Consider the following 57,671-nt stretch of genomic DNA (forward strand, 5'->3'; position numbering starts at 1 on the left):
AGATGCTGTCGGATGCCGTCAGGTGCGGAAGCCGATGTGCACGTGGTCGTGATGGGTGGCGTCGCTGAAGAACTGCCCGGGACCGCCGCCCGACAGCAGTACGGGACCGCCCACGTTGTACGACCCGGCGTCCGCCGCGTCCCGCATGAACCGCTCGATCAGGCCACGTGACGTCGCCGGGTCGACGACCGCGTGGCCGTCGATCCGCCACACGTCGAAGGCCCGGCCACGCGGATGGTCGCTGGGCCGGCTGGTGCCGAACACGTCCAGCGGATGTCCGGAGCGGACGACGCTCACCTCCAGCCGGTACGTCCGTGCCAGAGCGAGCATCGCCCCGGCCACGCTGGTGTGCACCTGGCCGCTGCGCAGGTCCGCCACGGCGGCCGGCGGCAGCACGATACGGTCGTCGGACAGCACGGTCCGGACACCCGACGCCAACGACCGGGCGGCCGGGCCGGGTTCCGCCGGATGCAACGCGTCGACCGTCCAGTCCGCCCCCGCCCGTGACAGGCGCACGTCGACCGTCGTCCCGCCCGCGCTCACCTTGCCGCCGCGCCGGGTCCACTGCCGGCACACCACCAGAACGCTGGCCGACCGGGACAGAATCCCGCCGTACTGCGCGTCCACGACCTGCAGAGCCGCCGCGTCGGTCATCGGCAGCAGCGGTCCGGCCTGGCCCACGAGGCCCGTCGGCAGCCCGAGCGCCGCGACCCTCGCCCGCGCCGCCTCCGCACCACTGTGCCCGGCCGCCCATGTGCCGATCGCCTCGACCAGCTGCACGGCGCGCAGCTTCGCCGCCGGCTGGACTTCGGCGGACGTCGGCCGCCAGGGAGTGGTGTGCGGCAGGCCGGGGGAGGGCGACGGCGAACCGCTGTGGCTCGGGGACCCCTGGGTCGGTGCCCCTTGGCGTGGGTGCCCGGCCGGTGCCGTACGACCGGAGCACCCGGCCGCGCCGAGGGCGACTCCGGCGAGGGCGGCCAGCACGACCCGGCGGCCGGGCGGGGGAGCGGCGGGCGCGCGAGTGCGGGTGACAGGGCCCAGTGGGGTCATGGGGCCCAGTGTCCGCCCGGTGGCGGGGTTCGGGCGAGCGCGAACGGCGGGGCGCGGGGCGCGGGGCGCGGGGGCGGCTCGGTGCTCCGATCGGTACTGCACCGGTCGCGGTGCGCTGGGCTCCAGGCGCGACGACTCGCCGCCAACTCCTTCAGAACGGCGGTTCGTTGAGGAGTCCCAGAAGGGACTCGGAGCTGTGCTCGTCGCCCGAGGCCGGCCCCGACGGGTCGGGGAACGTGCGGCCCCAGGACGCCGCGCGGCCGAGGGCGCTCAGGCGCCAGGCGAGGTGTGCGGCGCACCGTAGGTCTGCCGCAGTGCGGCCGGGAGCCGTCCAGGGCTCCAGATAGGCGTCGAGCAGGCGGGGCACGACCTGCGGTCCGTACCGTGCCCGGGCCTTTTCGACCGGGATCCGCAGGCTGCAGAACGGGTGCGAGACGGCCGCGTCGCCCCAGTCGAAGAAGGTGAACCGGCCCGGTGCCGGATGGAACAGCTGGCCGTCGTGCAGGTCCGCGTGGTCCAGGGAGTCCTCGATGCCGGCGGACGCGAGTTCGGCGGACCAGTCCTCAAGGCGGGGCCGCAGCCGTTCCAGCCGGGCCCGGGCCTCCGCGCGCAGCGCGGTGTTCCCGGTGAGCAGCCTGCCGAATGCCGCGGGCAGGTCCAGGGTCCGCGCGGAGGGCACCCCGAGCTGCTCGATCTCGCGCGCGTGCGGACTCACGGCCCGCTGCATGCTCGCGTACTGGCGCAGCAGGTCCTCCCAGGCCCGCGGCTCGACCGGCGCGCGGGAGAGCACGGAGCGGAACAGCTCTCCTCCGTCGGGCAGCAGGACCCATGCCCGCTCGGCGTCGACGGCCAGCGGCTCCAGCACATGCCCCGGCACCCAGCGGGCCAGCGCGGCGGTCAGGGAGCCCTCGAAGGCGCTGGCCGGCGGATTCGCCTTGAACCAGACGGCGTCCCGCCCCTCGACGGGCACCCTCACCAGCACGGACCACGGACGCAACCGCACAGCCAGGTCACCGCCCATCCGCAGGCCGCGTGCGGCGAGCCGGTCCGCCACCCAGTCCAGGGCCGCGTCCCGCCACGACTCCCGCTCCCATGGAGTCTGCGCGTACTGGTAGGTGCTCCGGTCCACGACGATCGGACACGCACGGTACATCGCGCCATCACATCATCGCCGCCGGCAAACGACCACCCGATTTCCCGGGCGGTGCCGCCGAGCGGTCATGCGTGGGGGTGCGCGGACCGGACGATCAGGGTGCGCAGTTCGTCCACGGCACGCGTGCGTGCCCCTGTCAGTTCGGGCGCGGGTACGCATCCGGGCGCGATGCGGACCGGCGCTGGTTCGACCCCGACCGGGACGCGCTCTACCCCGACCGCATCCGCCGCCGCCCGCCGGGCACCGACTCCGGCGGCCTGGGACGCCGCGCACCGCACGGCCGGCCCGCAGTACCCGGGCTCCACCATGTGCTCGGCGTTCCGCACCGTCCAGGGCTGGACCGCGCTGTCCGACATGGACCACGACCAGCGTGTGCTGCACACCGTGCCGATCCCCGAGGCGATGGCCTGTCCGATGCTGCGCCCGCTGCTGCCGGACGTCGCCGACGACGACATGTGCGGGGTCACCGTCAACCAGGTCTTCCCCGTGAGCGAGAAGTGGCACCCGCTGCTGCTGGAGGCGCTCAGCGGCATCCCGGACGTGCGGGCCGGCGACTCCGTCTGGTGGCACTGCGACATGATCCACAGCGTGGCACCGGTGGCCGGCCAGCAAGGCTGGGGCAACGTCATGTACATCCCCGCCGCGCCCTGGTGCCCGCGCAACGAGCGGTACGCGGCCTCCGTACGCGAGGCCTTCCTCACCGGGTCCAGCCCGAGCGACTTCCCCGAGGAGCACTACGAGCGTTCCAGGTCCGGGCGTTTCACCGCCGGCCGGCTGGGCACCACCGGCCGCCGGGGCCTCGGACTCGGCTGAGCGCGGCCCGCACACGAACGCGCCCCCGGTCACCGACCGGGGGCGCGCTTCATGCGGGGAAGGTCAGGCGCGCTGCCTGCGACGCATCGTCAGGTACGTGCCGGTCGCACCCGCGGCCACCAGGGCGCCCACGCCGAGCCCGACCGGCAGGGCCGGGAAGCCGGAGGCGTCTGTCGCCGCGGCCGTGTCCTGCATCGCCGGACCCGGGGTGATGCTGGTGGACACCGGGGAAACGTGCTGGATCGGGCCGACGTGCTTGACGGAGCCGTCGGAGTTCAGCAGCACCTGCTTGTTGTTCGGGTGCCGGAAGTCGAACATGCCCGACAGCGAGCCGGCCGTCGCGTCGAAGGAGTGGTCACCGACCTGACCGGTACGCCAGTTGTCCTCGATGAACCGGGTGATCGACGCCTGGTTGGTCAGGGTGTGGTCGACCTTGTTCACCTTGCTGTACGGCGAGACGACCAGCAGCGGCTGGCGGGTGCCCGGGCCACAGCGGTCCGTGTAACCACCGGACGCCTTCGGGCCCTTCTGGCAGGCCGGGCTGTCGGTGGCCTTGCCGTTGGAGGCGACCGTGGAGTCCGTGGAGCCGTTCTTCGGGACGACGTAGGCGTGGTCGTACCAGCCGTCGGAGTCGTCGTAGGCGACCACGACCGCGGTGGACTTCCACTGCGGCGAGCTCTGGATCGCGTTGATCTGGTTGATCAGGAAGTGCTGCTCGTCGGTCGGGTCGGAGTAGCCCGCGTGGCCGTCCTGGTACGCACCGGCCTTGAGGAAGCTGACGGCCGGCAGCTTGCCCGCCTTGAGCGCGGCGGAGAAGTCGGTCAGGTCGTAGTTGTGGTTGGCCTGGCCGCCGTGGCCGATCTCCGAGACGGACTTCGGCGCCAGGTGGTGCGGGTTCGCCGTCGACTTGTAGTACGAGAACGGGTTGTGGTGCGGGCTGTAGTCCACCACGGACGCGCCGCCCACGTTGGTGTGCGCGGTGTCGCACTTGGCGTACGAGCCGGACGTGCCGTTCCACGCGGTCGACGGACGGAAGCCGCCCTGGAACCAGCCCCAGGAGACCTTCTTGGCGTTGAGCAGGTCACCGATGTTCTTGCCCTGCAGCGCCGCCAGCGCGTTGGTGCTGGTGTGGTCCTTGCCGGAGCAGTCGTCGAAGGCCGGATCCGGGTCGTTTATGACCGTGCCGACGCCCTTGGCGTCGGGCGACGCGATCGCGTAAGAGTCCGGCTTCGGGGTCTGCTTGCCGGTGGCCGGGTCCATCGAGATGGCGCCGTGCGTGTTGCCGGAGATCAGGTTCAGGGCGCCGGGCGTGGACGGGCCGTAGTTCGAGCTGTAGGCGCGGTCGCTCAGGGAGTAGTTCTGGGCGTAGTTCCACAGCCCGGTGACCGTGTTGCCGTCGTAGTAGTCCATCGCCAGGCCCGGCTCGCCGAACAGGCCGCCGCTGCACTTGTCGACCTCGGTGTTCTGCACGAACTGGTCGGCCTTGCCGCCGTTGTAGGCGTACTGCTCCGCACCGTAGGAGTGGTTCTGGTCGCAGGTCATCGCCTGCGAGGAGGACAGCCGCTTCGGCGCGTACTGGTTCGGGTTCTTCGTCAGCAGCCCGGCGTGCGCGAGGGTGTCGATGTCCTTCGGGGTGTTCTTCGACGCGGTGAACTTCGTGCCGTCCGTGTTGGCGGCCTTCGGGTACGTGGCGAAGTAGTGGTCGAAGGAGATGTTCTCGTCGAACAGCACGACGACGTGCTTGATCGGCGTCGCGGTCGAGGAGTGCCCGCCGTGCGCGGCGGCGGGCGCGGCCGCCCAGCCGGGCGCGTTGCTGCCGAGCACGGTGAGCGCGGCAGCCCCCGCCAGTGCGCCCAGGCTCCGCATCGCGGCTCGTCTTCCTCTGCTTGCCATGGTGGTCTACCCCTCCGGACAGAACGTCTGTGCGTCGTACGAGCACGCATGCTGCACCTGCTGCGCAGCGCGTCGGCTGAGCCATGATGGCGTGTAGGTGAACACCAAGTCAGGGATCTCAGGGTAAAACTTGACTGTGTGTTGACCCGGCAGGCTGAAGAGTTGTCCGGACAGGTTCAGCCGAACAGGGCGCGCCCGTACCAGTCCGAGGCGTCCCGGACACCGGGCAGCGCGAAGAAGTAGCCGCCGCCGAACGGGCTGATGTAGTCCGTCAGCGGCTCGCCCGCCAGCCGGTGCTGCACCGTCTCGAACTGCCGCTTCAGGTCCTGCTGGTAGCAGCAGAACAACAGGCCCATGTCCAGGTTGCCGTTGGCGTCCATGCCCCGGTCGTAGTTGTACGCGCGGCGCAGCAGGCGCTGGTCGGCGGTCGCGGACGTACGCGGGTTGGCGAGCCGCATGTGCGCGTCCAGCGGGATGATGTCGCCCTTGGGGTCGTCGGCGTACTTCGGGGTGTCGTGCTCGTGTTCGCCGTCCAGCGGCGCACCGGAGGAGCGGGCGCGGCCGAACATCCGCTCCTGCTCGCTGAGCGAGACCCGGTCCCAGAACTCCACCAGCATCCGTATCAGTCGCACGACTTGATAGCTGCCGCCGACCGCCCAGTCCGGCTCGCCCATGCCCTTGCCCACCCACACCAGACCGTCCATCTCGCGCGCGCTGGCGGTGTCCGGGTTGGCGGTGCCGTCCTTGAAGCCCAGGAGATTGCGCGGGGTGCCGGAGGGCCGGGGCGGGCTGGAGAAGCCGTCCAGCCGCCAGCGGACCTGAAGGGCGCCCCGGGTGTGCCGGGCGATGTCACGCAGCGCGTGCAGGGTGGTGTCCGGCTCGTCGGCGTGCAGCTGGAGGCTGAGGTCGCCGTGGCACCAGTCCGCCCGGAGATCGTCGTCCGGGAACTCGGGCATGGTGGTCAGCCGCCGGGGCCGCTGAGCGGCCAGCCCGAACCGGTCGTCGAACAGCGAGGCTCCGACGCCCACGGTGACGGCGAGCTGACCGGAGGGCAGCTGGTCGCCGAGGACGCCCGAGTCGCTGGGCGGGGCGGTGATGCCGACCGGGGACGGCGTCCCTCCGGAGGTGAGGAAGCGGGCCCGGTCGGTGAGCGTGCGCAGCAGCTCGGTCAGGTCCGCACGGCTCTCGGCGGTCACGTCGAGCGAGGCGAACACACTCGTGCGGCGCGGGGCCGCGATCGCCGAGGCCTGGTGGACGCCGTGGAAGGGGGCGACGGAATCCGTGCTGGTGGTGTCGGCGGCGGGGGCGGCGGCGCCCGTGGCGAGGCCGGCGCCCGCCAGGGCGGCACCGCGCAGAAAGCCGCGCCGGCCCAGGCCGTCGGAACGCTCGGAACTGCTCACACGGTCCTCCGCGGGTCGCACAGGGTGGCCACCGAGGCCAGCCGCTCCACCAGGTCGCCGAGCACGGAGTCGGCCTGCTCCCGCTGGGCGCGGCTCAGTGCGTCGAGCGAGGTCCAGCCGTCGCCGTGCCGGAATCCGTCGAGGGTGCGCTGCGCGCGGTCCAACTCCTTGTCCAGGCCCGGCAGATCGGCGTACCGGGTGGCGAGCAGCGGGCGCAGCCGGGACAGCACCTCGCGGGTGCCGTCCAGATTGGCGCGGGCCGTGGCGAGGTTGCTGCCGCTGCCGTGGTCGGTACGGCCGGTCAGCTCGAACTGCACGGTGTTCTCCAGGATCTCGTGCGCGCGCAGACCCAGCTGGGCGGGGTCCATACGCGTCTGCGACCAGCTGTCCCGCAGCCCGGTCACCGCCTTCACCAGCGCCGCGGCCGGGGCGCGCAGACCGGCCGCCGACTCGCCGTGCCACAGCCCGTACTCGATGCGGTGGAACCCGGCGAAGTCCTTGTCGTGCGCCCCGCCGGCCAGACCGGCGTCGGTGCCGTTGATCGCTTTGTCCGCGTCCCCGAAGGCGTCGTACGCCGCGCCCAGCCGCTCGTACACCAGATGGGCCGGCAGCCAGGCCGAGCGGGCGGCCGCGAGGTCGCCCCGGTCGATCGCGTCCTTGAGCGCCGCCGTCAGCCGGACGACGTCGTCGAGACCGCCGCCGACCCACTTCTGGTAGGCGAGCGCGGGCGGGATCAGGTCGTGCTCCGAGACGGGCGCCGCGCCCGGGCCGCGGCTGCCGCTGGTGAGGTGCACGGTGGGCCCGGTGACGGCGTCGGCGTCGTCGGGCACGCACTTGAAGGCATACGTTCCCTTGCCCAGCCGCACCGTCAACTGCCGTGTCGTACCGGGACCGATGCCCTCCACCTCGCCGTACACCGCCTGGCTGCCCGGGTCCTCCAGGTAGACCTCGGCGGCGCCGTCGGAGGAGTTGTGCAGGTCGAAGGTGTGCACCCCCGGCTCGGGACTGGTCCAGCCGCGGCCGCAGTGGCTCTGCGAGACGTCGATGACGATGTGCCCCGACGGGGCGCCGGCGGCCCGGCCGTGCCGCGGCCCGCCCAGCGAGTACGCCAGCAGCGTGCCCCCGAGGACCACGGCGAGGACGACGAACACCGCGGGCGCCGTCCGGAGACGAACGGACCGCGTGCCGAGGCGAGGCAACGGCATGGCGAGCCTTTCCGGAACGACGTACGCAACGGCCTCATGGTAGGCGCCGTTCCGGATCCGAACACCCGTCCCAAGGAGACGATGGCCAAGAATTCCCCCGGGGTTAACCGGCAGGTGGTCTGAGGCGGGCCGCCTGACCAGGCCCGCCCACCCCTCAGGGGCCGGTTCAGCGGACCGGGAATCCGAAGGAGTAGCCCTGCTGCTTCAGCCACGGCAGCAGGGTGCGCAGCGCGGCCACGGTCTGCGAGCGGTCGCCGCCCGCGTCGTGGAAGAGGATCGTCGGCCCGTTGGCCAGCTCGCGCTTGACGGTGGCGACGATGGCGGCGGTGCCCGGCCGCGAGAAGTCCTTGGAGTCCACGTTCCAGCCGAGCGGTCGCATCCCGTGCGAGGCCGCCAGCTGCCGGCTGTACGGGGTGAAGGCGCCGCCCGGAGCCCGGTAGTACATCGGCTTCACGCCACCGGACGCCTGGGTGATCTGCTGCTCGGCCTCCAGGATCTGCTGCGACTGGTAGGCCTCGGGCTTCTTGTCCATCGTGGTGTCGTGCGACACCGTGTGGTCGCACAGCCGGTGCCCGGCCGCCACCACCTGCCGGACCAGGTCGGGGTGCGCCTGGGCCTGCGGGCCGATCATGCAGAACGTCGCCTTCACGCCGTTGGCGCGCAGGACTTGGAGCACCTGCGGGGTCCAGACCGGATTCGGACCGTCGTCGATGGTGATATTGACCGCGTGCGCGCCCCCGTCCGAGGCGTGGGCGATGTCGGCGGAGACGGGCGGCTCCTTCGGCGTGGCGGGCTGCTGTGCCGAGGTGCCCGGTGCCGCCGAACCGCCGCCGGACTGGCCGGCCTGCGCGGTCCATATCGAGGTGGCGGCCGCCACCGCAGTGACCCCGACCCCCGCCGCGACCATCCGGCCGTACCATCCCCGCCCGTTGTGCCGCGTCATGTCCCGCCCCGATCTGCTTCGTGTCTGTTTGGCCCCGTGCACCCGTGTTCTGTGCACCTGTCAGGACGGTGGGGGTTGAGTGGGGGTTCAAAGGAGGATGTGGTTGTTACCGATCACGGACAATTCCAGGGCGCTTCCGCGACAGAGGACACGAAAACGCGCGGGCGGTCGGCCGGCGGAGTCGGTACGGTGCCCGGATGGCCCCCTATCCGGAGCTCGAACCGTATGCGCACGGCATGCTCGACGTGGGCGACGGCAACCACGTCTACTGGGAGACCTGCGGCAATCCGGACGGCAAGCCCGCCGTCGTCCTGCACGGCGGGCCGGGATCCGGGTGCACCCCTTACCCCCGGCGTCTGTTCGACCCGGCCGCCTATCGGATCGTCCTGCTCGACCAGCGCGGCTGCGGCCGGTCCACACCGCACGCCGGCCGCCACGACACCGACATGAGCGTCAACACCACGGCGCACCTCATGGCCGACCTGGAACTGCTGCGCCGGCACCTGGGCGTCGAACGGTGGCTGGTGTGGGGCGTGTCCTGGGGATCGGTGCTCGCGCTGCGCTACGCGCAGACCCACCCTGGCGTCGTCTCCGAGCTGGTGCTCACGGGCGTCGCCACCGGGTCGAACGCCGAAGTCGAGTTGCTGACCAGGGGACTGGGCCGGATCTTCCCGGACGCCTTCGAGCGGTTCAGGTCCGCGTTGCCGGCCGGCGAACACGACGGGAACCTCGCCGCCGCCTGCAACCGGCTGCTCGAATCACCCGACGCCGAGGTACGGGAACGGGCCGCACGGGCCTGGACCGACTGGGAGACGGCCACGATCCCGGCGCCGCCGCGCTCCGTCGCCCGCTACGAAGACCCCGTCTTCCGCATGGGCTTCGCCCGCACCGTCACGCACTACTGGGGCAACGGCCACTTCCTGGGCGCGGGCGACGACGACGGCGTGGTCCTGCGCGACGCACACCTGCTCAAGGGCATCCCGGGCACCCTCGTCCAGGGAAGCCTCGACTTCGGCAACCTCCTCGGGATCGTCTGGCGGCTCCAACAGGCCTGGCCGGACAGTGAGTTGGTGATCGTGGGCGACAGCGGACACAGCAGCGGGGCGCCGGGCATGGCGGAGGCGCTGGTGGCGGCCACCGACCGGTACGCGGCCGGCGCCGGTGGAAGGGCCCGATGACGCTCAGGAGCCCCGATGACAAACAGGAGAGCCGGATGACGACATCACCGCCCCGACTCCGCCCGCTGCTGGACCAGTTCGACTTCGCGTGCGAGCGGCTCCTCGGCCGGCTGGCCGGGCCCGTCATGGACAGTGGCGACGGTGCGGACACCGAGGTCGAGCCGCTGACCGATGACGAGTACCTCTGGGAGCCGGTCCCGGGCTGCTGGTCGGTGCGACGGCGCGCGGACGGGCCGGGGCCGCGGGCGGCCTTCCTGTCCGGCGGCGGCTCCTGGGGGCGGGACGCCGCACCGTACCCGCACCCGTGGCCACCGCCCGTCACGACTCTCGCCTGGCGCCTGAGTCACCTCACCGAGATGCTCTCCCTCCGCGCCGACCACACCGCGGGCAGCCGCGGGGCGACCCGGGAGGAGCACCCCGTCAGCGGGGACGCCGCAGGTGCGATCGCGGCCTTCGTGACCGGGGCCGCCGCCTGGCGGCAGGCACTGCTGAGCGCCGGCGACACGGCGCTGGACACCGTGGGGTACTGCACCTACCCGTACGGCAGCGACGCGGAGGAACCCTTCCTCGACATCGTGTGGTGGGTCAACCAGGAAGTGCTGCACCACGGAGCCGAGATCGCCCTGCTCCGCGACCTCTACCGGGCGAACCGAGCGAACCCGCAGACCTGACGACCTGGCCCGGTCCCTCACTTCCCGGTCAGCGCCGCCCGTACGATCGCCGCGGCCGCCGTGCCCGCCGTCCGCACCGGCCCGGAGCTGCGCGCGGCCCGGCCGAGCATGAAGGCGCCCTCCAGCAGAGCGATGACCGAGCCCGCCGTCTCCCGGGCGGAGGGCTCGGGGATGCCGCCCTGGGCGTAGTAGGCGGCCAGACGGTCGATCCAGCTGTCGAACACCTCCGAAGTGGCCTGCCGCAGCGTCTCGTTGGTGCTCGCCACCTCCATCGCGACCGTGGCGATGGGGCAGGGGTCGGCGAAGTCCAGCTCGGCGAGGGTGCCGGCCGCGGCGGCGAAGGCGTCCGCGGTGGCCGCCACCCGGTCCTCGTACGGCGTCATCAGCGTGGTGATGAGCTCCAGATAGACGGCGCCCGAGGTACGGATCACCTCCTCGCCCAACTGGGCCTTGCCGCCCGGAAAGAAGTGGTAGATCGAGCCGAAGGGAGCACCGGCCGCCTCGGCGATCTGCTTCATCCCGGTGCCGGTGTAGCCCGAACGCCGGAACAACTCGGTGCCGGCGTCCACGATGCGCCGGCGGGTCTCATGGGTGCTGATGGCCTTGCCGTCGCTCACGGGTGGCACCTCCGGTAAGCCGCTGTTGCCAAAGGGCGGTCGGCGCCTATTCTGTCACTAGAACGCTCTATCAAGTGACGACCTGACGGGCGACCGGGGGCGGAGGCACGGGCATGCCGGAGATCGAGCTGAGCGCGGGAACCATCGACTACCAGGACACCGGGGGTGACGAGCCCGTCGTGGTCCTCGCCCACGGCCTCGGCTTCGACGAGTCGGTCTGGGCCGATGTCGTCTCCGCCCTGCGCCCCGACTTCCGCGTCGTGGTCCCTGTGCTGCCCCTCGGCAGCCACCGGCGCCCGATGCGACCGGACGCGGACCTCTCCGCGCACGGCATCGCCCGCCTGCTGGCCGAGTTCATGGACCGCCTGGACCTGCGCGATGTCACCCTCGTCCAGAACGACGCCGGTACGGCCCAACTCCTCGTCGGCGTCCGGGACGACCGCATCGCCCGGCTCGTTCTGACCTCCTGCGAGGCCCTGGACAACTACCCGCCCGGCATCCAGGGCCGGATCCTGTCCGTGGCCTGCAAAGTCCCCGGCGGAATCTTCCTCCTTCTGCAGTCCTTCCGCCTCCCCGTCCTCGCCCGGATGCAGACCTCGCTCGGCGGAATGGCCAAGAAGCGGCTGCCGAAGGAACTCATCGCGCGCTGGTACGCCCCTCTGCTGAGGAACCGTCACATCCGCCGTGACTTCGCCCAGTTCCTCCGTACGACCCGTAAGGACTGCTATCTGCAAGCGGCCCGGAACCTCCCGGGGTTCACCCGCCCGGCACTGGTCGCCTGGGGCGCCGAGGACCGCATGATGCCGCCCGAGACGGGCCGCCGCCTGGCCGAACTGCTGCCGAACTCCCGCTATGTGGAGATCCCCGACGCCCGCACCCTGGTCCAGCTGGACAATCCGGCCGCCCTCACCGAGCAGATCCGCCGCTTCGCCAAGGACCACCCCGTGCCCGGGGAACGGTGACTCCCGGCGCGGAGGTCACCCTTCGAGTGAGACGTACAGGCGCGTGCCGCCAGGCCGGAAACCGACCCTCTCGTACACGCGGCGGGAGCCCTCGCCCGAGTACTCCAGCCACACGGACTCCGCTCCGCGGCCGAACATGGTCCCGGCCAGCGTCGAGGTGACCGCGGCAGCGATGCCGCGCCCCCGGTACGCGGGCAGGGTGCCCACACCCGCCAGCTCGGCCGTGCCCTCGGCGGGCGCCGAGCAGAGGGCGCCGCCGGCACAGCCGCCGCCCCGAGCACGGACGAACCGTACGGCCCCGCCGCTCTCCTCGGTCCGCCGCAACCGTGCCGCGCCCTCCGGGGACGGCTCCCATTCGCCGCCGAAGGCCTCGGCCAGGGCGATGTCGAGCGCGGTGTAATCCGCCTCGCCGACCGGGGCCGTCACCTCGACCGGGGCCGTCGAGTCAGGGACGGCGCCGGGCAGGGTCAGGGTGGCGGGGGTGCAGACCAGGTACTCGTGCATCGCCTCCGTGCCGAAACCCGCCCGGCGCAGCGCGGGTTCCACGGCGGGCGCGGCGTCCGGGGCGAACTCCAGCCGGGGCTTGAGTCCGCGTTCGCGGAACACGGCGATCAGGCCGGCGACGTCCCGGTCGGTGGGCTCGGCGCCCGGGACGGGGGTGGCGTAGTTGATGTAGGGGCTGGTCGTCGTGGGGTCGAACCCCACGACGAAACCGCCGGCTTCATGCGTCTCCGGCCGGCGCAGTAGGTGGGCGACGGCAAAGCTCTGGACATCGGTGCGCACTACGAGTCCTCACGGTGAAGGCGGCCACGGGCCATGGGGGCCGGGGCGTGGCCAGGCATACGGGAACGGCCTCTGCGAGGAGGCGGACGGTGTACGGGACACCGCGTCGTCGGACCGCCGTGAGAAGGCGCGAGAGGTACCGGAGAACGCTGCTTCGGAGCAGACGGCTCAGTACCGACGGCGGCCGCTGGGGGACGCCGGAACCATGGACTTCAGTCCTTCATCGGGAGTGATCGGACGTGCTTTCGGCCACGGTGAGCCTGCCACAGCCAGGGAGGGGCTGACAAGCGATCACCGATGGCGATCGGTGCGATTCTCGGCGGTGTGTCGAAGCGCGCGTGGCTCGTTCGACGCTTGGGTGGAGGCGGGATCCGCCTCGGGAGAACAGAGCGAAGAAGAACAGACCCAAGGAGACGCCATGAAGATCCGTGCCCGCGTGAGCATGAGCGCCGACGGCTGTGTGACCACACCGTCCGGATGGCCGGTGCTGACGGCCGACCCCGCTTTCGTGTCCGGCGAGAGCCATGGCATCCGGGAGTTCCTCGAAGGGTGCGAGGCGGCGCTGATGGGCCGTACCACCTTCGAGCCCGCGCTGACCAACAACCGCTGGCCCTGGCCGAACCTCGATGTGTTCGTGCTCGGCTCCCATCGCCCGGCCGGCACCCCGGACCACGTCGTCACCGACAGCGATCCGGCGCGGCTGCTGGAGAAGGTCCGCGCGGCCAACCGCGGCGGCGACGTGCATCTCGTCGGCGGTGCGCGCACCATCCAGGCCTTTCACGCCCTCGGCGCCCTCGACACGCTGGAGCTGGTCATCGTGCCGCTGCTGTTCGGCGGCGGGACGCGGCTGACGCCCGCGCTCGACCCGTCCGCCGGGCTCACCTTCCAGCGCGAGCGCGCCCTGCCGGGCGGGTCGGTGGAGATCGTCTACTCCTGCAAGGGCAGCCGGCCGCCACTGCCGGGCGCCCCCGCGAGCCAGCGCTGAGTCACGGAGGGCGAAGAGGGTGCCAGAGGAGTCTCAGCGGCTGGAGCGCTGCGCATCCACGATCGCGTGCACGGTCGGCTCCGCCCCCGCCAGCCGCTGCACCCGCTCCGCGAAGCCCGGGAACTGCGACGCGACCTTGGTGAGGAAGCGCAGCTCGGGCGGTGCCACGTTGATCTCGGCGGCATCGCGTTCGATGGCTCGCATCACGCCCTTGCAGACCTGCTCGGGCGAGACGGTGCGGACACCGCCGGGCGTCGACGAGCCCGTCTTCGCGAACATGCCCAGCTCGCGTACGAAACCCGGCTGGACGATCGAGACGCCGACACCCGTGCCGTGCAGATCCTGGCGGAAGGCCAGCGAGAAGCCGCGCAGCCCGAACTTCGTCGCGGTGTACAGGGACGACGACTTGGTGGCCGCCATGCCGGACAGCGACCCGACGAAGCAGAGGTGGCCGCGTCCGGCGGCCACCATCGCGGGAGCCAGCAGCCGGGCGAGCATGGCAGGAGCGCGCAGATTCACCGCTAGGGCCCGGTCGATCTGCTCCGGCGTGTAGTCGAGGACGTCACCGCTGGAGGGCAGGGCCGCGTTGGCGATCAGGATGTCCGTACCGGCGGCCTCTGCGGCCAGCCGCTGCACGTCGTCGGCGTCGGCCAGATCGGCCGCGATCGTCCGGGCGCCGTAACGCTCGGCGAGGGGTTCGAGTGCCTCGGTCCGCCGGCCGGTGAGCACGAGGCGGGCGCCACGAGCGGACAGCTCGGCGGCCAGCGCGCCGCCGATGCCGCCGGTGACACCGGTGAGCAGAACGGTCGACCCGGCAATGTGCACGGCTACCCTCCAGTCCGGTCCTGTTCGTTCGAACGAACACTAGGGAGCGCGGACGGCCCTGTCCACCGGTGCTGCAAGGCGGGATGGGAAGGCGGCGCTGGAAGGCGGTGCCGGAAACCGGTGATGGAAGAATGCACGCCATGCCGCACGCCCCTCACCCCGCCCCGATGCGCCAGCGCATCATCACCGCCGTACTGCGGATCATCGGTGAGGACGGAGTCGCGGCGGTCACGAACCGGCGGATCGCCAAGGAGGCGGGCGTGTCCCTCGGTTCGGTCACCTACCACTTCGAGACCCAGCACGATCTGCTGCGGGAGAGCCTGCTGTATTTCGTGCGCGAGGAGGCGCGGCACTTCACCGAACTGGCCGAGCAGTGCCAGACGGAGGGCCTCGCCGTCGAGGACGCGGCGTCCCTGGCCGGCCAGGTCGCCTGTGGCACGGCGCTGGACAGCGCCCATCTCGCACCCTTCGAGCTGTATCTCCACGCCGGGCGGGACGCACGGCTGCGGGAGGCGGCGGCCGAGGCCTTCCGGGCCTACGACCTGCTCGCCGCTCGCATCCTCACCGCGCTGGGCGTTCCGGACGCGGAGCGCCTGGCCGCCACGACCGTCGCCCTCGTGATGGGCCTGCAACTGCGCCGGCTGGCCACGGGCAGCCCCGTGGACGACCTGGTCGACGCCCTCCTGCTGCTGGTGCGCGGCGCCGACGACCGGTCGTCCGGGGCCGCTTCAGGGGAGCCGGCGGCACAGTAGGGCGTCGGGCCCGGGGCGGCTGCCCACCCGGGTGGTGTAGGCGATTCCGGCGGCGTATTCGTCGTCACCGCACTGGCCCTTGTAGTCGCCGTACACGAAGTCGCCGCCGGCGGCTCCGGTGGGACGGTTGTCGGACCGGTCGAACCACACCGTGCGGCCCGCTCCCGCCAGCGGGTTCCGGGCGGGCACGCACAGGGCCGCCGAGACCCGCTCGCCGCGGGCGCTGTACCCGACGAGGAAACTTCCCTCGGGGCACTGCAGTTTGGCGTAGCCCGACGCCCAGTCGCCGCTGGCCGGGACATAGCGCTCGTCCGTGACCACCGTCTGCCCGCCGGCGGCCGCACGCGGATCGCCCGGGCCGCCGCCGGTGCTGTCGGTGCACAGCCCTCGCCCACTGGTGTGGCCGAGGCCGATGAGCCGCAGCCCGTCGGGGCAGGTGGCCTTGTAGGCCCCCGGATCCCAGTCCCCGGTGGCCCGCACCCGCACCGACTCCACCGCGTCGCCATGGTCGATGGCGAGCATCCGCCAGACCGGAACCGCCGCCACCGGCCCGGTCTCGCTCGGCGCCGTCATGAGGTGCTGCCAGGCTGCGGCATGCCAGTCGCCCGCGTCGAGGATGCCGGAGCGATGCCCGGTCTCGTCGTACTGGAGCAGCGCCCAGTCGTCGTGGCCCGCGAAGCCGACCAGCGGCCAGAAGGCGAAGTCGGTGTCGTGGCCGGCGAAGTAGTCGGTGATGCTGCCGAACCAGGTGCGCGCGGCCGGACTGGTCTCGCCCGCGCCGATGCCGAACTCGCTGACCCAGACCGGTGCGGTGTAGTGCCGGTCCGGCTCCTCCACGAAGAACGCCTCGTCGTGGAGCGCTGTGTACAGGTCGTCGCGGCTCAGGTCCTGGTAGCGGGGGTCATGGGTCTCGCCGACGCCGGTCGCGCCGCTGTGGTGGGGGCCGGTGTAGCCGTAGAAGTGCGCAGAGTAGACCAGCTTGTGGGCGTCGACGAGGGTGTGGGACAGCGTGCCGGCTGGGGTCAGCACAGGGCGCCCGTGGGGGAGTCCGTCCGCGGGTATCCCGGTCCAGTTGATGCCCTCGACGACGATCAGGAGCCGTGGGTTGGCCTCCGTGAGGATGCGGTCGGCGGCGAGCCGGGCCGCGGCGTACCAGTCGTGGTCGTCGCCCAGGCCCCAGTTGGGGTCGTCCAGGACGTCGCGCCGTACCTCGTTGTACAGGTCCGCGCCCACCACCCGGGGGACGGAGGCGTAGCGGCGGGCCATGAAGACCCAGTCGTCGGCCCAGGCCTGGGCCGACTGCGAGCTGTTCCAGCGCTCGTTGCCGTCGATGCCGCAGCACCAGCGCGAGGTGTTGGTGTGGTTGTTCAGGATCACGGCGAACCCGCCGGCGCTGAGCGCGTCGACCACGGCGTCGTAGATCTGCAGCGGTGTCCTGCCGCGCAGTCGGGGATTGGCGGTCACGGCGCTGTCGGGCACCGGGGTCGTGTTGTGGATCATCGCGTTCGAGAACGGCAGCCGGATGGTATTGAGGCCCAACTGGTGGAAATCGTTGAGGAGTTGGTCCAGCGGTACGCGGTCCAGACCGAGGGGGATGCCGTGCGAGTCCTGGCCGGCATGGTGGTTGGCGGGATCGCCGATGCTGCCGCTGCCCGTCCACGAGCCTTGTGCGCCGTCCCAGTTGGCGCCCTTCAGGCGGAAGCGGTTGCCCTGACTGTCGACGATGTAGCGCCCTTGCGTGGACAGCGGCGGGGACCAGGCGGCCGGGGCTGCGGCCACAACTTCACTCGAAGGGTGGTGAGTTGACCCCTTGGGCGCGGGGGAGGCCGCGGTGGACGTGGTGGTGACGAGCAGGAAGCCCGCGACTGCGACGGCCAGGCGCAGGGCGGCAGGTGCGATCGGCATCTGGGGAGCCCTCGACGGTAGGGGGTGGGGGAGACTGCGGCGACCAGGGTGACGACGTCGGCCCGGTGGGCGGAGTGTCCACCACGTGACACGGTTCAGGGAAGGGCCTCGTGCCACCGGGCGGTCTACAGGGCGCGGGCGATGAGCAGGGCCACGTCGTCGTGGTCGTCCGGGTTGCGCAGTCCGTACAGCAGGACGTCGCAGGTCTCCTCCAGCGGCCGGTGCGGTTCGCCGAGGAGGTCCAGCAAGGCGTTCAGCCGGTCGTCGATGGCGTGCTGACGGGTCTCCACGAGGCCGTCGGTGTAGAGGACCAGCAGATCACCGGGGCACAGCGTGACCGTGGTGGTCTCGAAGCCGACGCCGCCCACGCCGAGCGGCGCCCCGGCCGGCAGGTCCAGGAGTCTCGGCGGCAGGCCGGGGCGCGCGAGCGCGGGCGGCATGTGGCCGGCGTTGGCGATGCTGCACTGACCGGTGCGGGGGTCGTACACCGCGTACAGGCAGGTGACGATGTAGTGCTCCAGATCGCAGGTGATCTTGTCCAGGTGCTGGAGCACCGCGCCGGGCGCGAGGTCGACATCGGCGTAGGCGCAGGTGGCCGTGCGCAGTCGGCCCATGGTGGCCGCCGCGTCGATGCCGTTGCCCATGACGTCGCCGACCACCAGGGCGGTCTTGTCGTCGGCCAGCGGGATGACGTCGTACCAGTCGCCGCCGACCTCGCTGGTGGCCTGCGCGGGCTGGTAGCGGGAGGCGAGTTCCAGGCCCGTGTGGTGCGCCGAGTGGTCGGGCAGCAGACTGCGCTGCAGGGTGAGCGCGGTGTTGCGGACGCTCTGGAACCAGCGGGCGTTGTCGATGGCCACGGCGGCCCGGCCGGCGAGTTCGGCGGCGAGGATCACGTCGTCCTCGTCGAAGGGCGCTGGATTGAGGGTCCGCTTGAGGTCCAGGGCGCCGAGCACCTCGCCGTGCGCGATCAGCGGCACCGCGAGATACGAGTGGACACCGGCCTCCGCCAGCAGGGTGCCGGCCGCCGTGTCCCGGGCGATGCGCGGCAGATCGCGCGGCCCCACGTGGGACACCAGGACCGGTCGCCCGGTGTGTACGCACAGGGTGACCAGGCGGTCACCCGCGTAGGCCGCGATGTCGCCGGGAGCGTCGGCGGCGCGCAGCGCGACCGTGGGGTGGGCCGCCTTCAGAGCGAGGGCCCGGAACAGCTCAGGCCCGTTGTCCGGTCTGCGTACCCGACGGCAGGACAGCGCGGAGTCGAGGACGTCCACGGCGACCACGTCGGCCAGCGCCGGTGCGGCGATCTCGGCCAGCTCATGGGCCGTCTGCTCCACGTCCAGCGTGGTGCCGACCCGCGCGGAGGCATCCGCGATCAGCGCCAGGCGCCGTCGCGCCCGGTCGGCCTCGGCCGCCGCGCGGTGCCGCTCGGTGACGTCGACGACCGAGGCGGCCGCGCCCAGGACCCGCCCACCGGGATCCTCCAGGCGGTAGAAGGACAGCGACCAGGCGTGCTCCTGGCCGGGATCGGACGGGGGACGGCCGACGTGGTACTGGTCCAGCAGCGGTGTACCGGTGGTGAGTACCTGGCGCAGGGCCGACTCGACGGTGTCGAAGTCCGGCAGGGGCAGCGTCTCCCGCAGGTGGCGGCCGATGTGCTCCTCGGCGGGAATGCCGTCGATCCGCTCCAGCGCCGGGTTGACCAGGAGATACCGCAGCTCGGGGTCGAGGAGGGCCAGACCGATCGGGGACTGGTTGATCAACTGCTCGCACAGCGCCAGATCGGTCTCGACGCGCTGGAGCAGCGTGTGGTCCGCCGCGATACCCAGGGCGTAGACGTCCCCGAGATCGTCGAGCAGCCGCATGGTCCGGAACTCGGTCAGCCGGCTGCCGCCGTCCTTGTGCCGGACCGGAAACGCTCCGGCCCAGCCCCGGCCGGTCTCCAGGACCTCGGTGAACAGACTCACCACGGCCTGCAGATGTTCCGGCTGGATGAGCAGCCGTGCCGCGTGCTTGCCGAGCGCCTCCTCCGCGGAGTATCCGAAGAGGTCTTCGGCCTGCGGGGTCCAGAAGACGATGCGACCACGGGTGTCCAGCGCCACCGCGGCCACGCTCAGCACATCCAGCAGCCCGGTCGGCCGGGGCAGCTCGGCTTGCTGCTCGTCGTGACCGGCTTCGAAGGAGTCCACTGCCATGCCGGGTTCACCTCCGCCGGCCGGGCGGGCCCGCGCGGGCGCTGACGGCCGGTCCTTCCATGGTCGCTCCGGCCACGGCCCGGCCCAACCGCACGGCGCCGCGTCGGGCAGACCCGTCAACATTCCGCAGTATCCCTGCACATCACCTTACAAACAGGCTCATAGTGGTATATGGGTGTAACTCATGGAATCAGCGCGAGAGGGCTTCGCCGCGGGCCCGCCCAGGGGACCGGGTGGTCTCTTCGACGCGTCCACCGACGCGGCCGCGGTGATATCGGAACACGGCGTCGTGGCCGGCTGGACCCGCAGCGCCGAAGTGCTCCTCGGCTACGCGGCACCGGACGTCGTCGGTGCCTCCGCCGCGCGCCTGCTCGCCATGCCCGAGGATCCGGCACGGCTCGCCGGTGTCGTGGCGCGGTGCCGCGCCGGAAACGGCTGGAGCGGCCAGATCGCCGTACGGCACCGGGACGGCCGCCGCCTCGACGTCCAGCTACGGATATCGGCGTCGTTCCGGATGGGCACCGCCGAGTGCTTCCTGGCGTCGGCTCGCGCACGGCCGTCGCGGTGGACCATGGGCCAGTCGGTCCTGGACGGGTTCCTGACCCGCTCGCCGGTCGGCCTGGCCGTCCTGGACACCGAGCTGCGGTACGTCTGGGTGAACGACACCCTGGAACACATCAGCGGGGTCCCCCGTGACGAGCGGCTCGGGAAGCGGCTGGGCGAGCTGCTGCCCGGGCTGCAGGCGGCGGGCCTGGAAGGCCTGATGCGCGAGGTGCTCGCCACCGGCGCGCCGGTGACCGACTACGAGTACGTGGGCTGGAGCTGGGCCGACCCGCACCGCCAGCACGCCTACGCGACCTCGTTCTTCCCGCTGGTGGACGCCGAGGACGCCGTCACCGGCGTCTGCTACATGGTCCAGGACGTCACCGAGCGCTGGAACGCCCGCCAGATGCTGACCATGGTCAACGAAGCCGGCACCAGCATCGGCCGGACCCTCGACGTGATGCGGACCGCCCAGGAACTCGCCGACTTCGCCGTCCCCCGCTTCGCGGACTTCGTGTTCGTCGATCTGCTGGAACCCGTGCTCAGCACCGAGGGTCACGGAGCGTGGCTGAGCGACGCCGGACCCGCGCCCGTCGGGCTGGCGATGCGCCGTGCCGCACTGCGCTCGGTGCGCGAGGGCACCCCCGAGGCCGTCGCACAGGTCGGCGACCAGGTCGACTTCCTCCCGCCGCCCCACGACACCCGCCTGCTCATCGACGGTGAGCCGCTGCTCATCCCGGTCCTCGACCCGGCCGACGAACTGTGGACCGCCAAGGAACCCCTGCGCGTGGCACGCATCCGCGAGTTCGGCCTGCACTCGGTCATCTTCGCGCCGATGCGGGCGCGGAACACCGTACTCGGCCTCACCATGTTCGCCCGGTCGCTCAACCCCGTCTCCTTCGGGACCGACGACGTCATGCTGGCCCGGGAACTCGTGGCACGCGCGGCGGTGTGCGTGGACAACGCCCGCCGCTACACCAGGGAACACACGGCGGCGGTCACCCTCCAGCGCAGCCTGCTGCCACCCGCCCTGACGGGCGGCACCGCGCTGGAGGTGGCCTCCTCCTATCGGCCGGCGGATCCCTGCGGCGGCGTCGGCGGCGACTGGTTCGACGTGATCCCGCTGTCCGGTGCCCGCGTGGGCCTCGTCGTCGGTGACGTCGTGGGCCACGGCATCACCGCGGCGGCCGGCATGGGCCGGCTGCGCACGGCCGTCCAGACTCTCGCCGCCATGGAGATGCCCCCCGACGAGCTGCTCGCCCACCTCGACGACCTCGTGTTCCGGCTCAGCGACGAGGAGGCCGCAGCGGGCACAGCCGCCCGGAGCACCTTCATCGGCGCGACCTGCCTCTACGCCGTCTACGACCCGGTCACCCAGCGGTGCGCGATGGCTCGGGCCGGACACCCGCCGCCCGTCGTCGTGGCACCGGACGGACCGGCGTACTTCCCGGAGATCCCCGCCGGACCTCCGCTCGGGCTCGGCGGAATGGCCTTCGAGGCCACCGAGATCGAACTTCCCGAGAACAGCCTCTTCGGCCTCTACACCAACGGCCTCATCGAGGGCTGCGACCACGACGTGGAGCGCGGCATGTCCCTGCTCGCACAGGCCCTCACCCGCACCGACGAGGCCCTGGACGCGCTGTGCACCTCCGCCGTGCGCACGCTCGTGCCCGTGCCACAGTCCGACGACATCGCTCTGCTCTTGACCCGCACCCATGTGCTCGGCGCCGACCGGATCGCCTCCTGGGACGTACCCCCCGACCCGGCCGCCGTCGCCACCCTGCGCGCCCGGGCCACCCACCAGGTCGAGGAGTGGGGCTTCGGTGCGGAGGCAGCCATGACGACGGAACTCATCGTGAGCGAACTCGTCACCAACGCCCTCCGCTACGCGACCCCGCCCATCCGGCTTCGCCTGCTCCGCGACTCCCGCCTCACCTGCGAGGTCTCCGACGCCAGCAGTACGGCCCCCCGGCTCAGGCACGCCAGGAGCACGGACGAGGGCGGCCGCGGGCTCTTCCTGGTCGCCCAGCTCGCCCAGCGCTGGGGGGCCCGGTACACCGCCGAAGGGAAGATCATCTGGGCCGAACAGGAGATCCCCTGAGCCGCGATTTGCCTTCGAGTGGACTCCAGCGGCCAGACTGTCGACGACGGAATCCGTGCCGAGAACCAGAACAGGATGGCGGCGGCCGATGGCAGCGACACACGAGGCGGGGCATCCCCTGCCGTACGACACCTACCGCGAGGCCATCGCCCGCGAGACCCTGCGCTTCGCCGAGGCGGTCCGGGGCGCCGACCCGGCGAGCGCCGTGCCGTCCTGCCCCGGCTGGACCCTGGCCGACCTCACCCGGCACGTGGGAGCGCTGCAGCGCTGGTTCTCCACCCTGCTGACGGGGCTGGTGCAGGAGCCGCCCCGCAGCCGGGACGTCGAGCTGGAGCTGCCGGAGAACGCACGCGACTATCCCGACTGGGTGGCGGCGGGCGTGCCCGGTGTGGCGGCCGTCCTGCGGGACACCGATCCCGACGCGCCGATGTGGGTCTGGGGCGAGGACCGGCACGCACGGTTCTGGGCGCGCCGGATGCTGTTCGAGACGCTGGTGCACCGGGTGGACGCGGAGCACGCCGTCGGCCTGACCTCCGACATCGACCCCGCGCTCGCGGCGGACGGCGTGGACGAGTTCCTCGTCAACCTGCCCTACGCGGGTCTCTTCGCCCCCGGCGTGACCAAACTGCGCGGCGACGGCGAGACCCTCGCGTTCCGGTGCGCGGGACCCGACGGCGGATCTGCCGAGGAGTGGCGGATGCGGCTGGGCCCGGACGGCTTCCGCCCCCTGACGGGAGCGGACCGCGAGGCCGAGGCGTCCGCGCCGGTCACAGCGGCGGTCGACGGCCGGGCGGCGGACCTCCTGCTCCTTCTCTACGGCCGGCGGTCGTACGAGGACCCGGCCTTCGAGATCTCGGGACAGCGCGCGGTCCTCGACAACTGGTTCGCCCACACGGCCTTCTGACCCCCTACCGGCAGGGGCCGGGCTCACTCGGCCGGCGACGTCGCCGACGGCCCCTCGGGAACCAGACAGACCGCGAGCGCCGCGGTGTCGTCCTGCATTCTGTTGCGGCTGTAGGCCAGCAGATCGTCGTGGAGCCGTTCGAGCAGCTCCTTCGGCGGCAGGGGACCCCAGGCGCGCAGCCGCTGCAGCAGCGGATAGAAGGCGCCCGTCGCGTCCCGCGTCTCCGTGACGCCATCCGTGTACAGCAGCAGCTGATCGCCGGGCCGGAACGGGTACTCGTCGACGCGATACGGGTCCTTGACCAGCATCCCGAGGTTCAGGGGCGGCGCCGGCCGCCCGCTGTCCAGTTCGCGCACCTCGCCGGCGCGCAGGGAGATCGGCGGCGGATGGCCGCAGTTGACGATGCGGACGTGACGGCCGTCGGCGGGGATCTCGGCGAACACCGCGGTGACGAACCGTTCGCCCGTCTCGGTTCCGCCGAGTTGCGTCGCCCTGCGGTTCATGCTCGTGTCCGCCCGGCCGGCCAGCGCGGGCAGATCGGGTTCGTCGTAAGCCGCCTCGCGGAACGCACCGAGCAGCGTGGCGGCGGTCTCCACCGCCAGCAGCCCCTTGCCGCGGACGTCGCCGATGAGCAGACGGACCCCGAACCGGGTGGGGACCGCCTCGTACAGATCACCCCCGATGCGTGCCTCCGCGCTCGCGGACAGATAGAGGCTCTCCAGACGGAGGTTGCCGATGTGGTGCGGTACGGGACGCAGCAGGACGCGCTGCGCGGTCTCGGCCACGAACCGGACGTCGGCGAGCGTGCGTTCCCGCCGGATCCGGTGGGCGGCCAGGATCGTGCCGAGGCCGCCCACCAGAGCCGTACAGATGTAGGACGCCACGTAGTGACGGTCCCAGAGATAGCCGACGGAGCGGCCCGCGCAGCACGGCGTACCCGCCAGCACCCCTTCGAGGGCGACGGAGAACACCGTGGCGGCGGCGACGCCCACCGGCCCGTGCGCGAACGCGGCGAGCACGGGCACGGAGATCAGCGCGAAGCTCACCGGCCAGTCCACGGGCGTGGCGGGCTCCAGGGCCAGGACGGCCGCGACGTAGAGGACCGGAAGCCAGCGCAGCCACAGCGGCGGCGCCGGCAGCCGAGGCGCGGCGGCGTCCTCCGGCTCCCGGCCGGTCCGTTCGTCCTTCACCCGACCAGCCTGGTGCGCCGCGCCGCCGTACCCCGGTCATTGCTCCACTCAGCGGCATGTTCCGCCGGTCAGCGCCGCCCCGGCGCCGAGGCCGCGCCGGCGAAGCCGATCGCGAAGACATGCAGGCCTCCGGACGCGACGTCGGACGGCAGACGCACGCTGCTGACCGTCTTGCCCGGACTCAGCGCCACGGGCGTCGTGGCGAACACATACGTGGTGGTGCTGTCGGTCGCGGTGCCCGCGTGATTGCGGTACGGCATGGTCAGCGCGACGGTGTTGTCGGCGCGCGGTGAGGCGGCACCCGCGCTCAGCGTCCAGTCGGACAGACCCAGCGGGACCGACTGGGTCGTACCGTCCGTGTAGGTGACGGTCGCGGTGCCGGAGACCGGGCCGTTGTTGGCGGCACCCAGGAAGGAGATGCTGCCGGAGCCGGAGGCCGGTACCGTCTGCCCGTTCGCCTCGTAGTTGTCCCGTGCTCCGGGCGCCACGTCCGGCCAGGTGAACGCCACCCCGCCCACGGTGACCTCGGCCCCGGGGGTGACACCCGCGGCAGCCAGGGCGTGTGTGGAGTAGCTGAAGCCCGCGCCGTCGAAGTCGGCCGAGGCCGCGGCGGTGTCGCCGGACGTGCCGACGTCGCTGTAGGCGGGCGCGCCCGGGTAGGAGGGCGGGGCGGCGGAGGGTGCCGACGCCCAGGACGTGTTCGGCGTGGTGCCGAGGACGTAGGTCAGGGTGCCACCGCCGGTCAGGGCGCCCTCGGGAGCGCGGGCCGCGTTCCATGCGGCGCCGTTCCAGGTGGCCGACTGGACGTACGGAGTGTTGTCCGCGGCACCTGTGCCGTTGATCGTGAGGGTGTGGCCGGACGGCAGCGTGATCACCGTCTGAGGGAAGAGCGGGCTGCCCAGCGCCAGGTCGGCGGTGCCGGGGGTCTCGGGATACATGCCGAGGGCGGACCACACGTACCACGAGCTCATCTCGCCCAGGTCGTCGTTGCCGGCCAGCCCGGAGGGACTGTCGGTCCAGATCTGGTCCTGGACCTGCCGGACGACCTTCTGTGTCTCGTACGGGCGGCCGATGTAGTCGTACTCCCAGGGGATGTTGAGACTGGGCTCATTGCCCAGATTGGTGTAGCCGCCGGCGCCGGTCAGCGAGGACAGGTCCGTGTCCAGGTACTTGGCCATGGCCGCGTCGCCGCCCATGGCGGTGGCCAGGCCGTGCAGGTTGAACGGCACCATCGGCGTGTACTGCCAGGAGTCGCCCTCGACGAAGTTCCTGCCCGAGGTGGGGGAGAACCCGCCTGTCCACGTGCCGGAGGTGTCGCGCGGCTGGATGAATCCGCTGCCGTGGTTGAAGAGGTTCTGCCAGTCCTGCGCCCGGTCCGCGAACCGGTGCTGATCGGCGGTGTGGCCGAGGGCGCCGGCGAAGGCGGAGATCGCGAAGTCCGCCGAGTTGTACTCGAGCGTGGTGGAGGCCGGGCCGTAGAAGTTGCAGCAGCCGTACTTGCCGTTGCTGGGCAGCCGGCCCAGCTGCTCCAGGTAGGCGAGCCCCGGCCGGTTGTTGTTGGGGACGGTGGCCTCCGCGATCATGCCCTTGAGGGCGGTCGCGGTGTCGAAGTTCCGGGCCCCGAAGGCGTGGTAGTCGGCGATGATCTCGTCCGCCGGATCGCCCACCATGACATAGGTCTCGCCGTTGTTCTCCGACCACTTCGGGAACAGTCCCGTCTGGCGGTAGTCGTCGACCATCGACTGCGCGGTGTCGGAGGCGACCTTCGGTGCGACGAGGCCTTCGAGCTGGGCCTGCGAGCGGTAGATGTCCCAGCCCGAGTAGTTGGCGTAGGCGGCGCCATGGCCCTTGTCGACGGTGTGGGTCTTGCCGTCGAAGCCCGGATAGCGGCCGTTGGTGTCACTGATCACGTTCGGATGCAGCAGCGCGTGATACAGCGCCGTGTAGAAGACGGTCTGCCGGTCGGGCGTCCCGCCGGCGATCCGCACCCGGCCGAGGAGGGACTTCCAGGCGTCGTGCGCCGCGCCACGCACCTTGGCCAGGTTCCAACCGGGGTTCTCCGCCTGCCGGTTGCCCACGGCGTCGGCGGCCGAGACGTAGGAGATGCCGACCTTGGCCTGGACGGCCCGATGGGTGGCGGTGTCGAAGGTGACGTAGCCGTCGGTGCCGCTCGCCCGGGGAGCGAAGGAGCGCGGGGTACCGGGCACATCACCGTGCAGCACCGGCTTGTTCGGTGCCTCGGGGGCGTCGGGGGAGGCGTGGGTCCTGGGTGTGGAGGGCGTGGTGGCGGCCACCGCGGTACCGCTGTGGCGGAACGGCTGATCGAACACCATGTCGTAGTAGACGGTGTAGGAGTTGCCCTCGCCACAGAAGTTGCCGCTGGTGACCTTGCCTCTGAGCTCTCTGTCGTTCACCACGTGGAACTCGGCGGCGGTGTCCCCGTTCGCGCTGGCCGTCAGCTTGAACAGGAGGTTCGCCTGGCTGGTGGACGGGAAGGTGAAGCGCGCCATGCCGCTGCGGGTCGTGGCGGTCAGCTCCGTCCTGACGCCGTTGTCCAGCGAGACGGTGTACGAGCCGGGTGTGGCCGACTCGTGGGCGTGCGAGAAGCTGTCCGTCGCGGCCGGGTCGACGGCGCCGACCGTCGGCAGCACCGGAATGTCGCCGGCGGCTCTGCAGCCCGGTCCCGCGATGTGCGTCAGGCCGAAACCGGTGATGGCCGAGTCCTTGTACTCGTAGCCACCGCCGTCCGGCCGGTGGGGGCTGGTGTCGGGACTCCACTGGACCATCCCGAACGGGGTGTCGGCCCCGGGGAAGTCGTCGGCGGCGTTCGAGGTCCCGATGAACGGATCGACGAGAGAGGCCGGATCGGAGACCGGCGCCAGCGAGACGGGATCGGCGTGGACGGGAACGGAGGCGGCGCCCACAGCCAGGGTGCCCGCGGCCAGCACGGACAGAAGTCGGAACGGCACCATCGTGACCAGGTCCCTTCGATGTCCTTCAGACAACGTTGTCCCGAAAGCTGGACCCATTGGCCCCCGCTGTCAAGAAGGCGCGGTACAGAAACAGCCGATCGCCTGACACAACGTCATATCCGGTACACGGTCAAGACCTTGGTTCGGACACAAAGTCGGGGTGCACGGGGGCGCTTATCCCGGCCGGGGTTCGCCCACCGGTACACCGGAGCCGTCTCGGGCGCCGCTGTGGAAGGACAGATCTCAGGAACCCGAGCCTGTGTCGACGGGCAGGCTCAGCCGGAACAGGGCGCCGCCGCCCGGTGCCTGGTGGGCGGTGAGCTCGGCGTGGTGGGTGTGGGCGATCTGCCGGGCCATGGCCAGACCGAGGCCCGAGCCGGGAAGGGCACGAGCGGCTCGGGCCCGGTAGAAACGGTCGAAGACGTGGGGCAGGTCTGCCACGTCGATGCCGGGGCCGTGGTCGCGGACGGTGATCTCCACATTCGCACCGTCCGGTGACCGGCGCGCCGCCACCTCGACGCGGCCGCCTGGCGGGGAGAACTTCGCGGCGTTGTCCAGCAGATTGGAGAACAGCCGCGTCAACCGGCTCGGGACCGCCGCCGCCAGGGCGGTCGCGGCCGAGGGATCGGTGTCGAGGACGAACGGGACGTGCGGCCAGTGATCGCGGGCGGCCGCCACCGAATGCTCCAGCAGGGCGGCCGGCTGCACCGACTCCAGGGCCTGCTGCGGCTCTTCGTCGCGCGCCAGGTCGATCAGGTCGTTGACCAGCGTGGTCACCTCCCGCAGTTGCCGGCCGAGCGCGCCGGTCGCCCGCTCCCGCTGGCGTGGCGTCAGCTGGTCCGCGCGCAGCAGGATCTCGGCGTTGGCGCGCAAAGCTGTCAGCGGGGTGCGCAGCTCGTGCGAGGCGTCGGCGACCAGCCGCCGTTGCGCGGCGAGTGACTCCTCCAGGGCGTCGAGCATGGTGTTGAAGGTGACGGCGAGTCGGGTGATCTCGTCCTCGCTGCCCCGGGGCTCCGCGGGCAGCTCGATACGGAGCCCGGCGTCCCGCGTCGCGGTGATGCGTTCCGCGGTCGACGTCAGCCGGGTCACGGGAGCCAGGCCCGAGCGAGACACCCAGTAGCCCAGCAGCGCCGCGACCGGTACGCCCGCCCCGCCGATCACGGCCAGCAGCCCGGCTGCCTGCCGCTCGGCCCGCTGTACCCCGTCCGAGCGGAGCGCCACCTGCATGGCCAGCCCCTGATGGGCCGGCGTGGTCAGCACCCGCACCGGATGGCCGGCCACCGAGGCCGTGCTGTAGTACGGCGCCCGCCGGCGGCCGGCGACCTCGCGGACCGCGTCTGTGATGGGCAGCAGATAGGGCTGGCGCGGGTCGTCCGCGCCGGATTCGGGCACCAGTTGGGCGCAGGCGGGTGCGGCCAGATACCGGCACTCGCCGGCCTGCACACCCGGACCGTGCTGCTGGTGCTGCTGGACGGCGAGGGTGGCCGCCTGCGTCAGCTGCAGGTCGAACTGCCGCTGCAGGGTGTACACGGTGACGGCGTACGCGCCCGCGCACACCGCAAGCGCCACGCCCGCCACCGCGGCCGACGCGGTCAGCGCGAGCCGGCGGCGCAACGGAGGACGCCGGTGCCGGCGCGGCCGGGGCACCGCTCGTCCCACCGACAGCCGACGCCGGGCCGCTGCTCGTCCAACTCCTGGCCGATGCCAAGGCACTGCTCGTCCGGTCGACGACCGACGCCGGGTCACCGCTCGTCCAGCCGGTAGCCGACGCCGTGCACCGTGTGGACGAGCCGCGAGCCGCCGCCGGCCTCCAGCTTCCGGCGCAGATACCCGATGTACACGGCCAGGGAGTTGGAGTCAGGGCCGAGGTCGCGGCCCCACACCCAGCGCATGATGGTCTCCCGTTCCAGTACCTGCCCGGGGTGGCGCAGCAGCAGATCCAGCAGGCTCCACTCGGTGCGGGTGAACTCCAGCCGCCGCCCGCCCCGCTGCGCCGTGCGGGTCTGCGGATCCACGACCAGATCGGCGAAGCGCAGCTGCGCGGACGCGGCCGGTTCGCCGGAGCCGGCGCGGCGCAGCAGGGCGCGCAGCCGGGCCGCCAGCTCGTCCAGCGCGAACGGCTTGACCAGGTAGTCGTCCGCTCCCGCGTCCAGTCCGTCCACCCGGTCGCTGACCGCGTCGAGCGCGGTCAGCACCAGGACCGGCGTGCGGTCGCCCAGGGCCCGCAACTGCCGGCACACCGCGAGCCCGTCCACCACCGGCATCATCACGTCCAGCACCAGCGCGTCCGGCTCCCAGTCCGCCACGGCCGCCAGGGCCGCGTGTCCGTCCGCCGCGCCCCGGACGGTGAAGCCCTCCAGGGCCAGCCCGTCCTCAAGGGCGGCGCGTACCTCGGGATCGTCGTCCACGACCAGCACGCGTGCGGCACCGGCGGGGGCTAGGTCCTGACCTGCGTCATTCATGGGCCCCAGCCTGCCAAACGACGCTCTTAAAGACCTCTTAGAACGGACCGGGACCGTGCCGGGCATGGACATTTCCCTCTCCGTCGTGATCGGTGCCGGGGGCACCGGCGGCCATATCTATCCCGGGCTGGCGCTCGCCGACGCGCTCCGCCGCCGGGTGCCCGACGCGGTGATCTCGTTCGTCGGCACCGAGCGCGGCCTGGAGACCCGGCTCATCCCAGGCGCCGGCTACCGCCTGCACACGGTCGACATGATCCCCTACGACCGCTCCCTCGGCGCCCGGCGTTTCACCCTGCCCGCCGCCCTGCTGAAGTCCGCCGGCCAGTGCCGGACGATCCTGCGCGACCAGCGCGCGCATATCGCCGTCGGCATGGGCGGCTACCCGAGCGCCCCCGTCATCCTCGGCGCCCGCCTCGCCGGGCTGCCCAGCCTCATCCACGAGTCCAACGCCGTGCCCGGCCGGGCGAACGCCTTCGCGGCCCGGCTCACCCCGCATGTCGCGCTCGCCTTCGAGGCGGGCGGCGCCCAGCTGCCCGCGTCCTGCCGGCCCGAGCTCGTCGGCATGCCGCTGTCCGGGCCGCTCGCCGCCCTCGACCGCGACGCCGAGCGCGCGCATGCCCGCCGGGCGCTGGGCATCCCGCCGCACACCCGGCTGCTGCTCGTCAACGGCGGCAGCCTGGGTGCGGCCCGGCTCACCGAGGCGGCCCTGGGCATCGCCGAACGCTGGCGGGACCGCACCGACGTACGCGTCCTGATCAAGACCGGTCCGACGGGTCTGGACGCGGCCCGTGCCCGGCTCACCGCCACCGGCGCCGACCGTGTCGCCGACGCGGTGGCCTACCTGGACCGCATCGACCTCACCTATGCGGCCGCCGACCTGGTGGTGTGCCGCGCGGGCTCGGCGACCGTCGCCGAGCTGGCCACCATCGGGCTGCCCGCCGTACTGGTGCCGTATCCGCATGCCCCGGGCGACCACCAGACGCACAACGCCCGCGCCCTCACCGGGATCGGGGCGGGGGTCCTGCTGCGCGACGAGGACACCACCGCCGGGTCTCTCGAAGCCGTGGCCGGCTCCCTGCTCGACGACCCGGTCCGGCTGCACGCGATGTCCAGGGCCGCCGCGACGGCGGGCGTCGGCACGCACCACCGCACGGCCGCGGACCGGCTGGCCGCCAAGGTGCTCCAACTGGCCGGACACCCCCTGCCCACGCCCCTGTCCGCGGCGCTGTGACCGTCACCGCGACCAGCTCACCCACCTCTGACCAACACCGGGAACTGCTCACCTCCTTCGAGAAAGGCACCACCATGCGCGCATCCGGCTTCTTCCAGGGCCGTACCGTCCTTGTCACCGGAGCCGAGGGGTTCATCGGCTCCACGCTCGTGGACCTCCTCGTCCAGCAGGGCGCCACGGTTCGCGCCCTGGTCCACTACAAGCCCTATGCGGAGAAGGGAAACCTCGCCCACCTCCTGGACCACCCCCGGGTGGATGTGATCGCGGGTGACGTGCGCGATCCGGGCCGGGTGATGGACGCGGTGGCCGGCTGCGACACCGTCTTCCACCTCGCCGCCCTCATCGGCATCCCCTACAGCTACGACTCACCGGGCGCCTACGTCGCCGTCAACGTCACCGGCACCGAGAACATCGCCGAGGCCTGCCGCCGTCATCACGTCCGCCGACTCGTGCACACCTCCACCAGCGAGGTCTACGGCACCGCCCTGACCGTGCCGATCGACGAGGACCATCCGCTCCAGCCGCAGTCGCCGTACTCCGCGTCGAAGATCGGCGCCGACATGATGGCGCTCTCCCACCACCACGCCTTCGAACTGCCCGTGACGGTCGTCCGCCCCTTCAACACCTACGGCCCCCGCCAGTCCGCCCGCGCCGTGATACCCACCATCCTCGCCCAACTGCACTCCGGCGCCCGCGAGATACGCCTCGGCTCGCTGACCCCGACCCGTGACTTCACCTACGTCACCGACACCGCCCGGGGTTTCCTCGCCGTGGCCCAGTGCGACCGCGCGCTCGGCGAGGTCGTCAATCTCGGCACCGGCGAGGAGATCGCCATCGGCGACCTGGCCCACAAGCTGATCGCCGTCTCGGGACGGGACGCGGACATCGTCGTCGACGAGGCCCGGCTGCGCCCGGCCGGCAGCGAGGTGCACCGACTGCTGTCGGACAACTCCCGCGCCCGTACCTGGGCGTCCTGGAAGCCCGAGGTCTCCCTGGACGAAGGCCTGCGCCATACCTCGGACTGGATCCGCGCCAACCTCCACCTGTTCGCGCCCGGTCGCTACGCCGTCTGAGCCGCTGCGCCGTCCGACCGGGCGTCAGTGGATGTCCCCCTCCTCCGGAACGACGACCTGGTCGATCAGATACTGGATCCGTTCGGTGGGCAGGGCGACCGCCATGGCCCAGTAGTAGATGACGAGGCTGAAGGCGGCCACGACCCCGATGTCCCACCACAGCGGGAACCAGGGGTGCTTGAGCGGCCCGAAGTCGCTGAGGTAGACGATGAGTCCCATGCCCACCAGGTAGACCGGCAGCCACTGGGCGGCCCGCAGGTCTAGCTGGGGGGTGATGGGGTTCATCTTGAACAACCGGTTGGCGACCAGGATGACGTAGCCGATCAGGATCGCGACGCCCAGCTTCCAGTCGGTGGTCCAACCCGACCACAGGATCAGCAGGTTGGCGACGATGAAGGCGAGCGGCGACAGCCAGCCGCCGCCGGGCAGCCGGTAGGGGCGGTGGGCGTCGGGCAGCCGATTGCGGAACACCCCGAAGGACAGCGGCGCGCCCGCGTACATCAGCACGCTGGCGCTGGTGATCAGGCCGACGAGGGAACGCCAGCTGGGGAACGGCAGGAAGCAGACGCAGCCGATGACGAAGGCGGTGATCAGACCGACCCAGGGCACCCCGCGCCGGTTGGTGGCCTCGAACGCGGACGGCACATAGCCGTTGCGGCTCAGGCCGTAGGAGACCCGCGAGGAGCCGGTGATGTAGATGAGGCCGGTGCCGGCGGGGGAGATCACGGCATCGAGATAGAGGACCGTGGCCAGCCAGCCAAGGCTGATGAGCGTGGCGACCTGGGCGAAGGGCCCGCTCAGCGTGGTGAACGCGGAGTTCGCCCAATGGCTGCCGATCTGGGAGGCGGGCAGCGCGGCGAGGAAGGCGACCTGCAGCAGGATGTAGATCAGGATGCCGAGGATGATCGACCCGATGACCGCGCGCGGGATGTCCCGCTTGGGGTTGGCGCTCTCGCCGGCGAGCTGGTCCGCCTGCTCGAAGCCCAGCAGCGCGAAGATGATGCCGCTGGTGGAGACGGCGGACAAAATGCCCTTGGCTCCGTACGGGTCGAATCCGTCGGCCGCCGTGAAGTTGCTGCTGTGGAACTGGGCGATGGCGAACACGAAGATCGTCAGCAGTGGAACGCCGACCTTCCACCAGGTCGCGGCGCTGTTGGTGCGGGCCAGCAGCCGGATGCTGAGGAAGTTGATGGCCGTGATGACGGCCATCAGCCCTACGGCGACGGCGATACCGGGCGGAGTCAGGATGTGCTCGCCGCCCTTGACCTTCTCCCAGCCGCTCGCCCAGGAGTAGTGCTGGCCGTACGTGATCATCGCCAGCACCTCGATGGGCGCCACCGTGGCCGCCTGCAGCCAGGAGAACCAGCCGAACGACGCTCCGGCAGCGCCACCGAAGGCGTAGTGCGGGAAGCGCGCGGTGCCGCCCGAGACCGGATACATGCCACCGAGTTCGGCGTGCACCAGCGCCAGGATGAGGATGGCGATGCCGCCGACGGCCCAGGAGATGATCGCCGCCGGCCCCGCGGCGGCCAGGGCGCCCTGTGCGCCGAACAGCCAGCCGGATCCGATGATCGATCCTTCCGAGGCCCAGATGAGTCCGATGAAGCCGATCTCACGCCGAAGCCCGGGCCTGTGGGTCTTCGGACCTGGTGCAGCCTCTGACACGGCCATAGCCGACACCCCTTCAGTAGGGTGATGTGCATCACTATCGTGCCACGGTGACGCGGTCATGGCACCGGACGTGCAGGCATCGGTTCCGGGGTGGCTGCGCTCGCCTACGAGACGGCGGTCAGAGACGGCCCGGCCGGCGGGGCGCCCGTGACCGCCGCGCGATAGAGGGCCTGGGTGGCGCTGCCGAAGTAGGCGCTGTAGGAGACCTGCGGGGTGTTGCCGCCGGTGTGGTAGCCGCCGATGACCCCGACGACCGCCCATCCGCCCGGCCAGGGTACAAGCATGGGGCCGCCGCTGGTTCCGCCCACGAAGGCGTCGCAGGCGATGCGCGGGAACGTACCCGGGTCGGCCAGGTCGTCACTGTCCCACCGGGTGGTCCAGCTCCAGCACTCCAGAGGCTTCTCCGCCCCCGCCGGATAGCCGATCATCCGTACCGGAATGTGGTAGTAACCCGTCCCGGTGAGCAGCCGCACTCCACCGACGGCGTCCTCCAAGAGCGTTCCGTCCTCATTGGGCTCGGTGACCGCGAACGCGAAGTCGTACGCGGCGCCCGCGTGCTCACCCAGGTCGTAGTACTGCTGCGAGACATAGACGCCGTCGGTCGCCACCGGAAAGATGCCGAACGGTTTGAGGGTGTCGTGGTACTGCGGGACGAAGGCCAGATGGCGCTTGGGCGAGGTGCCTGCGTAGCCCTTCAAGCAGTGCCCGGCGCTCAGCACCAGGTCGCGGCCGGGGCTGTGCACGACGGAGCCGCTGCAGGTGCGGCCGGTGCCGGTGGCGTCCGTCCAGAAGAAGGTGCCGGCCTGGGGGATGCCGTCGAAGCTCCGGCTCGGCGGGATGTACTCGCCCGGCTGCGGTCCGTCCACCGCGGGGGACGCGGGCGTGCCGGTCTCGGTGCCTTTGCGGGTGTCGGCGGGCAGCGCGGCCGCCATACGGGCCGGGGTCCAGTAGGCGTTGAGCCGGCCGGCGAGCGGGTTCGGGTTGGCCTTGCCGCTGTCGGCGGATGCCGCGGTGGTCAGGCCGGCACAGAGCAGAAGGGCTGCCGCGCAGACGGCGGCGTATCTCACGATCCTGGTCCTGGGCTCCATCGGTCCCCCTCAGAACGGACGCAAGTGACGGCCCACCATAAGCCGACGACCGCGACCAGCACAGCGCACGCGCCCGTGTCGGGTCCACGGCCAACCGGCAAACTCCCGCCTACATCTGAAGGTATGACGTCACGTCAGAACATCGGGCGCAGTGGGGGTACGGCCCACACCTCGTCGGCGTGCGAGAGGTCGGCCGCCTCGGCCGGCCGGAAGCCCTCGGGACAGTACTCGCGCCGGACAGCCGGGCGTGTTCGCTCGTACGCCACATGTACAGGCACCGCGGGCACCGCAGCACGTCTTGGACCCCGGGGACGGGCGAGATGTGGACGCGTCCGATCTCTCCGTGCGCCCGGCACGGGCAGAGAGAGACAGGGCGATGTCATGCATCGGCACGGGCCGGAGCACGAGCCTGCGGCGCCCGTGGACCTCGATGCCGTACACGCCCAGGTTTTGCCTGCCGTTGTGCCCGGGGTCGACGGGGTCCTCGGAGACGACCGCGGCCTTGTCGACGTAGAAGGGTGTTCTGCGCCCACAGCGGATCCTCACGCGACTCGGGCTCGACCGGGAACGCCTCCCAGCGCCGGACGAACTCCGCGACCTGCTCCTTTTCCCCGGTCTCCTTCGGCAGGCCGAGAGCGCGCGTGATTGGCCCACGAGCCATGGACGTTCATCGCGATACGGCGTTCGTGAAGCTCTGACATTGTCGAAGAACAGGGCTGGGCCGCGTCGCCGAGGCGGGGAGCGGCGTTCGCCGCGGCGGCGATGTCGGGCTCCGGCAGCACCTCTTGCGAGGCACGGAGCAGATGCCCTCCTTGTCGAGCACGTCGAGGAGGCCACCGCAGATCGTCGTAGCGTATGGGAGCTCCTTTCACAGCGGAACTGGGTGTGAGGGAGGTGGGGGCCTCAGCCGGTCGCTCGCAGGGCGCGGGCCGCCGGCATGCCTTCCCACCGCCGGGCCGCGGGGGCTGGCAGCCGAACCGGTCGAGCATGCATGTGACAACGTGGTGGCGATGTCGTCCACCGAGCACGGATGGCTGTAGAGCACCGGCGTAGGCTGCACCGACTGCACCCCTTGGAGGCACGGCGGCTGCTGTGCCACACCGACCTCCCGCCCAGGGCCGACGGCGCTCGCCTCGGATTCCCCGACGCCACCGTGTTCACCCGGTTCTTCCGTCGGCGCACCGGCGAGACCCGGGCCGCGTTCCGGGCACGCGCCCGGGGAACGGGCGAGGATCGATCTGAGGGGTAGCCGCCCGTACCGCCCCTACCTTCTCCTCCTCTCTTCTCGACGGCGCCGCCCTCATTTCACGAACACCATGTCCGGGTACTTGGGCGACGGCCGCTCCAACAGGTGCCCGCTGCGGCCGCGCAGCCAGTGGTCGAAGTAAGCGGCGACGTAGGCCTCGTTGGTGCGTATCGCGGTGGGCGGATCGATGGTGCCGATGTCGTCGGTCTGCTCGGAGGGCTTCAGGTGCAGCTGCGGCACAAGAGCCTCCGCGTCGGTGAACGAGGCGTGCTCCGAACCGAGCAGAGTGAGCTGACGGGTCCATCCGGGCGTGTGGGCGCGGAACGCCTGCCAGCCCGGGCCGGTGTCGGTCTTGCCGTCCTTGCCCATGAGCAGGAAGGGCCGGTCGAGGCCGTGCCGGGCGACCGGCATCAGCGAGCCGTCGATGTAGGTCAGGTTGCCGTCCATGTCGATGCCCGCGGTGATCCGGCGGTCGGCGTCCATCGCCAGCGCGGCGGTGGTGCCGCCCATGGAATGGCCGAACATGCCCACCTCGGCCAGATTCAGCGCCCTGGTCAGGCCCTCCGGCAGCGGCTGTCCGTCCGCGTCGGGATTCCGGCCGCTGTTCAGCGCCCGGAGCTGGTCCAGGACGAAGCTGGTGTCGGTGACCCGCACGGCCAGCGCCTTGCGCACGAAGGCGTCGCCGTTGCCCGAGGGCAGGGACACGGTGGCGAGGGAGCCGTTCGGGAACTGGACCTCGGGCGACTCGTAGGTGTTGTCGATGGTGACGACCGCATAGCCGCGGCTGGCCAGATCGGTCGCCAACGCCGTGCCCCAGGTGCGCGGTTCGCCCAGCCCCGGGGAATAGAGCACCACGGGAAGCCGGCCGGCGCGACTGCCGGCCACCGGGGCGCTCCGGGCTACGTGGGTCATGGTGCGGGCCCAGTCCGCGCGGCCCGCAGGGACGTGCAACGAGAGGTAGTCGTTCGCTGTGACCTTGTCGAAGTGGGTGGCCGCCGCGGGCAGCATGTACGGGGCCCTCGGACGGCCGGCTCTGTGCGTCGCGGGGTAGTACACGCTGACCATCAGCTCGCGTCGCCCCTGCCCGGGATGCCATGGGTCCGGCCGTGCGTGGTCCCTTAGATGCAACTCCACCTCTCCGACCCGGTATCGGCCGGTCGGCGCCGGAAGGGAGAGGGGGCGAGCGGACGACGGGGGCGAACCGGTGGGGGCGTCGCGGGTGGCAACGGTGGCCGCGCCAGCAGGGAGAGCGGCGGTCAGTGTGCAGAGTGCGGCGACGGCGCAGGCGGCGAGGGCTCGTCGCCGCCTGGTGCCCCTGCCGCGGTCGCGGTGGAGAGAATTCGTCATGGATCAAGGCTGACGGCTCGTCGGCTCTCCGCACATCCGGGCAAGGCCCCGATATTGTCCCTGAGGTTATCCGTAGGGGCCTGCTCGGCGCCGGGTGCTGCTGACCGGCGGTGAGGCCGGCCGGCAGCTGACGCGGCCGGCCGGCGCCGGCGCCGGCGCCGAGAGCCGGACGCGCTTTACAGCCCGGTGGGGCACAGCCGCTGCCTGGCACCGTCCTTGATCACCGCGTCGACACACCCGGCGGGCAGTCCGTCGTGGGAGGTGGTGGAGAAGTTGGCCGTCACGGTCAGCACACCCTCGCCGAACGTGGTCCGCTGGACGAGATGGTCGTCCGTCAACCAGCGGAAGTCGGTCATCGGCTGCGTGGCCGCCGCCTTGTGCAGTGGCTCGAAGTAGCGCTGTACCTGAGCGATCTGCTTGCCGTGCCGGTCCAGCTCGTCCTGGTCGAGGACCAGGTTGAGGGGCACGTTGTACAGCATCGCGAGAAGGGCGCGGGTACGGCTCTGGTCCGGCAGCTTCGACCAGGACAGCTCCCAGCGTTCGGTGCTGATCACCGAGTCGTGCAGGACCGTCTGATAGAGCGGCACCCGGTACCGCGGGTCGTACATCGCTTTCGCGAGGTCGGCCGGGAGCCGGACGGGCTTGAAGTAGACCGCCGGTGCGTTGGCGGGCCTGTAACCGCCCCATGTCTGACGGTCCTTCTCCAGCTTCCACAGCCGGTCGTCGACCGGTGTGCCCGAGCCATGACTGAAGGACAGAACGCCGTTCGCCCAGGAGCCCGCGCTCTCCGAACCGAGCACGAGGTGACGGTCGCCGGACAGCCAGGTCATCCGCACGAGCCGGTTGCGCCGGTCCTGGGCCTTGGACATCGGATGCGCCGGAGAATGATCGGTGAACAGTTCGCCCGCGGCGTCGACGTCCAGGAAGTAGCTCGTGGCGCCGTTGGCGGTCATCTTCCTGGTGCGGTCGGCCAGATAGTGCAGGGACGGCTCGGCGCGCCGGAGCGCCTCGGAGCTCACGTAGCAGCCGCGGCCGCCGAAACCGGTGACGAACGTGCCGTCCGCCCGGCGCACACAGGCGTCCTGCCACACCGGAGCCGGCCAGGCGGAGACAGGAGTGTCGGCCGACGCCGGATCCTGCGCGTTGGCCCAGGAGTCGTAGGGCCCGACGAGATAACCGGCCTGCTGGGCGAGGCGCGTCGCCTTGCGGTCCATGGGGTTGCCGTCGGCGTCGTAGCCCAGCCACATCCGGTCGATCCCCAGCTCCCGCAGGCGGCGGACGCCCTCGGCGGTACGAGCCTGGCCCCAAGTGTAGGCGTGGAATGCGCCCACCAGCTTGGCGACTTCGGGATTCCGGGCGATCCTCTGTCGCAGCGTGGTGATGCCACCGTGACCCTGCAGCCAAGCGCGGTAGTCGCGCGCCGCGGCGACGGGCGATCCGTCGGTGAGCGCGAACGTCACGGTGTAGTTCCCCGTGGCCTGCCGCGGTGCGAACTCGTGCTCGGCCTCGGTGTGCAGACGGCCGCCGGCGGAGACGAACTTGAGGGTCGTGCCGATGTCGGACTCGACGATGTAGCTCGCCCCGTGCCGTCCGGACTGACTGGTGCCCCAGAACGGCATGGTCAGGCCCTCGGCCATGTCGGCCCCGGTGCCGGCCAGGCCGGCCGAAGCGGAGTTCCACCACCGGTCGGCGACCGGAATGGACAAGCCCTCACCGCGCGGGACTTGCAGTTCCTCGGTCGTTCGGTCCGTGCCGGAGACCGGCCAGGTCAGGCTGGACTGTCGGGCCGAGCGCACGGTCACGGCCAGACGCCCTTCCTGCGCGGACGCGGTGACGTTCAGTCCCCTCTCGCCGTACCGCCAAGTGGCCTTCCCGTCGCGGATGGTGACCTTCCCCGGCGCACCCAGATCACCGGCGGCCGGTGCCGAGAGCTGCCATGTACGGCCGTCGTCCGATCGGGCCCGCACCGCCAGGGAGGTGAGGTCCACCATGGCACGGCCCCCGTCGACCGGTACGGAGAGCTGCGTCCCGTGCGCTTCGATGCGCCGGGACTCCTCCGTATCGGTACCGAACGCGGCGGCCGTACCGACCACGCCGATCATCAGGAGCGCACCGCTCACTGCGATGACCTTCGTCTGTGTCTTCGTCTTCTTGAGCTTCCTCGCCTTCACGGCCGTGGACTCTGACGAGCGAATCTAAGAGAGATGTGAGAGCCCATATGCGAGTGCTGAGAGATGAGAGCCGATCAGACCGGGCGTTGTCAGCGCCCGTTGGCATGATGTGCGCCCCCGGCCTGGTCGACGATCCGCGATTCACGACCGGCACCGCGCGCGTCGCCCACATGACGAACTGAACGCGATCGTGGCCATGTGTTTCGCCAGGTCGGACAGTACCGAGGTGAGGAAAGCGCCGGACGAGATCGGCATCGCCAACGCCGGGTCTGACGTCGAGCACTTCCGGGTCCACCCCGTGCTCGCCCCGCTGACGATCATCGGCGAGGGCACGAACGAGATCCAGCGGAATGTCATCGCGAGCCAACTGGTCAAGCGAGGAGGACTCGATGTGTGAACATCCCGCTACGGCGGCGATCGCGCCGGTGGTGCAGCCGCGAGAGCAGCTTGTGATTTCGAAATCAACATTATGGGGTGGGGTACGCCGGGTCCTGACCGAGCATCGCGAGCAGCTGGGCGACCAGGGGATTGCGGTCGTTCCTGCGCCATGCGACGGCGACCCGGGTACGAGCGCTGCCCGGATCGATCCGGCGGAAGGCGACCCCCTTGAGCCGGATGCGGCGGATGCTCTCCGGCGCCAAGGACACCCCCAGCCCGGTCTCCACCAGAGCGCACACGGTCTGCCACTCCACCGCGTGCTGCGAGATCCGGGGCGTGAACCCGGCGTCCTCGCACAGGCCGGTGATCCGGTCGTACAGCTGCGGACCGACAACCCGCGGCAGCAGGACGAACGGCTCACCGGTCAACTGTGCGAGCGGTACGGTTCGTTGGGCCGCCAGTGGGTGGGCGGTCGGCAGGACGGCCACGAACGGCTCGCTGAGTACGGTCCTGAAGTCCAGCTCGGCCTCGGCGGCCGGCGGTTCCCGCAGCAGGCCGATGTCGATCGTCCTGGCGCGCAGGGCGTCGAGCTGCGGTGCCGTCGTCATCTCGTGGATGTCGAGATACGCGTCGGGGAACCGCTTCCGGAACTCGCGCAGCAGGCCAGGCAGGACGGTCAGGGCCAGCGAGGCGGCGAAGCCGATCCGCAACCGCCCCGAACGGCCGCTGCCGGCGGCTCGTGCCGAGGCCAGCCCGTCGGCGAGTCCGTCCAGCGCCTGCCGGGCGGCCGGCAGCAGGGCGCGGCCGGCCGGGGTGAGCGTCACCCGCCCCGGTTCACGCGCGAAGAGCGGGTACCCGACCTTCTCCTCCAGCCGACGGATCTGCTGACTCAGCGGGGGCTGGGCGATGCCCAGGCGAGCGGCGGCGTGACCGAAGTGCAGCTCCTCCGCGAGCACGACGAAGGCGTGCAGCTGCGGCAGCGGGAGTTCAGGGCGGTTCATACCCCCAGAGATACCCTAGAGATATCCCGTGAGATATAGGATCATGCCGACGCGTGTATTAGACGTATCGGCACTGGTCACCTAGCGTTCCGCGCATGACAGAGCGACGTGCGATCCTCAGTGGCTCGACCTTCGAGGAGCAGATCGGTTACGCCCGTGCCGTGGTCGATGGCGACTGGGTGCATGTGTCCGGGACCACCGGGTTCGACTACGCCACCATGACGATCTCCGACGACGTGGTGGAGCAGGCCGAGCAGTGCCTGCGCAACATCGAGGCCGCGCTCACCGAGGCGAAGTGCACCTTCGCCGACGTGGTGCGGGTGCGCTATCTGCTCCCGGACCGCGCCGACTTCGAGCCCTGCTGGCCGGTGCTGCGCCGCTGTTTCGGCGAGGTCCGGCCGGCCGCGACCATGCTGCAGTGCGGCCTCGCCGACCCTCGCATGAAGATCGAGATCGAGGTGTACGCCCGCCGTAGCGCGGGTCCCGCCCCGACGTAGGCCGATCCTGCCCACGGCCCGGCTCACGGCATCAAGCCCGACGCCCGGGCCCGCCGTTCCACGAGGTCGCCGCGTCGCAGGAGCCGTGCCTCGCTTGGCAGCAGCCGAGGGCCCGCCACGACCAGGACCTCGCATTCGGCCCGGGCAGGGACATGCCGGTGCACCGGCCTGCGGTGCAGCCGGGCCGCCAGGCCGCGGGGTCTGGCCATGCCGATGACCAGCAGGTCGTCCGGGGAGGACGCGATCGCACACAGCACCGGCCCAGCGGGACCCCGGATGACCCGTCGTACGATCCGCAGGTCGGCGGGAGGCCCGCCGGCCGCCAGCTCGAAGGCCCGGTCCAGCCGCCGCCGCGCCTCGCCCGCCCACAGCCGGGCCCATGAGGGCTCGGGCCAGCGCCGGTAGAGGGCGTCGCCCTCGGGCGGCTCCCAGGCCCGGACGGCCACCAACGTGCGGCCGGCCCTGCGGGCCTCGAGGATGCCGCGGCGCAATGCGGCCAGCCCGGCGAGCGAGTCGCTCACTCCCACGACCACATCCCCGACCGGCGCGTCACCTGTCGTTCCATGTGATGCCATGCCGCCCACGCTAGAAAGGCCAATCCCACCCGGACAAAGTCCAACCGAAGGAAAGTGGCCTTGATTTCGAGGATGGCTGAGGCGCGCCTCCATCGGGCTGCTGCACAGGGCCGAGCGTCGGGTGCAGCATCGCGGGCGCAGACGGGCATCCGGATCGGCTGGCTTTCCAGGGCCGAGAGGACCGAGGCCGGCGTGTGGTCCCGACTGCACGAGACCTCCTCACCGTGCTTCACAGCGCGCAGGCAGGGGCCGGGTGCGGCGGGTTGTGATGGTGGCCGCACCCGGCGACGATGTCGGCGTTATGCCGGTTCCTGCCTAACGTGCGCCTTCCGAGGGCTGGAATGCCCCGTCGGTGCCGGCCTGGGGGTCGAACGGGCTGCCTTTGCTGCCGTCGTACTGGGGGAGGCCGTTGACTTCGGATCCAAGGACGGAGCTCGGGAGGTTGGAGCCGACCCCGGCGCCAACACCGAGACCGACTTCCTGGGCTTCGTCTATTCTCCCTTGCTGCTGGAGTGTGCTCAGGTCATTGGTGAAATTCCTGTTCGCGTCATTCATGCTGTCCGCGTTCCACAGGTCGTTCTGCTGGAGGGTGCGGAAGGCGACGTCGTGCCGCTCGCAGGCGATGCGCGCGTCACCGCCCCCGAACAGGCCGGTGGGGTCGGAGCAGCCGTCGGTGTCCCACCGGATGCCGTTGTTGTCGACGATGGGATCGTTCGACCCGGTGGGGTTGTTCGCCTGCTCCTCCTTCGCGAAGTCGTCCAGGGGTTCGTGGATGATGCGGTTGAACGCCTCGGTGTTGAGGGAGTCGGCGGGGAAGTTGACGCTGCCGGAAGAAGAACCGTCGTCCGCGTGTGCGGTGGACGCGAGCCCGAGCAGTGCGGTGATGCCGAGAGCGGCGACGGTGGCACTGGCCGAAACCCGCCGAGTTGCCCGTGTGGTGGGCGCACGATGCTTTCGCATGAATGTGTCTCCTTGGTGGACCGCCGGTCGGCACACTTGCCGGCCGACTCGCCGAAGTGGCGTAGAAACATGAGAGATCGCAGGTCAGCACCGGGACAAGGGGTGTCGTCCGGTCCTGTGGTCGATCCTGTGCGGCCGCTGTCCCAGGCCTGCGGACGTTCGTCCGGACACCTACGGATCGGCCTGCGGAAGTCCGGCGTGGGGCTCCGGCGCCCGCTCACCGCGGCCGTGTTGCAGGCGACGTCAGGCGCGTCAGGCGCGTCGGGCGGAAAGCGAGCTCAATGGCCGGCTGGAAGGGACTGTTCGGTCCAGATCGTTTTTCCGGACGTGGTGTGACGGGTGCCCCAGCGTTGCGTCAGCTGGGCGATCAGGAGCAGACCACGTCCGCCCTCGTCGTCGGCGCGAGCCCGCCGCATGTGGGGCGAGGTGCTGCTGGCGTCGGAGACCTCGCAGATGAGACTGATGTCCTTGATCAGGCGTAGCCGAACGGGCGGTTGGCCGTAGCGGATGGCGTTGGTGACGAGCTCGCTCACCACGAGTTCAGTGATGAAGGCCGCCTCGTCCAGCCCCCAGGAGGCGAGTTGGTCGGCCGCCAGTTGGCGTGCACTGGCCACGACGGCGGGGTCCGAAGGCAGGTCCCAGGTGGCGACCTGGGAGGCGTCGAGGGTCTGGGGGCGGGCAAGGAGCAGGGCGGCGTCATCGGCAGGGGTGCCGGAGAGCAGTGCCCGCAACACCCTGTCGCAGGTGTCTTTCAGGCACGATGGCGCGTTCGCCAGAGCGTCACGCAGCCGCATCAGCCCGATGTCCATGTCCCGGTCGGCGGTCTCGATGAGGCCGTTGGTGAACAGGGCGATCAGGCTGCCTTCGGGCAGTACGAGTTCGGCCGACTCGAAGGGCAGGCCGCCCAAGCCCAGTGGCGGGCCGATGGGCAGGTCGGGGAAGTCGACTGTGCCGTCCGGGTACACGATGGCGGGGGCCGGGTGCCCGGCACGGGCAAGGGTGCAGTGGCGGGAGATCGGGTCGTAGACGGCGTACAGGCACGTGGCGCCGGCGACCTCGTCCTCGGGCTCCGTGACCTCCCGGGAGAGCGGTTCCGCCTCGCGATCGAGGCGCAGGACGAGGTCGTCGAGCTGCGTGAGCAGTTCGTCGGGCGGAATGTCGATCTCGGCGAGTGTGAGGACGGCCGTGCGGAGGCGTCCCATGGTGGCCGAGGCCTGGATGCCGTGGCCGACCACGTCGCCCACGACGAGAGCGACCCTGGCACCGGACAGGGGGATGACGTCGAACCAGTCGCCGCCGATGCCTGCCTTGGAGTCGGCCGGTACGTAGCGGGAGTCCACCTCCACAGCACTCTGCCGGGGAGGCTGCCGGGGGAGCATGCTGCGCTGCAGCGCAACAGCTGTGTTGCGCTCGCGGGTGTAGCGGCGGGCGTTGTCGATGGCCAGGGAGGCTCTGGTGGTGATCTCCTCGGCGAGGAGAAGATCGTTCACGTCAAATGCCTCGGGCGTACGGTGCCGGAGGAATACGGCGAGTCCCAGGGTGGTGCCGCGGGCGCGAAGCGGCACCACGACGAGGGAGTGGATCCCGTATGCGCGGACGGTGTCGGAGCGCGAGGCGTCGTGCGCCAGCCACCGCTGGATGTCCGGTTCCTCGACCCAGTGCCATGCCGGCTCTCCCGTGGCCAGGGCGCGGCCCATGGGGGAGTCGTCGGGGTAGCGGTCCGTGTTGCCGGGGGCGACCACGGATTCGGGGCAGCCGTCCAGGACGGACTGCTGTGCGGCACGGCGGAGGACGACAGGTCGGGAGGCCGGATCGAACTCCGGCTCCGTACCGCGGAAGACGGACTCGAACAGGTCGACGCTGACGAAGTCCGCGAAGTGTTCGGTGGCCAGGTCTGCGAGTTCCTGAGCAGTCCGTGTCACGTCGAGCGTGCTGCCGATGCGGACACTGGCCGCGTTCACGATGGACAGCCGTTGTCTGCTCCGGTACTGCCCCGTGATGTCGACGGCGGCCGTCGACATGCCCCGCACGCGTGTCACCGCCGGGGCCGGACTGTTCGTGAGCCGGGCCAGAGCCGTCGGCAGTCCGGTCAGTGAGGTGATCACCGCGTCGGGTTCCTTGAGCTGGCTACGCGTAGGCGCCGGCGGGGCCTCGCCGCGCAGCATCCACACGGTGCGCATGCCGAGCCGCGCTGTGGGCCGGATGTCGGTGTCCAGCCAGTTGCCGACATAGGCGGCGCGGGCAGGGGGCACTCCCATCTGCTCCAGTGCCGTGAGGAACGAGCGGGGATCCGGCTTCTCGAAGGGCTCGCCCCCGAGCAGAATCGCGTCGAAGATCTCCTCCAGGCCGTCACGGCGCAGTGCCTCCCGCACCTGTGGCGGGGACAGGGAGACGATGCCGAGCCGGTACTGGTGCACCAGCGCGTGCAGGGTGGGCCTGACGTCCGTGTAGAGGGCCTCGACCGGGTACTCCCAGTGCTGAACGATGTGCCGGTGCAGCAGCGCCGCGTCCCTGCCGGGGACGAATCGTCGGGCGAACGCGGTGTGCAGCAATCGGCTGCCGCCTTCGCGTTCGGCCTCGTACAGCCCCCAGAATTCGGACTCCTCGACACCTCCGGCCAGTTCCATGACCGCCTGGTGCAGTGCCTGAACGTAGCGCGCGTCGTCGTAGATCGTCCCACCGATGTCGAACAGAACCGCGTCGATGCGCTCGGCCGGACGCTCCTGCCTGGACAGGGAACGACCTGTGTGCCTGGCCTCGTTCACGGTTCCCCCCTGGTTCGGAGGACATGGATCAGTCCGACATATCATCATTACCGTGGGAACAAGACATGTCGCATTTCGTGAAGCCTCTCAGGGCAGCCACTGTTCGGGTGACGGGGGACGCGAGGCCATCGGGACCGGGGCGGCTCCGCAGGTATTTCAGCCGGCCTCCGCAGCACGACCGTCCCGGTGCACCAGAGAAACCGCAGCATCGCGTGAGAGCCCTTGTCCGGGGATGACCTGCGGGTTCGAATCTGGGCGACGCCGATTTCGGCCAGGGAGCGATCGACGGTCCCTGAGGGAAGTCCCCCTGCGGGCCTCTCACCCCGACCAAGGAGGATCTCATGCGGCTCACCATGCGCCCCCGCCGCGAACGTCCTCATCCGCCGCGCCATCGGCTCGCCGGAAGCCTGTCCGTCATAGCCATGGCGGGCTTCGCCGTGACCGTGCCGACGGTGCCCATGCCGACGGCGACTGCGGCGTCTTCGAGGGATGTACCCCGAAGCCACCCACGACCTGCGAGATGGCGGACAACGCCATGGCGAGCCCTGACGCCTTCGTCGGAGAGGCGCTCGGCGCTCGTCGTGGAGGAGGCGCACTGCCCCGGCAGACTGTCGCAAGTGTTCTCATGAGGCTCCGAAACGGCTACAGCACGCGCTGTCGCCGGCGGAGCCCGACAGCCACATCCGTGGCAGACGCGCAGCCGGCGAGAAGGAGCAGCGGTCCTGGTCATTCGGCCAAATGGGTTATCGTGCCTCGTCGACCTCTCCCCATTCGCGAATGGGAAGGACAGCTAGCAAGGAGACACGGTGTCCGATCTTGGGCGGCTCGTCGCCGGCCGGTACCTGCTGGTGGAGCGGGTGGGTAGCGGCGGCATGGGCACCGTGTGGCGTGCCGAGGACAAGCTGCTCGGCCGCCACGTGGCCGTCAAGAAGCTACGCATCCCGCCCCATCTGCACGACGACGAGGTCCAGACCCTTCACGAGCGCACTCGCCGTGAGGCCCGCAGCGCCGCCCGGATCGCGCACCCCAACGTGATCGTGGTGCACGACGTCGTCGATGACGAGGGCCTGCCGTGCATCGTCATGGAGTACATACCCTCGGTCACACTGAGTGACGTACTGAAGCAGCGGGGTGCGCTGCCACTCGGAGAAGTCACCCGGATAGGCCGAGCCATGGCCGCCGCCCTGCGCGCCGCCCACGACGCCGGGGTCCTGCACCGGGACGTCAAACCCGCCAACGTTCTGCTGGGCGACGACGGGCGGATCGTCCTCACCGACTTCGGGATCGCCATGGAGTCGGGAACGTCCTCACTGACCAAGTCCGGCGAACTGATCGGCTCCATCCGCTATCTGGCACCCGAACGCCTCAGGAGCGCGAGCACCGGACCCGGTCCCGCCAGCGACCTGTGGGCCCTGGGCGCAACGCTGTACCAGGCGGTCGAGGGGCGGCACCCGTTCCACCGTGACACCCCCATCGAGATCGCGTACGCCATCGCCACCGACTCGTACGAGCCTCTGCGCAGCGCCGGGGACCTGGCCCCGGTGATCGAGGGCCTGCTCGTCAAGGAACCGGAACGGCGCATGGACGTGGACGAGGTCGAGCGCCGCCTGGGCGATGTGACCGGGACACGAACTGCTCCCGTCGATGTCCCCACGCGGTCGGACGGTGCCGGCGACCTCGCGCCTCCCGGGCGAAAGGGCCGCGGCAAGCGCCGCCGTACGGCGGTGGGGGCGATCGTGGCGGTGACGGTCGCCGCCTGTGTGGCAGGCGGAGCGCTGTGGTGGCTCAAGGCCGTTGCCGATAGGCCGAGTTCGCACGCGGCCAGGGCCGGTTCCTCTGCCCCCTCTCCGAGTGCCGGCGCCTCCCTCCCGCCGCTGCCCACCGGATACCACCTCGCAACGGACAGCGGCTTCTCCGTACCCGTACAGGACGGCTGGACCAGCAAGACGCTCCCCGGTGGTGAAGTCGGCTACATAGACCCGTCCGGCTTGGTGGGTCTGCGGGTCAATGTCGTCCATTTCGCCGGTACCGACCCTCTGCAGCACTGGCGGGAGACGGAAGAGGACCAGACCCGCCGAGACAATCCCGGCTATGAACGAGTGAGGATGGCTCCGACAACCTTCCGCGGACGACCGGCCGGGTACTGGGAGTTCACGTTCGACGGCAGGGCACGGAAGTACCGGGCGGCGGAACTGGCCTTCGCCAGCGCCGACGGCACGCAGTACGTGGTCTACCTCTCCGCGCCGGACGCGCAATGGCACAAGTACCGTCCGGCGTTCGACACCGCCGTCAACGGAGTCCACCTGAGCAACAACGCCTGACCGCGATGATCGGAATGGCTGCGAAATTGCAGGCGCCGTGGATGCCGATGAATTCCCAGATTCCACGGCAGTAAAGTGCATAGAGCCCGGCGAAGGCTCTGAGAGCATCCAGCCACGGAAAATCACCTCTTCCACACCCGCCTGGAACGCGATCACCACCATCCACAGGGGCGCGAAGGTGACGAGCGCGGACCGCCGAAAGCGTCGCTCACTGCGGCCCATCCCACGGTGACCGCGAGGAAGAGTGCACTGACGGCCCAGGCCAGCCCCAGGGTGATGAATCGTCTGTGCTCGTAACGGATGACCCGGAAGGCCACCAGTGCCAGCAGCCCGCCGAACACAAGAACTTCACTCGGCGCCGAAGCCACCGCACCACGTGGGCTCCACAATGCCTAGCCGGTACGGCTGCGGGTGTCTCTGGGACTTCCTGGCGAGGCGACTGCGGAGGGCCGCACCCGTTTCTGCGGACCGCTGACCTGTTCCTGTCGGTGCCGGCGAATGCGGAAGTACGCCACTACGGCTGATCGATGCCGACGAGTGCTCGCGAGAGGTCTTTTCGCGTGGTGATGCCGAGTTTGCGAAAGGCTCGGGTGAGGTGGAATTCCACGGTGCGGCGGGCGACGAACAGCTCTGTGGCGATCTGCTGGTTGGTCATTCCCTCGGCGGCCAGGGTGGCGATACGGCATTCTCTGCCGGTGAGGGCGGACACGCCTGACTGCCGTTTGCGGCGTGGGCGGGCGCCGGTCGCGAGCAGGGCGCGGTGCGCGCGTTCGGACAGGGGCCGGGCATGCGTGGTTTCGGCCAGGTCCAGGGCCTGTCGGAGCCGGGCGCGGGATGCCTCGATGTCCCCGTGTGCGGAGAGGAGTTCACCCAGGTCGGTGAGAGCGCGGGCCAGGTCGAGGCGAGCCGGTGTCGATTCCAGCAGGGTGACCGCCTCGGTCAGCGCGGCGACGGCGGCCGGGCCGGTACTGAGCAGGCCGATGGCGCGCAGGCTCGTGGCGACGGTCCGGGGGCTGCCCCAGGCGCGGGCGAGCCGCAGCTCCTGCTGGGCCAGGTGGGCCGCGGTGGCCCGATGGCCGAGGCGCTGGTGGATCAAGGCGGCTTCGGAGCGCCAGGGGACGAGTGCCGGATTGTCGTAACCGCCTTCGGTCTGGCGGTGGCCGCACTCCTCCAGGTCGGCCAGAGCGGCCTCGGGCTGCCCCTGTTCGAGCCGCAGCCGGGCCCGAGCGGCCAGCAGTGCCGTCCAGCTCCAGTGCTTGCCGACCGGACCTTCGAACGGGGCCCGGCACACGCGGGCGGCTTCCCGGACGTCGCCGAGGTCCAGCAAGGCCTGGACGGCCAGGGCCGTCGCGTACGGCCAGTAGCGTTCGTCGGCGGATGCCGGATCAAGGACTTGTCCGATGTGGGCCAGGGCCCCTCGGGGGTCTCCCAGCCGGTGGGCCAGCTTGGCACGGACGGACACCAGCATCGACGGCGGCTGCCCTTCCGGTTCGGCAACGGCCACGTGCTCGTACCAGTGTTCGGCCTCGGTCAGCCGGTCGGCGTGCAGCAGTGCGCTGACCGCGAAGGTGCCCGTGAGCACGGGGTCCGAGGGCGGGCCGAACTGGGCCAGGGCACGTTCGGCCAGTGTGGCGGCGGTCTCGGAGCACTGACCGGTGAGGAAGGTCTTCACCGCGAGCGCCGCGAGCAGGAGGCGCTGACCGGGGGTGTCACCGGGCAGGTCGTTGCCGATACCGCCCCGGCCGATCCAGTCGTCCGCGAGCCGCGGGGTGTCCTCCAGCAGGAGAAGTATGCCCTGCGCCCACAGCCGGTACAGCGACTCACGGTCCGCGTCGGGAATCTCGGCCGCCAGCGCGTCCAGCAGAGCGACCGCCTCCTCACTGCGGCCCGTGCGGGTCAGCGCCTCGGCCAGGTGCGGGACCAAGTGCACCCTGTCCGCGGGTTCCAGGCGCTCCACGGCCGCGCGCAGATGCTCGACGGCCGCGGCCGGGTTCGTCTGCACTTCCGCGATGCCCAACTGCGCCAGGATCTCCAGCCGGTCGGCCTGGCTGGGCGGTTCGCTCAGCGCCCTGTTCAGGTACGCGCGGCAGTTGCCCAACTCGTGCTGTACTTGTGCTTGTTGGGCCGCAGCGCGCAACACCCGTACGCGCCACGGGTGCCCCTCCGGCTCGGTGGCGAGCAGCAGATCCGCCACCTCCCTGTCGTCGCCTCCGAGAGCCAGCAGGGCATCGGCCGCTCGGGCACGCAGTTCGTTGCGCGCTGTCGTACTGGTCCGGAGCTGGAACGCCTCCCGCATCAGTGGGTGCCGAAGCTGCCACGGCGGACCCGGCTCCGCGAGACCGGCCTGCTCGAGCACGGTGAGCGCACCGGTCACGGCGACGGCGTCGAGCCCGGTGACCTCGCACAGCAGCGGCAGGCTGGTGGTGCGTTCGAGAGTGGCCACGGTGGTGGCCACCGGCGCGACCGATGACGAGTGCCGACGCAGCAGGACCGGCAGGTGGTGAGCGAGCAGCCGTAGTGCCAGCGCGGTCAGCCGCGGCAACTCGGAGCGCACCGGGGAGATCCCACTGCGGGCTAGATTCTCGGCGAGTACCCGCACAAGGTACGGATTGCCGCCCGTGATCAGGCCGTACAGAGCCGCCACCTCTGTGTCGAGTTCAACCCCCAGCCCGTCGGTGAGGTACTGCGTGACGGCGGCCGGCGACAGTGGCGCGGGCCGCAGACGCAGGCAGGCCGGGTGACCGGACAGCTCGGCCACCAGGCTGTCCTCGGAGTCGCTCTCTTCGGTGCGCACCGCGATGGCGAGCGATATCCGGCTGCCCCTCAACCGGCGGGCCAGATAGGTCAGCCAGTGGAGTGAGCACGGGTCGGTGTGGTGGGCGTCATCGACCAGCACCAGCAGCGGCTGGCGCTCCGCCAGGCGCAACGCCAGCAGGTAGAGCCCGTGCAACTGCGCGAAGGGCACGTCGGATGAGTCGGTACAGGCCCAGCCCTGACCGGCCGACGGCTCGAAGACCGCCCGGGCGGATTCGACGGCACCGGCCGACAGCAGGGGCGACCCTTGGGACTCGGCCGCAACCATGGCCGGTTCAAGGAGCTGGCGTACGACACCGAACGCCATGCCCCGCTCCAGGGCGCAGCCGTGGGCCTGGAGGACCATGAGCCCTCGATCGTGCCCGTGGCGCGCTGCCGCCGCCACAAGGGCGCTCTTGCCGACCCCGGCCGGGCCCTCGATCAACGCCACCGCACACTCGCCGTCACATGCCTGCTCGATCAGCGAGCCCAATGCGCCGAGCTCAGCGGAGCGTTCCAGCAGGGTCACCATGAACTCCTCGCACCGTCACCTGTCCTGCCCTGTTCTGTCCCGGAAGTCACCCGTGTGGAGGGAGAGGGAACGCCGGGACCACCGCAGCCGTGGGGAGCGCTGAGCAGATGTGTCCCGGGTGTTGGTTGGACAGCCGTACGTCGGTCGACCAGTGGTGAGCCGCGCCGATGCCCACGGCTGCTGTTTCCGGGTCGACCCGGGATTCGACCGCGGTGGCTGCGACTTCGGCGCTCCCCCTCAGCCGGTGGTGTCACAGGAGGCAGGGCATGTCGGGGGAGCTGTGTGCTGCCGACGCGGTGCGGGGAGCAGCAGTGCCAGGACAGTGCTGCTCAAGTGCACTCAGGCGTAGATCCTCAACATGCCCTGGACGCCGAGTGGTTCGGTGAACAGGGTGCCGATCAGCGGCCCCGGTGCCACGCTCGCCCGGTCCCGTCACAGGGCCAGGCAGTCGGCTGCGGAGAGCGCACCGCCGAGCCAGGCGACCGACCTGCGCCGACTCCACCGGTCGCCGAGGGCACCGAGGACCACGACGAACGTCGGCTTGGGTTTCTCGGCGAGGAACGTGAAGCTGCCGAGGAGCGTCCGCTTCACGGCACTCCGTCCGGGCGGCGACAGCCCCCAGAAGGCGGCGCCGGCCAGCCATCTCCCGGCGCGGGTCCCAGGCGTCCGAGAGAGTGCCCGCGAGGAAGGCGCCGACCGCGGCGGCGATGCCGTAGACGGTGAGGACGAGGTCGATGCCGCTCTGGGAAGAGCTCCGGCCGACGAGGTGCGGCGAGAGTTGCCCGGCCTCCACGCCGTCTCCGATCAGGAACAGGATCAGTCCGGGATACCCCCAGACCAAGGCGCGGGGAAAGCCCGTCCGGTCGGACAGCGAACGCCGTGGCGACGGCAGCGAGCCGCGCTCCGCGCGCGGAGGCCGGGTCGTAGTGAGGTTCTGGACCACGGGGATACCTCCGTGCAGGTGCGGCACCTGGTTCGTGCCGCGGCGACGTGCTCTCGATGAAAACCACCCGGAACAATTCCTGTCAATGGATTGCCAAAATCTCACAGTAAGTGTGTGATGTTTGGAGGTCTTAGAACGCACCGAGTCGAGCACACCACTGTCGAGGAGGATCAGAAGATGAGGCCGGGCCGGGGGACCGAGGCCGACGTCGAGCAGCGCCGACTGAAGCTGCTGCAGCAGGTCATCGCCCAGGGCGCCGTACGGATCGACACTCTGGCCGAGACCCTGCAGGTCAGCACCATGACGGTGCACCGAGACCTGGCCAACCTGGAATCCCGCCGGCTGCTGCACAAGCGCCGTGGCAGGGCCGTCGCCCTGCCGAACGTCACGCTCGAGACCGCCACACGGTTCCGCGAGTACCTCGACATCGAGACGAAGGAAGCGTTCGCCGAACGGCTCATCCGAGAGGTCCAGCCGGGGCAGACGGTCCTCATGGACTGCGGCAGCACGCTCTTCCCACTCGCCCGCAGGCTGACCCGGATCGAGGGTCTGACCGTGGTCACCAACTCACTGCGCATCGCCGATCTCGTCGGCGGCGCCGACGCCGCGCCCGGCACGCGGGTGATCCTGCTGGGCGGCGCCTTCCGGGCCGACTTCGAGGCGTGCGCCGGCACGGACACGCTGCGCCACCTGTCCCGGATCCGCGCCGACGTGATGTTCTCCTCGGCCACCGCCATCCAGGGCGGCCGGCTGTTCCACCCGGACCAGGAGTGGGCGGACCTCAAGGAAGCCCAGCAGAGCGTGGCCGAGCGCCGCGTCCTCCCCGTCGACCACAGCAAGTTCGGCCGCACGGCCACCCACGGCTACGGCGACGCCACCGGCTACGACCTGATCCTCACCGACGACGCCACCCCCGAGGACGAAATCCAGGCGATCGAGGCACTCGGCGTCCCCGTCGAGATCGTCACCACCTGACTGTCGATCAGCTCGGGCTTGTTCACCCCGAGCAGCACACGATGCCGCGAGACATCCACTCCGATATTACGGAGAGTATTTATATCATTGCGTATAGTGATCGATGTGCGTGTGTTGTGGTCGTTACCGGATCCGCGGTCCTGTGTCCTACTCCGCAGGCATCGAGGCTCATCCAGGCCGCAGGGATCATGCGGCACCACACCCACATACCGGGCCGGACCTGCAGGTCCATAGAAAGGAGAGCCGAAGAGTGATGCTTCAGCCAAAGGGCGGGATGCGTGGCCTGGCGGTCGGTGCGGCAGTCGTCTCCGGTGCCCTGCTCCTGACGGCTTGCGGGTCGAGCGGCAACTCTCGGCCAACCGCCACGTCGTCCATGGCGGTCTCGCCCGCCACCTCCGGTGCGAGCGGTGTCAAATGCGGCAAGCCGGCCACGCTGTCGGCTTCCGGCTCGACCGCGCAGGAATTCGCGATGAAGATCTGGATCAAGAGCTACACACGGGCATGTCCCGGTACCCGGATCAGCTACGAAGGCAATGGTTCCGGCGCGGGCCAGACCGATTTCCTCAAGGGCAGAACCTCCTTCGCGGGTTCCGACTCCGCACTGAGTGCGGCCCAGATCAGCCAGTCCAAGGGCGTCTGCTCCCACGGCGGCCGAGCTGTCCATCTGCCGATGGTCGGCGGTCCGATCGCCATCGGTTTCAACCTGCCAGGAGTCAGGAGACTGGTCCTGGATGCTCCCACCCTGGCCAAGGTCTTCGACTCGCAGATCACGCACTGGAACGACCCCGCGATCGCGAAGCTCAACCCCGGCACCAAGCTGCCGTCGACGCAGATTCGGGTATCACACCGTTCCGATTCCTCAGGTACGACGGACAACTTCACCTCCTATCTGAGCGCTGCCGCACCGAGTGCCTGGCCGTACGAGCACAGCAAGCAATGGATGGCCAAGGGCGGCCAGTCCGCCAAGGGCTCCTCGGGCGTCGTCGAACAGGTGAAAGGGACCGAGGGCGCCATCGGTTACGTCGAGCTGACCTATGCACTCGCTCGCAACGTTCCCACGGCCTCGATCGCCACCGGAGCCTCCTCTCCCGTCGACGCCAGTGTCCTCACGGCTTCCAAGGCGATCGCCGCTTCCACGGCTGCGGGTTCCGATGACGACCTCGTGCTGAAGCTCGACTACGCGACCAAGACCCCGGGGGCCTACCCGATCGACATGGTCACCTACGAGATCGTCTGCGACAAGGGCAACAAGCCGGCGACGTGGTCCGCCACCAAAGCGTTTCTGACATACATCGCCGGCACGGGCGGCCAGCAGGACTTGAGCTTCGAGGGATACGCGACGCTCCCGGCCACGATCGTGAACAAGGTGCGCAGCACGATTGACGACTTGTCCTGAAGCGTCGCCGTGCCGACGGCAGTCGCGGAGGATGCTCGGCATTGTCGTCCTGCCGTTCCGGGGCCAAACCGGACAGCCTGAGGAATCGGCGCCGCTGCTCGGCGGCCCGTCCGAAGGCGCAGGGGCCATCGGCGGTCCTGGACCAGGAGGCGCCGGTCCAGAACTCGGCCGGTGGTGCCCGATGTGCCCTGACCCGGCGGATGCGCTGCTCGACGTAGTCGTCCGGGCGGTAGTTGTCGGGGTCGCCGACGCCGGGCTCGTGCCGTTCCGCGATCAGCGGAGCCGGGCCGCGTCCTGCCGTCGTCAGCCCGCTGATGGCCACAGGGAACCACCCCCTGCCCGCGGTCGCACGGGCGGTGGAGTCCATGAACCCAGCCGCGGCCTCCAGCGGCAGCCGCGCCGGTACGGCGCTGGCGTGGCCGAGTCTGCGTGCCTCGACGGCCGCGCTGTCAGCACGGCGTGCTCGGGAGCGGTGAACCACTGGTCCGGGCCCATCTCCCAGCGGCGCACCGCCCGCTGACCCGCGAGCGTCTGTTCGGTGAGGGTCCGGCGGGCGACGCCGAGCTGGGCCGAGGCCTGGAGCGGCCCGGCGCCCCAGGCGGCGGCCGCCTGTTGCCGTCAGGCCTCCCACGCGGCGGCCGCCTGGCGCTCGCCCGCCGCGCAGGAGGCTGCGGCCTGGCGCTTGGTGGAGGCGAGGGCGAACACCCCTGTCAGCGCTCCGCCCTCGATGGCGGCGCCCGCGGTGATCAGCGCCGTCACCACGGCCTCGTCCACCCCTGCCCTCTCTTGTCGCGTCAGGCGCCGAGCGTAGCCAGCACCATGGACTCGGCTTCCTCCCCAAGGGCGGGCCGGGAACCATGCGTTGGCGGTGATGGTCACCCTTGATGCCGCCGGGGGCGGCGCCGTGGCCGGGCGCGTCGGTGAACACCATGATGGCAGGCTCTCCGGTGAGCGTCTCGGCGGTGACCTGGCGCGAGGACAGCTTGGTGAGCAGGACGAGGACCATGCCGTCCTGTCGGTGGTCCCCACTTCAAGCCGACGGGGACTTCGACCGGCGGGCGGCCGGTGTCCACGACCACCCGGTCGGTCACGCTCGACGACAGTACGTGGGGCCGGGCGGCGCGCCGTTTGTGCAGGCGCTCAGCCGGATTTCCCGGCCGAGCGCTTTGCGCGGGCGGCTGTTGAGTTCCGCGGCGTCCGCACCGAGGTCGTCGCTGCGAGCGCTTCGGGCAGTCGGTCACCAGGCCACGGGCAGCTCGGCAAGGCAGTGGAAGACGGGGTTCTCACGAAAACGGAGCCGAGACGCCTCGCAGGCCAGGCGGAGGGACGGCAGCCTGGTGAAGAGGGAGCCGAGGGCGAGTGTCACCTCCAGTCGGCCCAGCGACGCGCCGAGGCAGAAGTGGGAGCCATGACCCCACAGCAGATGGCCGGAGGCATCGCGGTGGATGTCGAGGCGTGCGGGGTCGGGGAAGACGGAGGCGTCGTGGTTGGCGGCGAGCAGGCTGATCATCACCGACTCGCCCTCTCTGACCAGGGTCTCGCCGATCCTCAGGTCCTCGGTGGCCTGGCGCACGACGCCGTCCTGGATGATCGACCAGAAGCGCATCGACTCCTCCACGAATTTCGGCAAGAGCGCCCCGCTCTCGGTGAGGACCTCGGCGCGCAGCCCGTCGTCGGTCAGCAGGCTCAACGTGCTGACCGCGATCTGCGTGGCGGTCGACTCGTGGCCGGCGATGAGCAGGAGTTTGAGGACTCCCAGGAGATCGGCGCGGTCGAGTTCGCCGGTGGCCACGTGGTTGAGGACGAGACGGCTGACCAGGTCGTCACCCGGGTCGTACTCCTTGGCACGCGCTTGCTCGTCGAGGAAGGCGATGATCCGATGGTGCGCAGCCAGTGAGACCGCCGGGTCACTGTCCATGAGCAGGATCTGGGTCTGCTCCAGGAAGAACGCGGTGTGCTCGTCCGGGATCCCCAGCAGCCGGGCGATGACCAGCGCCGACACCTTGCCGGCGAAGTCCCGTACCAGGTCCGCGGGTTGCGGACCGGCTGCCAGCGCGTCGGCCGTCTGGTCGGTCAACTCCTGGATCCGGGGCCGTAGCGCGCGCACCCGGCGCACGGTGAACTCCGGGGCGACCATCCTGCGCAGCCGACTGTGTTCCGGATCGTCCATGCGCAGGAATCCGCTCGGTCGGCCGTCGGCGGGCACGGGGATCCGCAACGGAAAGCCGGGCCGGGTCTCATCGGCGCTCAGCCGGGGGTCCTTGATGGCGGCCTTCACATCCTCGTAGCGGGTGATCAACCAGACCAGCTGTTCCTCACCGGCGCCCGCTGGCAGACGGACCAGCGTCGGAGGGCCGTCACGAACCACACCAAGGGCCGGCGGCGGCGACATCGGACACACGCGGGCCAGCGGCCAGTCGAGCACACTGGAGTATGCACCGGGCATGGTCCTCCCCCTACATCGCGTACGAATACCCGCGCCACCCGGCATCCCCGGCGGCGGGTGCCCCGACCGGACCAGACAAGCACCCACCACTGACACCCCGGTGACCAACCGCTGACTCCCGCACCGGTTCACCTGAGGCTGATGGTCGGCGACAGAGAGAGTGAGCCGTTCTGGAGCGAGTTCCTGCACAGCCTGCGGGCCCGCGTCCCGGGCGGGGGCCGTCCGGTCATCGCCGACCACCGCGGTGGGCCGGTCAAGGCCCTGCGCAAGGTCCGGCCGGGTGATTTCGTGTAGTCAGAATCCTGGGTCCTGACCGCGCCGCCGTGAAGGGCTGGCTCTATGAGGTACAGGCCAGGATGAACTCTGGAACGTGCCGGCCCCGGCTTGAGCAGGCGGCGCTGGATGCCGCGGCGGCCGGTGCTCCTTCTCAGCCGGGGATGGCGGTGGTAGCGAGGGTCAGGTGGACGGCCCGATCGTGGAGGGCCGCCGTGCTGACGACCGCAACCGTCTCCTCCCCGATCTCGGCGAGCGTGGCGATGTGGTTGCCACACGTGAACCGCCGCGCCTCGAACGCCGCTCCGTTCACGACCAGTTGGCCTGTCCCGGCAGTCAGTACGTCGGGCAGCGAGATCGGTCCGTCGGGCGATGAGTTGTAAAGGACCTCACCCAGGACTGCATCGGGCTCCAGGGTCGAGAACACACGGATGTGCTCGGGCAGGCGCCGCTGGGTGGTGACCTGAACCAGCATGGTGTGCTCCTCGTA

Annotated in this window: 46 protein-coding genes and 1 pseudogene (1 of these 47 only partly in view); 17 read left to right on the forward strand and 30 right to left on the reverse strand. The window is 70.8% G+C overall.

Annotation, left to right across the window (positions count from 1 at the left end; all coding sequences use genetic code 11):
- Positions 1-18 precede the first annotated feature (18 nt).
- Both AV521_RS03220 and AV521_RS03225 read right to left on the reverse strand, forming a co-directional pair.
- Complete coding sequence (locus AV521_RS03220; RefSeq protein ID WP_256725402.1) at positions 19-1,050, reverse strand: hypothetical protein; 1,032 nt, start codon at positions 1,048-1,050, stop codon at positions 19-21.
- A gap of 151 nt (positions 1,051-1,201) precedes the next feature.
- The gene (locus AV521_RS03225) at positions 1,202-2,203 is read right to left on the reverse strand and encodes a phosphotransferase (protein WP_076082926.1); all 1,002 of its coding nucleotides are present in this window, start codon (positions 2,201-2,203) and stop codon (positions 1,202-1,204) included.
- Between the two features lie 168 nt (positions 2,204-2,371).
- Between AV521_RS03225 and AV521_RS03230 the strand changes: the two genes are divergently transcribed.
- Complete coding sequence (locus AV521_RS03230; protein WP_256725403.1) at positions 2,372-3,016, forward strand: YbiU family protein; 645 nt, start codon at positions 2,372-2,374, stop codon at positions 3,014-3,016.
- Between the two features lie 63 nt (positions 3,017-3,079).
- Here AV521_RS03230 and AV521_RS03235 read toward each other — a convergent pair whose 3' ends face one another.
- From AV521_RS03235 to AV521_RS03250, 4 genes are all read right to left on the reverse strand, one after another.
- Positions 3,080-4,909, reverse strand: a complete 1,830-nt coding sequence (locus AV521_RS03235) for a phospholipase C (protein WP_076082929.1) — start codon at positions 4,907-4,909, stop codon at positions 3,080-3,082.
- A 176-nt stretch (positions 4,910-5,085) separates the two neighbouring features.
- Entirely contained in the window at positions 5,086-6,309 is a 1,224-nt protein-coding gene (gene efeB, locus AV521_RS03240) for an iron uptake transporter deferrochelatase/peroxidase subunit (protein WP_079249116.1), read from the reverse strand.
- Positions 6,306-7,514 (reverse strand): EfeM/EfeO family lipoprotein, encoded by a 1,209-nt coding sequence (locus AV521_RS03245; protein ID WP_076082932.1) that lies wholly within the window; start codon positions 7,512-7,514, stop codon positions 6,306-6,308. The genes efeB and AV521_RS03245 overlap by 4 nt, the downstream gene beginning before the upstream one ends.
- Positions 7,515-7,680: 166 nt before the next feature.
- Positions 7,681-8,457 (reverse strand): polysaccharide deacetylase family protein, encoded by a 777-nt coding sequence (locus AV521_RS03250; RefSeq protein ID WP_076082935.1) that lies wholly within the window; start codon positions 8,455-8,457, stop codon positions 7,681-7,683.
- A 197-nt stretch (positions 8,458-8,654) separates the two neighbouring features.
- On the opposite strand from AV521_RS03250, the gene pip reads away from it, so the two are divergent.
- On the forward strand, positions 8,655-9,635 hold the full coding sequence (gene pip / locus AV521_RS03255) for a prolyl aminopeptidase (RefSeq protein ID WP_076082938.1): 981 nt from the start codon (positions 8,655-8,657) through the stop codon (positions 9,633-9,635).
- A 35-nt stretch (positions 9,636-9,670) separates the two neighbouring features.
- On the forward strand, positions 9,671-10,306 hold the full coding sequence (locus AV521_RS03260) for a DinB family protein (protein ID WP_076082941.1): 636 nt from the start codon (positions 9,671-9,673) through the stop codon (positions 10,304-10,306).
- Positions 10,307-10,323: 17 nt separating this feature from the next.
- Here AV521_RS03260 and AV521_RS03265 read toward each other — a convergent pair whose 3' ends face one another.
- A complete protein-coding gene (locus AV521_RS03265; protein ID WP_256725404.1) occupies positions 10,324-10,923 on the reverse strand; it encodes a TetR/AcrR family transcriptional regulator in 600 nt (199 codons plus the stop codon).
- A 113-nt stretch (positions 10,924-11,036) separates the two neighbouring features.
- Here AV521_RS03265 and AV521_RS03270 point away from each other — a divergent pair, with 113 nt between their 5' ends.
- A complete protein-coding gene (locus AV521_RS03270) occupies positions 11,037-11,885 on the forward strand; it encodes an alpha/beta fold hydrolase (RefSeq protein ID WP_076082943.1) in 849 nt (282 codons plus the stop codon).
- 15 nt (positions 11,886-11,900) lie between these two features.
- Here AV521_RS03270 and AV521_RS03275 read toward each other — a convergent pair whose 3' ends face one another.
- Positions 11,901-12,668, reverse strand: a complete 768-nt coding sequence (locus AV521_RS03275; protein WP_076082946.1) for a GNAT family N-acetyltransferase — start codon at positions 12,666-12,668, stop codon at positions 11,901-11,903.
- A 418-nt stretch (positions 12,669-13,086) separates the two neighbouring features.
- On the opposite strand from AV521_RS03275, the gene AV521_RS03280 reads away from it, so the two are divergent.
- Entirely contained in the window at positions 13,087-13,653 is a 567-nt protein-coding gene (locus AV521_RS03280; protein ID WP_076082949.1) for a dihydrofolate reductase family protein, read from the forward strand.
- Positions 13,654-13,686: 33 nt separating this feature from the next.
- Here the strand turns inward: AV521_RS03280 and AV521_RS03285 are convergent, their stop codons facing one another.
- Positions 13,687-14,478, reverse strand: coding sequence for an SDR family oxidoreductase (locus AV521_RS03285; protein ID WP_076082952.1), 792 nt, complete (start codon positions 14,476-14,478; stop codon positions 13,687-13,689).
- A 140-nt stretch (positions 14,479-14,618) separates the two neighbouring features.
- On the opposite strand from AV521_RS03285, the gene AV521_RS03290 reads away from it, so the two are divergent.
- A complete protein-coding gene (locus tag AV521_RS03290) occupies positions 14,619-15,230 on the forward strand; it encodes a TetR/AcrR family transcriptional regulator (protein ID WP_076082955.1) in 612 nt (203 codons plus the stop codon).
- Here the strand turns inward: AV521_RS03290 and AV521_RS03295 are convergent.
- Positions 15,207-17,135, reverse strand: a complete 1,929-nt coding sequence (locus AV521_RS03295) for a glycoside hydrolase family 5 protein (RefSeq protein WP_076082958.1) — start codon at positions 17,133-17,135, stop codon at positions 15,207-15,209. The two genes, AV521_RS03290 and AV521_RS03295, sit on opposite strands and share 24 nt — an antisense overlap.
- 125 nt (positions 17,136-17,260) lie before the next feature.
- Positions 17,261-19,327, reverse strand: a complete 2,067-nt coding sequence (locus AV521_RS03300) for a SpoIIE family protein phosphatase (protein ID WP_079249090.1) — start codon at positions 19,325-19,327, stop codon at positions 17,261-17,263.
- Positions 19,328-19,511: 184 nt separating this feature from the next.
- Here AV521_RS03300 and AV521_RS03305 point away from each other — a divergent pair, with 184 nt between their 5' ends.
- Together AV521_RS03305 and AV521_RS03310 are read left to right on the forward strand one after the other, a co-directional pair.
- Positions 19,512-21,971, forward strand: a complete 2,460-nt coding sequence (locus AV521_RS03305; protein WP_076082961.1) for a SpoIIE family protein phosphatase — start codon at positions 19,512-19,514, stop codon at positions 21,969-21,971.
- Between the two features lie 88 nt (positions 21,972-22,059).
- Entirely contained in the window at positions 22,060-22,875 is an 816-nt protein-coding gene (locus AV521_RS03310; protein ID WP_076082965.1) for a maleylpyruvate isomerase family mycothiol-dependent enzyme, read from the forward strand.
- 23 nt (positions 22,876-22,898) lie between these two features.
- Here the strand turns inward: AV521_RS03310 and AV521_RS03315 are convergent, their stop codons facing one another.
- From AV521_RS03315 to AV521_RS03330, 4 genes are all read right to left on the reverse strand, one after another.
- On the reverse strand, positions 22,899-23,993 hold the full coding sequence (locus AV521_RS03315; protein WP_076083535.1) for a PP2C family protein-serine/threonine phosphatase: 1,095 nt from the start codon (positions 23,991-23,993) through the stop codon (positions 22,899-22,901).
- A 140-nt stretch (positions 23,994-24,133) separates the two neighbouring features.
- A complete protein-coding gene (locus AV521_RS03320) occupies positions 24,134-27,037 on the reverse strand; it encodes a lectin (RefSeq protein ID WP_079249091.1) in 2,904 nt (967 codons plus the stop codon).
- A gap of 243 nt (positions 27,038-27,280) precedes the next feature.
- Positions 27,281-28,651, reverse strand: a complete 1,371-nt coding sequence (locus AV521_RS03325) for a HAMP domain-containing sensor histidine kinase (RefSeq protein WP_256725406.1) — start codon at positions 28,649-28,651, stop codon at positions 27,281-27,283.
- A 128-nt stretch (positions 28,652-28,779) separates the two neighbouring features.
- Positions 28,780-29,499, reverse strand: a complete 720-nt coding sequence (locus tag AV521_RS03330) for a response regulator transcription factor (protein WP_076082968.1) — start codon at positions 29,497-29,499, stop codon at positions 28,780-28,782.
- A 64-nt stretch (positions 29,500-29,563) separates the two neighbouring features.
- On the opposite strand from AV521_RS03330, the gene AV521_RS03335 reads away from it, so the two are divergent.
- Together AV521_RS03335 and AV521_RS03340 are read left to right on the forward strand one after the other, a co-directional pair.
- The gene (locus AV521_RS03335) at positions 29,564-30,730 is read left to right on the forward strand and encodes a glycosyltransferase (protein WP_076082971.1); all 1,167 of its coding nucleotides are present in this window, start codon (positions 29,564-29,566) and stop codon (positions 30,728-30,730) included.
- 74 nt (positions 30,731-30,804) lie between these two features.
- Entirely contained in the window at positions 30,805-31,803 is a 999-nt protein-coding gene (locus tag AV521_RS03340) for an SDR family NAD(P)-dependent oxidoreductase (RefSeq protein ID WP_076083542.1), read from the forward strand.
- Positions 31,804-31,827: 24 nt separating this feature from the next.
- Here AV521_RS03340 and AV521_RS03345 read toward each other — a convergent pair whose 3' ends face one another.
- From AV521_RS03345 to AV521_RS52215, 4 genes and pseudogenes are all read right to left on the reverse strand, one after another.
- The gene (locus AV521_RS03345) at positions 31,828-33,474 is read right to left on the reverse strand and encodes an APC family permease (protein WP_076082974.1); all 1,647 of its coding nucleotides are present in this window, start codon (positions 33,472-33,474) and stop codon (positions 31,828-31,830) included.
- Positions 33,475-33,578: 104 nt separating this feature from the next.
- Entirely contained in the window at positions 33,579-34,541 is a 963-nt protein-coding gene (locus AV521_RS03350; RefSeq protein WP_107480786.1) for a serine protease, read from the reverse strand.
- A 155-nt stretch (positions 34,542-34,696) separates the two neighbouring features.
- On the reverse strand, positions 34,697-34,840 hold the full coding sequence (locus AV521_RS03355; RefSeq protein WP_305965138.1) for a hypothetical protein: 144 nt from the start codon (positions 34,838-34,840) through the stop codon (positions 34,697-34,699).
- A pseudogene (locus tag AV521_RS52215) lies at positions 34,840-34,899 on the reverse strand (hypothetical protein); the annotation flags it as partial. The gene AV521_RS03355 and the pseudogene AV521_RS52215, both read right to left, overlap by 1 nt.
- A 693-nt stretch (positions 34,900-35,592) precedes the next feature.
- Between AV521_RS52215 and AV521_RS03360 the strand changes: the two are divergent.
- Positions 35,593-35,811 (forward strand): hypothetical protein, encoded by a 219-nt coding sequence (locus tag AV521_RS03360; protein ID WP_076082980.1) that lies wholly within the window; start codon positions 35,593-35,595, stop codon positions 35,809-35,811.
- 51 nt (positions 35,812-35,862) lie between these two features.
- On the opposite strand, the gene AV521_RS03365 is transcribed toward AV521_RS03360, so the two are convergent.
- The gene (locus tag AV521_RS03365; RefSeq protein WP_076082983.1) at positions 35,863-37,155 is read right to left on the reverse strand and encodes a Tat pathway signal protein; all 1,293 of its coding nucleotides are present in this window, start codon (positions 37,153-37,155) and stop codon (positions 35,863-35,865) included.
- A gap of 176 nt (positions 37,156-37,331) precedes the next feature.
- Entirely contained in the window at positions 37,332-39,326 is a 1,995-nt protein-coding gene (locus tag AV521_RS03370; RefSeq protein ID WP_256725408.1) for a glycoside hydrolase, read from the reverse strand.
- Positions 39,327-39,552: 226 nt separating this feature from the next.
- On the opposite strand from AV521_RS03370, the gene AV521_RS49050 reads away from it, so the two are divergent.
- The gene (locus AV521_RS49050; protein WP_179022736.1) at positions 39,553-39,723 is read left to right on the forward strand and encodes a hypothetical protein; all 171 of its coding nucleotides are present in this window, start codon (positions 39,553-39,555) and stop codon (positions 39,721-39,723) included.
- Between the two features lie 70 nt (positions 39,724-39,793).
- On the opposite strand, the gene AV521_RS03380 is transcribed toward AV521_RS49050, so the two are convergent.
- On the reverse strand, positions 39,794-40,705 hold the full coding sequence (locus AV521_RS03380) for a LysR family transcriptional regulator (RefSeq protein ID WP_076082991.1): 912 nt from the start codon (positions 40,703-40,705) through the stop codon (positions 39,794-39,796).
- Positions 40,706-40,800: 95 nt separating this feature from the next.
- On the opposite strand from AV521_RS03380, the gene AV521_RS03385 reads away from it, so the two are divergent.
- Entirely contained in the window at positions 40,801-41,202 is a 402-nt protein-coding gene (locus AV521_RS03385) for a RidA family protein (protein ID WP_076082993.1), read from the forward strand.
- A gap of 23 nt (positions 41,203-41,225) precedes the next feature.
- Here the strand turns inward: AV521_RS03385 and AV521_RS03390 are convergent, their stop codons facing one another.
- The 3 genes from AV521_RS03390 to AV521_RS03400 form a co-directional block, all read right to left on the reverse strand.
- A complete protein-coding gene (locus tag AV521_RS03390; RefSeq protein ID WP_179022794.1) occupies positions 41,226-41,777 on the reverse strand; it encodes a universal stress protein in 552 nt (183 codons plus the stop codon).
- Positions 41,778-42,092: 315 nt separating this feature from the next.
- Positions 42,093-42,737, reverse strand: a complete 645-nt coding sequence (locus AV521_RS03395; RefSeq protein ID WP_076082997.1) for a hypothetical protein — start codon at positions 42,735-42,737, stop codon at positions 42,093-42,095.
- Positions 42,738-43,015: 278 nt separating this feature from the next.
- Complete coding sequence (locus tag AV521_RS03400) at positions 43,016-45,502, reverse strand: HAD-IA family hydrolase (RefSeq protein WP_076082999.1); 2,487 nt, start codon at positions 45,500-45,502, stop codon at positions 43,016-43,018.
- Positions 45,503-46,308: 806 nt separating this feature from the next.
- Here AV521_RS03400 and AV521_RS03405 point away from each other — a divergent pair.
- A complete protein-coding gene (locus AV521_RS03405; protein WP_076083001.1) occupies positions 46,309-47,823 on the forward strand; it encodes a serine/threonine-protein kinase in 1,515 nt (504 codons plus the stop codon).
- 514 nt (positions 47,824-48,337) lie between these two features.
- On the opposite strand, the gene AV521_RS03415 is transcribed toward AV521_RS03405, so the two are convergent.
- Both AV521_RS03415 and AV521_RS49055 read right to left on the reverse strand, forming a co-directional pair.
- Entirely contained in the window at positions 48,338-51,148 is a 2,811-nt protein-coding gene (locus AV521_RS03415) for a LuxR C-terminal-related transcriptional regulator (RefSeq protein ID WP_076083005.1), read from the reverse strand.
- Positions 51,149-51,580: 432 nt separating this feature from the next.
- Positions 51,581-51,739, reverse strand: coding sequence for a hypothetical protein (locus tag AV521_RS49055; RefSeq protein ID WP_179022796.1), 159 nt, complete (start codon positions 51,737-51,739; stop codon positions 51,581-51,583).
- 529 nt (positions 51,740-52,268) lie between these two features.
- Here AV521_RS49055 and AV521_RS03420 point away from each other — a divergent pair.
- Positions 52,269-53,066 carry a DeoR/GlpR family DNA-binding transcription regulator gene (locus AV521_RS03420; RefSeq protein ID WP_076083007.1) on the forward strand — a complete coding sequence of 266 codons (798 nt, stop codon included), beginning with the start codon at positions 52,269-52,271 and terminating at the stop codon, positions 53,064-53,066.
- 250 nt (positions 53,067-53,316) lie between these two features.
- Positions 53,317-54,462, forward strand: coding sequence for a phosphate ABC transporter substrate-binding protein PstS (pstS, locus tag AV521_RS03425; RefSeq protein WP_076083009.1), 1,146 nt, complete (start codon positions 53,317-53,319; stop codon positions 54,460-54,462).
- 618 nt (positions 54,463-55,080) lie between these two features.
- Here the strand turns inward: pstS and AV521_RS50420 are convergent.
- Both AV521_RS50420 and AV521_RS03435 read right to left on the reverse strand, forming a co-directional pair.
- The gene (locus AV521_RS50420; protein ID WP_256725429.1) at positions 55,081-55,236 is read right to left on the reverse strand and encodes a hypothetical protein; all 156 of its coding nucleotides are present in this window, start codon (positions 55,234-55,236) and stop codon (positions 55,081-55,083) included.
- 463 nt (positions 55,237-55,699) lie between these two features.
- Positions 55,700-56,908 carry a cytochrome P450 gene (locus AV521_RS03435; protein ID WP_076083012.1) on the reverse strand — a complete coding sequence of 403 codons (1,209 nt, stop codon included), beginning with the start codon at positions 56,906-56,908 and terminating at the stop codon, positions 55,700-55,702.
- 141 nt (positions 56,909-57,049) lie between these two features.
- Between AV521_RS03435 and AV521_RS47470 the strand changes: the two genes are divergently transcribed.
- Positions 57,050-57,202: a hypothetical protein gene (locus AV521_RS47470; protein WP_107480787.1), complete on the forward strand. Its 153-nt coding sequence runs from the start codon at positions 57,050-57,052 to the stop codon at positions 57,200-57,202.
- Positions 57,203-57,335: 133 nt separating this feature from the next.
- On the opposite strand, the gene AV521_RS03440 is transcribed toward AV521_RS47470, so the two are convergent.
- Positions 57,336-57,671, reverse strand: partial view of a hypothetical protein gene (locus AV521_RS03440; protein ID WP_076083014.1) — the 3' portion only. Its footprint extends 171 nt past the window's final position; only the last 336 of its 507 coding nucleotides appear in the window; its start codon lies off the right edge, out of view — the gene reads right to left on this strand; its stop codon occupies positions 57,336-57,338.

This window comes from Streptomyces sp. IMTB 2501, from assembly GCF_001953885.1.
Taxonomy (GTDB): Bacteria; Actinomycetota; Actinomycetes; order Streptomycetales; family Streptomycetaceae; genus Streptomyces.

Coding starts and splice junctions, on each gene's coding strand:
- AV521_RS03220 (WP_256725402.1), bottom strand. CDS start 1,050: ATGACCCCACTGGGCCCTGTCACCCGCACTCGCGCGCCCGCCGCTCCC.
- AV521_RS03225 (WP_076082926.1), bottom strand. CDS start 2,203: ATGTACCGTGCGTGTCCGATCGTCGTGGACCGGAGCACCTACCAGTAC.
- AV521_RS03230 (WP_256725403.1), top strand. CDS start 2,372: ATGCGGACCGGCGCTGGTTCGACCCCGACCGGGACGCGCTCTACCCCG.
- AV521_RS03235 (WP_076082929.1), bottom strand. CDS start 4,909: ATGGCAAGCAGAGGAAGACGAGCCGCGATGCGGAGCCTGGGCGCACTG.
- AV521_RS03245 (WP_076082932.1), bottom strand. CDS start 7,514: ATGCCGTTGCCTCGCCTCGGCACGCGGTCCGTTCGTCTCCGGACGGCG.
- AV521_RS03250 (WP_076082935.1), bottom strand. CDS start 8,457: ATGACGCGGCACAACGGGCGGGGATGGTACGGCCGGATGGTCGCGGCG.
- pip (WP_076082938.1), top strand. CDS start 8,655: ATGGCCCCCTATCCGGAGCTCGAACCGTATGCGCACGGCATGCTCGAC.
- AV521_RS03260 (WP_076082941.1), top strand. CDS start 9,671: ATGACGACATCACCGCCCCGACTCCGCCCGCTGCTGGACCAGTTCGAC.
- AV521_RS03270 (WP_076082943.1), top strand. CDS start 11,037: ATGCCGGAGATCGAGCTGAGCGCGGGAACCATCGACTACCAGGACACC.
- AV521_RS03280 (WP_076082949.1), top strand. CDS start 13,087: ATGAAGATCCGTGCCCGCGTGAGCATGAGCGCCGACGGCTGTGTGACC.
- AV521_RS03290 (WP_076082955.1), top strand. CDS start 14,619: ATGCCGCACGCCCCTCACCCCGCCCCGATGCGCCAGCGCATCATCACC.
- AV521_RS03295 (WP_076082958.1), bottom strand. CDS start 17,135: ATGCCGATCGCACCTGCCGCCCTGCGCCTGGCCGTCGCAGTCGCGGGC.
- AV521_RS03300 (WP_079249090.1), bottom strand. CDS start 19,327: ATGGCAGTGGACTCCTTCGAAGCCGGTCACGACGAGCAGCAAGCCGAG.
- AV521_RS03305 (WP_076082961.1), top strand. CDS start 19,512: ATGGAATCAGCGCGAGAGGGCTTCGCCGCGGGCCCGCCCAGGGGACCG.
- AV521_RS03310 (WP_076082965.1), top strand. CDS start 22,060: ATGGCAGCGACACACGAGGCGGGGCATCCCCTGCCGTACGACACCTAC.
- AV521_RS03320 (WP_079249091.1), bottom strand. CDS start 27,037: ATGGTGCCGTTCCGACTTCTGTCCGTGCTGGCCGCGGGCACCCTGGCT.
- AV521_RS03330 (WP_076082968.1), bottom strand. CDS start 29,499: ATGAATGACGCAGGTCAGGACCTAGCCCCCGCCGGTGCCGCACGCGTG.
- AV521_RS03335 (WP_076082971.1), top strand. CDS start 29,564: ATGGACATTTCCCTCTCCGTCGTGATCGGTGCCGGGGGCACCGGCGGC.
- AV521_RS03340 (WP_076083542.1), top strand. CDS start 30,805: ATGCGCGCATCCGGCTTCTTCCAGGGCCGTACCGTCCTTGTCACCGGA.
- AV521_RS03345 (WP_076082974.1), bottom strand. CDS start 33,474: ATGGCCGTGTCAGAGGCTGCACCAGGTCCGAAGACCCACAGGCCCGGG.
- AV521_RS03360 (WP_076082980.1), top strand. CDS start 35,593: ATGGCTGTAGAGCACCGGCGTAGGCTGCACCGACTGCACCCCTTGGAG.
- AV521_RS03365 (WP_076082983.1), bottom strand. CDS start 37,155: ATGACGAATTCTCTCCACCGCGACCGCGGCAGGGGCACCAGGCGGCGA.
- AV521_RS03380 (WP_076082991.1), bottom strand. CDS start 40,705: ATGAACCGCCCTGAACTCCCGCTGCCGCAGCTGCACGCCTTCGTCGTG.
- AV521_RS03385 (WP_076082993.1), top strand. CDS start 40,801: ATGACAGAGCGACGTGCGATCCTCAGTGGCTCGACCTTCGAGGAGCAG.
- AV521_RS03390 (WP_179022794.1), bottom strand. CDS start 41,777: ATGGCATCACATGGAACGACAGGTGACGCGCCGGTCGGGGATGTGGTC.
- AV521_RS03395 (WP_076082997.1), bottom strand. CDS start 42,737: ATGCGAAAGCATCGTGCGCCCACCACACGGGCAACTCGGCGGGTTTCG.
- AV521_RS03415 (WP_076083005.1), bottom strand. CDS start 51,148: ATGGTGACCCTGCTGGAACGCTCCGCTGAGCTCGGCGCATTGGGCTCG.
- AV521_RS03420 (WP_076083007.1), top strand. CDS start 52,269: ATGAGGCCGGGCCGGGGGACCGAGGCCGACGTCGAGCAGCGCCGACTG.
- AV521_RS03435 (WP_076083012.1), bottom strand. CDS start 56,908: ATGCCCGGTGCATACTCCAGTGTGCTCGACTGGCCGCTGGCCCGCGTG.
- AV521_RS47470 (WP_107480787.1), top strand. CDS start 57,050: ATGGTCGGCGACAGAGAGAGTGAGCCGTTCTGGAGCGAGTTCCTGCAC.